The sequence below is a fragment of the Actinomadura violacea genome (assembly GCF_017573465.1).
Classification (GTDB): Bacteria; Actinomycetota; Actinomycetes; order Streptosporangiales; family Streptosporangiaceae; genus Spirillospora; species Spirillospora violacea.
Genome location: NZ_JAGEPF010000031.1, coordinates 57226 through 114896, shown reverse-complemented (window position 1 = coordinate 114896; position 57671 = coordinate 57226). Strand labels below are relative to the sequence as shown.

Sequence of the window (57671 nt, the reverse complement as noted above, 5' to 3'; positions counted from 1 at the left end):
CAGGTGAACGACTCGAACGAGCGGTGCGCGTCGCGACGCGCCGGGTCGGCCATGCCGCGCCAGCGCGCCACCGGGATCAGCGCCTCGAAGCCCGCCGCCTCGGCGGCCCGCGCGATCCCGACGCTCTCCTGCCAGGTCGCGCGAGGCGCTTCGGGCGCGTGGGTGAGGTTCGCGCCGCCCGCCATGTTCGCCGAGAACACCGCCAGCTTGAGCCGGTTCGGGCTGCCGAGCAGCGGCCCCGCCGACCGGTCGGCGCTCCCGGCGGTCACGGCCGCCTCGCGGGCGGGCTGGTGTCGGCGCCGGAGGCGACCTCGGGGATGTGCCCGACGGGGGTCGGCAGGTCCCGGCCGTCGGCGAGGCGGACGACGGGGGCGAGCTTAGGCGCGCCGTGCAGCGCCGCCATCTCGGCGTTCGTCTCCGGCGCCGGACGAGAGGCGCGCAGGTGGTCGGGGCGCCCGTCCGGTTCGCGGAAGTGCGGGACCACCTCCTCGGCCATGATCTGGAGGTTCTTCATCACCATCCAGTGCGGCATCGACCCGAGCGGGCCGCCCGCACTGATCGCCATCCCGAGGCCGTACTCCTCGATCATCCGCTCGTACTTCTCGATGACGGTCTGCGGGGAGCCGACGACGATGTACCCCTGGTCGATCAGCTCGTCATAGGACATCTCCCAGAAGTCCTTGACCCCGGCGGCCTGCCGTCCCTTCACCGTCCGCAGGATCGACTCGGCGGTGTTGTAGCCGGGCGGCATGAGGTGGTGCATGGGGATCTTCAGGCCGGTCCGGAAGAACCACATCGCGTGCGGCATGAACTCGCGGCGCGCCTGCTCGTCGGTCTCGGCGACGTAGGTGGGGATGACGCGTCCGAGCTGCGCCGGGTCCGGCTCGTAGCCGTACTTGTCGCGGCAGATCTCCCGGAACAGCGCGAACGACTTCTTGGTGACCCAGTTCGACGTGGTCGTCTGCATGTAGGAGAACCGCCGCTTGGCGACCTCGTCGATGGTGTCGGTGGAGCCCGTACCGGGCATCCACACCGGCGGGTGCGGGTCCTGCAGCGGGCGCGGCCACGGGTTGACGTGCTCGATGTCGTAGTGCTCGCCCTGCCAGGTGAACGGCCCCGGCTCCGTCCACGCCTTGACGATGAGGTCGTGCGCCTCCCAGAACCGCGCCTTGGACGTCGTCGGGTTCATGCCCGACGAGTGGTACTCCGCGCCCATCCCGCGCACGTGCCCGGAGATGATCCGGCCGCCGGACACGATGTCGAGCATCGCGATCTCCTCGGCGACTCGCAGCGGGTTCTGGTGCAGCGGCAGCGCGTTGCCGATCACGCCGATCCGGATCCGGCTGGTGCGGGCGGCGAGGTAGGCGGCCCACACGTTCGGCGCGTTGATGGTGCCGAACGCGTTCTGGTGGTGCTCGTTGACGATGATGCCGTCGAACCCGAGCCGTTCGCAGGCGATGAGCTGCTCGAGGTTGTCGGTGTAGAGGCGGTGCGCGACCTGCGGCTCGAAGTAGGTGTTCGGCAGCGTCACCCACGTCGATTCCAGGTCCTCGCCCGGCGGGATGAACGGGTAGGGCATCAGGTGGAAGACATGGAACTGCAGGCGGTTAGCCATGGGAGACCCCCGAGACGAACGTGGTGATGAGCGCGGCCGTCTCGTCCGGCCGCTGGATCGGGAAGGCGTGGCCGCCGGGGACGTCCTTCACGCCGGTGCCGAGGAGCTCGGCCCAGCGGGCCGGGTGCCCGGCGGGGACGATCCGGTCGTCCTCGCCGGCGACGACGAGGGCGGGCAGGCCGAGCCGGGGCAGCCGGTGCTCCAGCTTCAGGTCGTAGCGGAAGTCCCAGATCAGCCGGGCCGCCGCGCCCATGTCGCCGTACCGGGCCGCGAACCCCTCCGGGCCGCCCTGCGCGGGCGTACCCGGCCCCGGCACGACCCCCTCGACCGGGTCGCCGTTGAAGTACATGTCGTCGTAGTCGGCCGGGTTCATGATGAACACGTCGGCGATCGGACGGCCCGGCACGCGCAGCCCGAACGGCGCGAGCAGCGACAGGCTGCGCACGCGATGCGGGTTGAACACGGCGAAGTCGGCCGCGAGCCACCCGCCGAGCCCGTACCCGACGACGTGCACGCGGTCGAGTCCGAACGCGTCCAGCAGGCTCCGGTACAGCAGGACGACGTCGTCGCGGCCCGTCACCCAGGGCGGGCAGGGCGTGTCGCCGAAGCCGGGCGCCTCGGGCGCGATCAGGTCGGCGCGCTCGGCGATCGCGGCGTGCAGCGGGCTCCAGCAGCGGGTCAGCCAGTGGCCGTGCAGGAACAGTACGGGTTCGCCCGTCCCGTCGCGGCGGTAGGCGACCTCGGCGCCGTCGACGTCGATGCGCTCGGGCTGGGTGTGCCAGTGCACCCCGGCTTCCAGAACGTCGCTCACAGTGTCTCCTTGTCCAGAAAGGCCAGGACCGCCGTGTTCCAGGCGTCGGCCGCCTCCAGCTGCGGGCAGTGGCCGCAGCCGGGGAAGATCTCCAGCCGCGCGTCCGGAATGGCGCGCGCCACCTCTTCGGCGAACCCGGCCGGCTTGAGCCGGTCGCGGTCCCCCGCCGTCACGAGCGTCGGGACCTTGACGCGCGCGTAGTCGAACGGGTCGCCGAGCGGCGGCGGGACGGCGCCGGGCGCGCGCAGGCCGAGCGAGGCGAACGCCTCGTAGGCACCGGGGGCGAGGGCCGCCTCCATGCGGGCCGCGACCATGTCCTCGTCCTGCGCCCACACCCGGTCGTCGAAGGCCAGCCGGATCTGGTCCCGCATCGACTCGGCCGTCCCGTCGAAGTCCATGAGCGCCTCGCGTGCCGCGCCCGACACCGGAGGGCCGCCCGCGCTGACGAGCACCATCCGGCGCACGTTCAGCAGCGGCGACTCCGAGGTCTGGTCGCGCAGCAGGTGCGAGCCGCCCATCGACAGCCCGACGACGTCGGCCTCGTCCACGCCGAGGACCTCCAGCAGCCGGGCCAGGTGGGCGAGCATCCGGCCGGCGCGGTCCGCGAAGTCGACGATCTTCGCCGTCCCGCCGAAGCCGAGCCAGTCCGGAGCGATGACCCGGTGCCCCGCCGAGGCGAGCGCCGGCACGGCCGTCCACCAGGCGGTGCGGGCGCACTCGCCCCAGGCGCCGCCGTGCAGCAGCACCACCGGCCGGCCCTCGCCCGCCTCCAGCAGGTGCGTGCGCACGCCGCCCACGTCGAGCGTCCGGGAAGAGGGCTCGTCCACTCGCACTCCTTCGTTTGTGTGACGGTCGTAAGGAAGATAACGAATCTGAGCGTCGCAAGGAACCCCCGGTCCGGTGAGCGATACCAGGCGGTTCACTACCGGGAGACTGTCCGGTTTTATGACGATCGTGACTGAACAACTGGATGCGGCGCTGTTCCGCAGGACCCTCGGCCACTACCCGACCGGGGTCGTCGTGGTGGCCGCGATGGTGGACGGGCGGCCGGAGGGGCTGGCGGTGAACTCCTTCACCTCGGTCTCCCTCGACCCACCGCTGGTCGCGTTCTGCGCGGCGGCGACGTCCTCGACCTGGCCGCGGCTGCGCCGCGCGGACGGCTTCGCGATCACGATGCTCGGCGCCGCGCAGCAGGACGCCTGCCGCACCTTCGCCGGCAAGGGCGCGGACCGGTTCGGGACCGTCCCCTGGTCGCTCTCGCCCGGCGGGCACCCGGTCCTGGACGGGGCGCTCGCCTGGCTCGACGCCGTCCCGCACTCGATGCAGGAGGCCGGCGACCACGAACTCGTCCTGGCCCGCGTCACCGCGCTCGGCGCGGAACCGGACGGCCACCCGCTCGTCTTCTTCCGCGGCGCCTTCAGCGCCCTGGCCCGGCCGGAGGCCGCCGCGCGCGCGACAGGCTCGGGCGCGGCGGGCTCGCCGCGCGGCCTGGACGCCGAGTCCCCGTTCTTCAGCGTGCTCGAGGCCAAGCTGAACCCCACGGCGCCATGAGAACCGGCAAAGTACTGAAGGCCGCGCAGGGGGGAACCGCGCGGCCTTCAGGCTTGTCCGGCCCGCCTCAGCGGGCGGGCTGCGCGGGAAGCGCCCGGGCGATGCCGAGGTACAGCATCTCCCTGGTGAAGTCGCAGGAGTAGCCGGTCCAGGCGTCGCGGAGCAGCTTCTCCGGTCCCGCGCCGGTGGTGACGCCGGTTGCGCCGTGCAGGCGGACGGCGCGCTGCGCGCAGTCGATCGCCGCGTCCACGGCGCGGGCCTTCGCCGCCGGGACGAGCACCGCAAGATCGGCGGCGCCGGCGCCGTCGTCCAGCGCGGCCGCGGCCGACCGGACGAGCAGCCGGGCCGTCCGCACGGTGACGGTCATCTCGGCCAGGTCGAGCGCGACGGCCTGGTGGTCGCGGAGCGGCCGGCCCCAGCTCCGGCGTTCGGCGGTGTGGGAACGGGCGAGATCCTCGGCCGCGCGGGCCACCCCGACGAAGATCGCCGCGAGGCCGACCGCCATGCCGGGTGTCGTGGTCATCAGCAGTCGCATCGCCTGCCCCTCGGGGCCGATGCGCGATGCGGCAGGGACGCGGACGTCGTCGAAAAAGACCTCCGCATGGAAGCCGGTGCGCAGGCCCAGCAGCCGCGAGCGCGGCCCGCATGTCAGGCCCGGCGTGTCCGCGGGCACCCAGAAGGCGCTCGTGGACGCGATGCCGGGGCGGTCCGCCGCCGTCCGGGCGAAGACGACGTAGGCGTCGGCGACGCCCGCGTTGGTCACCCACTGGGCCTTCGCGCCATTGATGACGTAGTCGTCGCCGTCCCGCACGGCGCGCGTCCGGTAGCCGGAGTCCGGGCCCGGGCCGGGGTCGAAGAGTTCCGAACCGGCGACGGACGGCTCGTTCATCGCCCCGGCGAGCACGGTCTGCCCGGCCGCGATCCCCGGCAGCCAGCGTTCCCGCTGCTCGGGCGTGCCGGCGGCCAGGATCAGGCCGGGGACGGTCATGGTGAGGTTGAGCCCGGCGGCGAAGCCCGCGTCCACGGCGCCGAGCTCCTCGGCGATCGTGACGTTGTCGAGCTGCGTCCCGCCCCCGCCGCCGTACTCCTCGGGGATGAGCAGGCCGGGCAGGCCGAGCTCCGCGGCGGCCTTCAGCAGGTCGCGGCCGGCCGCCGGCGGCAGCTCCTCGTCATCGGGCGGGAGCGCGGGCGCGACACGGTCGCGGGCGAACCCGGCCACCGCCTCCCGGAGCGCCTCCCGTTCGGGAGTCGTCCACCTCATGGCATCGCCTTTCCGCTGCGCAGCCGGTCGATGCCGATCGCGACGACGAGGACGACGCCGCTCACGACGTTGCTCCAGAAGGGGCTCACCCCGGCGAGGGTGACGCCGTTCTGCAGCACGCCCAGGAACAGCACGCCGAGCAGCGTGCCGAGCAGCGAGCCCCTGCCGCCCATGAAGGACGTCCCGCCGAGCAGCACCGCGGCGCCCGCCGTCAGCTCCATGCCGATGCCCGCGTCCGGCGAGGTGGAGGTGAGCCGCGCCGCGCCGACGACGCCGGCGAGCCCGGCGAGCGCGGCGCACAGCGTGTAGACGGCGACGCGGACGCCCGCGACGCTGATCCCCGCCAGCCGCGCGGCCTCGGGGTTGCCGCCGACCGCGTACACCATCCGCCCGAACCCGGTGTAGCGCAGCACGAGGACCGCCAGCGCGAAGACCGCGACCGCGATCATCACGGTGATCGGGACCCCGCCGGCGCGCTGCGCGCCGAGCTTCACCAGGAACGCGTGCTTGAAGATCGTCTGCGACTGGCCGCCGGACCAGATCTGCGCGAGGCCGTGCAGGAACGTCCCGGTGCCGATCGTGACGACCAGGAACGACATCCCCGCCCGGCCGATCAGCAGGCCGTTGGTGAGCAGCCCGGCGGCCAGGGACGCGGCGACGGCGGCGAGCAGCGCCGCGGGGGCCGGCAGCACGTCCAGCAGCTTCCAGCACACGATCGCCGAGAAGCCCATCATGCCGCCGACCGACAGGTCGATCCCGCCGGTCAGCAGCACGAACGTCATTCCGGTGGCGACCAGCAGCAGCACCACGTTCGTCTCTGCGATGTTCATGAAGTTGTCGACCGTGAGGAACTGCGGCTGCGTCACCGACAGCACCACGATCGCCAGCACCAGCACGGCGAGCACGCCCAGGTACTGCGACGTCGCCTGCACCGCGTCGCGCGCCCGGCCGGCCGCCGCGCCGCGCGGGGCGGCCGCCGTGAGCCTCTCGTCAGGCAGCGTCATCGGTTCTCCCTCCGCCGAGCGCCAGCAGCGCGATGGCCTCCTCGCTCGCCTCGTCCCGGCTCAGCTCGCCGGCCTGGCGGCCCTCGGCGAGCACGATGATCCGGTCGGCGAGGCCGAGGAGTTCGAGCAGGTCGGACGAGGCGAGGACGACGGCCGCGCCGCCCTCGGCCAGCCCGCCGATCAGCTCGTAGATGTCCGCGCGGGCGCCGATGTCCACGCCGCGGGTGGGCTCGTCCAGCAGCAGCACCTTCGGCGCATGGCCGATGGCGCGCGCCAGCACCAGCTTCTGCGCGTTCCCGCCCGACAGCGTCCCCACCGGGACGTGCACGCCGTGGCAGCGCACCCGGTAGCCGGCGACGGCACGGACCGCCCGGTCGTGGTCGCGGGCCCGGTCCGTCCGCCGGAGCGCGCGCAGCCAGGGCACCGCGAGGTTGTCGCGGATCGAGTGGTCTCCCGCGAGGGCCTGCCCGAAGCGGTCCTCGGGGACGAGCGCGACGCCGGCGCGGCGGGCGGTGCGCGGCGTGGCGCCGTTCAGCCGCTCGCCGTCGACTGCGAAGCCGCCGCCGCGCGCGCGCCGCGCACCGGCGACCGTCTCCAGCAGCTCGCTGCGGCCCGCGCCGACCAGGCCAGCCACGCCGACGATCTCCCCGGCCCGCACGTCGAACGAGAGCGGATGGGGCGACCGGTCGGTGACCAGCCGGTCGACCCGCAGCCGCACCTCCCCCGCGGCCACCGGCCGCTTGTGGAAGTACTCGCCGAGGTCGCGGCCGACCATCGCCGACGACAGCCGCTCGTCGGTCAGCTCGTCGCGGCCGAGCTCGGCGACGGTGCTCCCGTCGCGCAGCACCGTCGCGCGGTCGCAGGACCGCCGGATCTCGCGCAGCCGGTGGGTGATCACGATGACGCCGCAGCCCTGCGCGGCGAGCCCGTCGACCACGGCGAACAACCGCTCCGGGTCGGGCAGCCGGGTGGTCACCTCGTCCAGGATCAGCAGCCGGGGCTCGGCGGCCAGGGCCTTGGCGACCTCGACCAGCTCCCGCTCCCCCGGCGGCAGCGCCCCCGCCGTCCGCAGCGGGTCGACGCGCAGGCCCGCGCGTTCCAGGAAGGGGGCGGCCTGCGCGGCCAGCGCCGTGCGCCGGACGGTCCGGGCGGCCCGGTTGAGCCGGGGCAGCAGCACGTTCTCCGCGACCGACAGCCCGGGCACCAGGGTCGGTTCCTGGGAGACCAGGCAGACCCCCGCGGCGAGCGCGTCCTTCGGGCCGCCGAACGCCGCGGGGCGGCCGTCCAGCTCGACGGCGCCCTCGTCCGGCGGCATCGCGCCCGCCACGATCCGCGCCAGCGTCGACTTGCCCGACCCGTTCTCGCCGGCCAGGCACACGACCTCGCCGCGGTGCACGACCAGGTCGGCCCGCCGAAGCGCGGCGACGGGACCGAACCGCTTGGCCACCCCGGACGCCTTCAGCAGCGGCGCCGTGTTCGCCTCCGCCACGTCAGCTCGGCTTGACGTAGGTCTTGCCGTCGCGCTGCTCGAAGGCTAGCGAGAACGGGTTGTCCACCCGCTGCGCGATCGGCTGCCACTTGTCGATGCTCTTCCTGTCGAGCTTCACCGTCGGAATCCAGATCTCCTTCGGGACCGTCGCGCCGCACACCGCGCGCAGCGCCGCGTACGCCAGCGCCTGGCCGGTCTTGTCGTAGGGGACGCCGTAGGTCGCGGTGATCTTGCCCGCCTCGACCAGCGGCACCGCGTCCGGCTGCCCGTTGATGGACACGATCGCCGGGTCGAACCCGCCGCCCAGCGCGGACGCCGCGCCGATCGCCGAGACGTCGTTGAACGTCCAGATGCCCTTGAGGTCCTTGCCGTACTTCTGCCGCCACGACTCGGCGATCGCCTTGGCGTCCTCGGGCGTGATCTTCTGGTTGACCTGGCGGTCCACCACGGTCAGCCCGGCCTGCTTCGCGCCGGCCTCGAACCCGGCCTTCTCCCAGTTCAGCAGCTCGGCGTAGGCCGGGCCGAACATCGCGGCGACCTTGCCGCCGCCGACGAGCGACTTCAGCGTCCTCGCGCCGTCCACGCCGGCGAAGTCCACGTCGTCGTGGACGGAGGTGAAGTACGGGCCGCCGACCTTGGTGTCCAGCACGATGACGGGGATCTTCTTGGCCCGCGCCTGCGCGAACGCGCCCTGCGTGGCGTTCGGGTCGACGGGGTTGGCGATCAGCGCGTCCACCTGCTGCTGCATCAGCGTGTTCAGGTCGGAGATCTGCTTGCCCGGGTTCAGGTTCGCGTTGACGGCCTTGAGCTTGGCCCCGTACTTGGCCAGGGCCTTGGCCAGGATCTCCTCGATCGCCTTGAAGTTCGGGTCGGGCAACGGCTCGCTGAACCCGATGGTCTTGCCCTTGGCCGCGTTGCAGCCCGTCCCGTCATCGCCTCCCGACGCGGCGGCCTTGCTCTTGCCACCACCGCCGCCGCAGGCCGCCGAGCCGAGCAGAAGCCCGGCCGCCACCAATCCGGCCGCGGTGCGGCGCGCACGCACGGTCATATGCCACCTCCGGCAGTCCTCCGCATGACGGTCGTCACAGCGGTGACGACTTGAACCACGGTTGTACGCCCTGCCGGGCCTGACCTCAGAGGACGCCGGTCCGCTGGACGGACCGTCCCCGCCGCGCCCCGCGACGTGCACACTTGGGGGCATGCGAGGACCCGAGAACGACCTCATCGACGGCGGCTGGGCGGGCGCGACGCCGTCCATGGCGAGGAGCCCGCGCAGCGCCGACGCCGGCGATCCCGGGACGGGCCGCCCCAAGATGCTCATCATGGACGTCTGCGGCGCGTACATGCGTCCGCTCGGCGGATGGTTCGCCATCGCGAAGATCGTCCAGTTGATGAACGAGCTGGGGGTGGACGAGACGGCGACCCGGTCGGCGCTGCTGCGGATGCGCCGCAAGGGCCTGCTCGAGGCGGAGAACCGGCCGGGCGCGCGCGGGCTCCGGCTGACCGAGCAGGCGCTCGCCGCGCTGGAGGAGACCGACCAGCGGATCTTCGCACCCCGCCACCCCGCCTACCTCGGCGACGGCTGGGTGCTGGTCTCCCTGTCGGTCCCCGAGGACGAGCGCTCCAAGCGGCACGTCCTGCGCTCCCAGCTGTCCTGGCTCGGGTTCGGCAACCTCGGCAACGGCCTCTGGATGGCGCCGCGCCGGATGCGGGGCGAACTGGAGAAGACCGTCGAGCGCCTCGGGTTCGAGCGCTTCGTGCTGATGTTCGACGCGCAGTACGCCGGGTTCGCCGAACTGTCGTCGCTGGTCGGCAAGGCCTGGGACCTGGCCGAGCTGACCGGGCTGTACGCCGAGTTCGTCGACTGGTGCGGGCCCGTCACGCGGCGCTGGCAGGACGTCCGGCATCCGTCCGGGGCGCAGGCGTTCAACGACTACACCCTGGTCCTGTACCACTGGCGCAAGTTCCCCTACCTCGACCCAGGACTCCCCAGGGACCTGCTCCCCGCCGACTGGGCCGGGCACCGTGCCGCCGAACTGTTCACCGACCTGCGCGACCGGCTCGAGCCGGGGGCGGTCGAGTACGTCCGCAAGGTCTGCGCGGGCGGCTGAGTCCGTCCAGCGGACCGTGCGGCTGCCGGCCCGCGCGCCCGCCGACCTACGGTGCCTGCGTGATCAAGGGATTCAAGGGCCGGCTCATCGCCCCCGGTGACGCGGACTACGCCGGCCACCGACGCATCTGGAACGAGGCCGTCCGGGCCCGTCCCGCCCTGCTCGCCCGCTGCGCCGACGCCGACGATGTCGCGCTCGCCATCGGCCACGCCCACGGCCGCGGGCTTCCCCTGACCGTCCGCGCGGGCGGCCACAACTTCGCGGGCCGCTCACTGGCCGACGGCGGTGTCGTCATCGATGTCCGCGACCTGAACGGCATCGCGGTCGACCCGGAGCGTCGCATCGCCCGGCTGGGGGCCGGGCTCCGCTGGGGCCGGGTCGACCCCGCCCTGCAGAAGCACGGTCTGGCCACCACGGGCGGATCGGTGTCGAAGGTCGGCGTCGCCGGCTTCACCCTCGGCACCGGCCTCGGCTGGCTCGGCCGCCTCCACGGACTCGCCGGCGACAACCTCACCGGCGCCACCGTCGTCACCGCCGACGGCGCCGTCCGCGACGTCGGTCCGCACGCCGACCCCGATCTCTACTGGGCGCTCCGCGGCGCCGGAACCGGCCTCGGCGTCGTCACCGAGTTCCGGATGCGGCTGTTCCCCCTCGTCCGCCCGGCCACCGGCATGCTCGTCCACCGCCTGGAGGACGCCCACGAGGTCCTGTGGCGGGTCGTGGAGGCGACCGCGGAGGCTCCCGCGCACCTCAACTGGGCGGCCGTGCTCACCGGCGCGCCCCCCGTCCCGGCGCTCCCCGACGACGTGCAAGGCCGTCCCGTCTTCCTCGTCCCCGTCTTCTCCACCGGCCCCGACGGCGTCGACGACCCCTACGTGCGGGCCTTGCGCCGCATCGGCCGTCCCCTCCTGGACACCATCGCCCCCACCGACTTCTGCGCCTTCCAGACCTCCACCGACGACGCCGCCCCGGACGGAACGCACTGGGACGTCCGCTCCGAATGGCTCACCCGCCTGGACGGCCCCGCCATCGACCACGCCGCCGCGATGATCGAGGAGGCGTCCTCACCGCTCAGCGAGTTCCTCTTCCGCCCCCTCGGCGGCGCCATCGCCGCCCCGGACGCCCCCGACACCCCCTTCTCCTACCGCCACGCAGCCTTCATGACCGAGGTCATCGCCAACTGGACCACCGGCGACGGCGCGGCGGAGCGGGCCTGGACCGACAAGGGCCTCTCCGGGCTGATGCACCTGTCCGCGGGCGGCCCCGACGTCAACCACCTCGGCCTCGACGAAGAAGCCTCCCGCGCACAGGCCGCCTACTCCCCCGCGACCCGCGCCCGACTGGCCCGGATCAAAAGCAGCTACGACCCCGCTGGCACGTTTACGTCGCCCCCCTGGTTCGCCTGTTAGGTCCGACTCAACCGAACGCCTAAGCGCGCCCCCATCGATCGCATTGGCCTTCTCCATCAGAGAAGGCGGGATGAGATCCCAGCCTCACCTGACCGCCGGGCCCGCTTCGGAACGCGACTCTCGGGTCGGCGTCCGCGAAGGACGACGGTCGAGTGTGGGGTTGCGCAGGAGAAGGTCGATGGCGAGCCGGGACAGTTCCTCGGTGGCGGGCGAGAGCTGGGTATGGCGGCGGCGGACGAGGGCGAAGGTGTTGTACAGGGGCGGATCGAAGGTCGTGGTGTGGATCGGCAGGTTCTCTGCGCGGGAGACGCGGTCGGCCACGGCCCGGGAGATGAAGGTGTCACCGACGCCGCGAGCGACAAGGTGCAGGGCCGCCTGGGCCTGTTCGACCTCGATGAACGGCTCCAGGCGCACCCCGGCGAGCTGGGCCCGCTCGGACAGCTGGAGCCGGTCGGGGTCCGCCCAGCCGACGTGCGCGTCGTAGAAAACCAGCCGCCGCTCCGCCATGGTGCCGATGTCGACCGGGCGGGCGACCCGCTCGGGCTCGGCTGAGGCGTAAAGGACCTCGTCACGCGCCAGCGGAGTGATCTCCAGTCCGTCCGCGGTCACCGGCAGGACCACGATCCCGGCTTCGAGATCGCCGGCCGCGACCGCCTCGGCGACCAGCGAGGCATTGAGCCCCACCAGGCGGATCCGCACGTCCGGGTGGGCGGCGGTGAACCGCGCGCCGAGTTCGGCGAGCAGGTAGAAGTCGGCGTTGCGGAACAACCCGAACGAGGCCACACCGCCGGTCAGGCCGCGGACGGACGTGACCGTGTCCTCGGCGGCGCGGGCGGCCGTCACGGTCTGCTGCGCGTGCGGCAGCAGTTGCGCACCCGCGGCGGTGAGGGTGAGGCGCCGTCCGCCGCGGTGGAACAACTGCAGGCCGCACTCCTCTTCGAGACGGCGCACCAGTTCGGACATCGCCGCCTGGCTGTATCCGAGCGCGCGGCCCGCGGCCGTGAACGATCCGAGCTCAGCGGTCGCGACCAGTGCCCTCAGTTGCGTCAGCGTCACAAGGAAACCCTATAGGTCACCTAAGGAAAGACAAGGTGGTCTGGCAGCAGGGGCGTTGTTACGTTCCAAGCCATGTACTTCAGCCAAGCCATCCAACGTCGTTTCGCCGGCCGGTTCACCGCGATCAAGCAGCCCGCGGCCAGCGGCGCTCCGGCGCAGCGCGACCCGGCGGTCATCGAGACGGTGACGGGCATGCTCCAGCGGATCCGGGCCGAAGGGCTCACCGCGGTGACCAGGTACGCCGCCGAGCTCGACGGCTACGACGGCCGCCCCCTGGAGATCTCCCGCGAGGAGATGCGGGACAGCGGAGCGGCGCTGTCGCCGGAGCTGCGTTCGGCGATCGAACTCGGCGCCGCCCGTACCGCCGCGTTCGCCGAGGAGTCCTGCAAGTCGCTCAAGGATCTCGAGGTCGAGCTCGAGCCCGGGCTCGTCGCCGGCTACCGGTACGTCCCGGTCCAGCGGGTCGGCGCGTACCTGCCCGCGGGGCGCTTCCCGCTGACCGCGGGCGCCTTCATGACGGTCAACGTCGCGAAGGCCGCCGGGGTGCCGACCGTTGTGGCGTGCACGCCGCCCCAGCCGGACGGCGGCCCCAACCCCGCCGTCCTGTACGCGGCCCATGTCTCCGGTGTCGACCGGGTCTTCCTGCTCGGCGGGGTGCAGGCGCTGGCCGCGATGGCCTACGGCCTGATCGCCGAGACCCCGGTCGACATGCTCGTGGGGGCCGGCAACGCGTTCGTGGCCGAGGCCAAGCGGCAGTTGTTCGGCGGCGTGGCCATCGACCTGCTCGCCGGGCCGTCGGAGGTCGCGGTGATCGCCGACGGGTCGGCCGACCCGGAGATCGTCGCGGCGGACCTGCTCGGGCAGGCCGAGCACGGGCCGGACTCGCCGGCGGCGCTGATCACCACCGACGCCGATCTCGCCGCCCGTGTGGGCGCCGAGGTCGACCGGCAGCTGGCGACGCTGGCCACCGCGCACATCGCCGGTCCGGCATGGTGCGACCACGGCTCGATCACCGTGGCGGCCGACCGGGAGACCGCGGCCGCGCTGATGGACGATCTCGCGCCCGAGCACCTGGAGGTCCAGACCACCGACGACGACTGGTACCACTCCCGGCTCACCGCCTACGGATCTCTCTTCCTCGGCCCTTGGAGCACCGTCGCATACTCTGACAAGGGCATGGCCGGGACCAACCACGTCCTGCCGACCGCGGGCGGTGCCCGCCACGGCGCCGGACTCTCGGTCTCACGGTTCCTCCGGCCGCTGACCTATCAGCGGATCAGCCGTGCCGCCACGCCTCTGCTCGCCGACGCCGTCGAGGTCATCTCGTCCTCCGAGGGCATGGCGGCGCACCGCGCCACCGCTGTCCTGCGCACCCGGCGGCTGGCGGAGGGCGTGGGCGAACCCTCGTCCGGTGGTCCGGTGGCCCGTGCGTAGCGGCAGTACCCCGACGGCGCCGAAGGCGCCCCGATCCTGGAGGAGGCCGGCCCGGTGACGAGCACACTGAGTCCCGACGCGTCCGCCTCCGGGCTGAAGCGGGAACTGCGGGTCATGGACGCCGCGGCCTTCTCCATCGGCCTGATCGGGCCCGTCGGCGCCATGGCGGTCAACGGAGTGGGAGCCGCGGGCATCCTCGGCAGCGGAGCCGCGTGGGCGTTCATCTTCGCCCTGCTCGGGGTCGCACTGGTGGCCTACGGGTTCATCCACCTGTCCAGGCACATCGCCCACGGCGGCTCCGTCTACGGACTCGTCGGGGTGACGATCGGCCCGCGGACCGGCTTCGTCGCAGGGGGCGCCCTGGCCTTCGCCTATCTGACCATCGGCGCCGGTTCGACGATCGCCATCGGCATGTACCTCGGCCAGGCCCTCCGGGAGATGGGCCTAGGGGAACCCGACTGGCTGCTCGTCGGGCTCGTCTCGGTCGCGATCGTGGGAGCGCTCAGCTTCACCGAGATGCGCGTCGTCACCAAGGCGCTCCTGGTCGTCGAGTTCCTCGGCGCGGCCTTGGTCATCATCCTGGCCCTGGTCATCTTCGTCCGCCTGGGCACCGGCGGAGGTCCGCAGGGACAGCACTTCACCTGGGACGTCCTCAAGCTCCCGGCCGGCGTTGACACCAGCGCCATCGGCGCCGCCGCGGTGTTCGGCTTCCTCGCCTTCGCAGGATTCGAGGGAGCGGCCAGCCTCGGCGAGGAGACCATCAATCCCAAGCGCGAGGTGCCCCGCGCCATCATCATCGCCGTGGCTGTCGTGGCCGCCTTCTACCTGCTGACCGTGATCGCCCAGACGCCGAGACGAATCGGCGCCAGGGTTCTGCGAACTGACCCCGGCGTCCGCGGGCATCATCGCGGACCCAATGGTGGCCGCCGTCGGTCCTGTGGAGCCACAGGACCGGCGGCGGCCATCGCTTCAGTGCGGTGCCGGCGTGTTCGGCTATTCGAGTGAGCAGGTCAGGCGGGGAGTTCGTACTTGGACACGATGGCCTCGTCCAGGTCGATGCCGAGGCCGGGACGGCCGGGAAGGTGGACCTGGCCGTCCGCGTACTCCAGACGCGTCTCCGGGGTGACCAGCAACTCGAAGTTGTAGAGGCCTTTCTCCAAGGCGAAGTACTCCACGACCAGGGTGTTCGCGACCGAGGCGGTGAGATGGACGTGCAGATTGTGATGCCAGTGCGGAGCCATCTGCAGGCCGAAGGAATCGGCCGTGTGGGCGATGCGCATCCATTCCGTGACGCCGCCCGCGACGCCCGCGTCGGTCTGCAGGATGGACGCGGCGCCGGCCTGGATGAGGGAGCGGAACTCCCAGCGCGTCTGGTGGATCTCTCCGGTCGCGATGGGGGTGGTGGTCCGGCGGGCCAGTTCGGCGTGGCCGTCGATGGCCTCGGGCGACAGAGGCTCCTCGAACCACCACAGGGGCGTGTCGCCGGCGGCGCGCTCGAACGCCTCGATGGCGGCGCGGGCCTGGTGCACCGAGGGGTAGGCGTTGTTGGCGTCCAGCGCGAGCCGTCCCCGGCCGCCGATCGCCTCGACGGCGGCGGCGACGCGGCGGGCGTCCTCGGCGACGCTGAGACCGCCGACCTTGATCTTGTGGTCGGCGAAGCCCTGCGCCTGGTTGAAGGCGATCTCGGCGGCGACCGCGTCGGTCCACTCCCCTTCGCCGGGCCGGTAGTAGCCACCGGAGGCGTAGGCGGGCTGCGGGGCGGTCGACCCGCCGAGCAGGACGCCGAGAGGCTGGCCGGCCCGTTTCGCCTTCAGGTCCCAGAGGGCGATGTCGATCGCCGACAGGGCGCGGATCACCGCGCCGCGGCGTCCGGCGAGCAGGACCTCCTGGTAGGCGCGGCTCCACAGGGCGGTCACGTCGTCGGCATCGGCGCCGAGATAGACGGGGGCGAGCAGGTCGTCGACGGCGGCCTTGGTCAGCGGGCCGCCGGCGGTGCCCGCGTAGGTGTAGCCGAGGCCGGTGCGCCCGTGGTCGTCGGTGACCTCGACGAGCACGTAGTGCCGGTCGGCCAGGACCCGGTTGGACATGCGGGTCGGCCGGTCGACCGGGATCGCCACGGCGCGGCTCCGGATATGGCTGATCGTCATGGACGCTCCTTCATGAGCAGGGGGAAGTCGGAGTGGGAACGGCCGGGCCGGACGTGCCCGGCACGTCGTCATGGGGTGATGCGGACCGACCGGAGATTGGCCAGTTCGAGTGCGCCGTGGTCGCCGAGTTCGCGGCCGTGGCCGCTGCCCTTGACGCCGCCGACGGGCAGCCGCGGATCGGATTCGGAGATGCGGTTGATGAACGCCGAACCGGTCTCGATGCGGTCGGCGACGGCCTGTGCCCGCTCGGCGTCGGCGCTCCAGACCGAGCAGCTCAACCCGTAGCGCGAGGCGTTCGCGACCTCGACCGCGGCGTCCGCCGACTCGACGGTGCACAGCGCGCCCAGCGGACCGAAGGTCTCCTGCTGGAACGCGGTCGCGGCGGGGTCGTCCACCTCCACCAGGGCGGGCGGGAACCACGCGCCCGGCCGCTCGTCGCGGGCACCGCCGGCCAGCAGCCGTCCGCCCTCCCCGAGCGTCGCCTCCAACTGGCGGCGCAGCTCGTCGCGCAGGTCGTGGCGGGCCATGGGGCCGATGTCGGTGCCCGGGACGGCCGGGTCCCCGACGGTCAGGGCGTCCATCTCGGTGGTGAAGACGTCGACGAACTCGTCGCGGACGGAGCGTTCGACGATGAGGCGCTTGGCCGCGATGCAGCTCTGGCCGTTGTTGAGGAACCGCGACCGGACCGCGGCGCGCGCCGCGGCGGCGACGTCGGCGTCCGCCAGCACGACGAACGGGTCGGAACCGCCGAGTTCCAGCAGGGTCTTCTTCACCGCGGCACCGGCACGCGCGGCGACGATGGCGCCGACCCGGTTGCTGCCGGTGAAGGCGACGGCCGCGATGCGCGGATCGTCGATGAGCGGCCCGATCCGTCCGGGCGGCAGCACCACCGCCGACAGCACGCCGGGCCCGAGGAGCTCGTCGAACAGCGGCTGGATCGCCAGGGCGCTCGCGGTGACATTGTCCGCGTGCTTGAGCACCACGGTGTTCCCGATCGCGATGGCGGGCACCATCGAGCGGAACACCTGCCAGAACGGGTAGTTCCACGGCATGACGGCCAGGACCGTTCCCAGCGGGACGGCCCGCACGTGGCCGCCGTCCCCGCCCAGCGCCACCGGACGCGGCGCCAGCAGGTCCGGCAGCCGGCCCGCGTAGTGGTCGCACGCGGTGGCGCACTTGAGGATCTCAGCCCGCGCCTGGTCGATCGGCTTGCCCATCTCCGCGGTGATCAATGCGGCGTGGACGTCGGCGTCGCGGCGCAGACGGGTCGCGATCGCATGCAGCCCATCGGCCCGGTCGCCGGCGCTCTCCGCACGCATCCGGCGTCCGGCGGCGACGGCACCGGCCAGCACGGCTTCGAGCCGGTCCGGCGTGGTGTGGGGGTGGTGGGCGAGCGGTTCGCCGCTGGTGGGGTCGATGGTGGTGACGCCCGTGGTGGTCTGCGTCATGGCGCGGTCACCGCCGCCTCCTCCGTCCGGTCGTGCAGCCAGTCCTGGAAACGGCGGGCGATGACGACCGGGTCCTCCAGCAGCTTGGGGACGTCCGGCGCGTTTCCCGGCTCGATCCGCACGTGCAGGAAGACGGGCCCGGTCAGCGTCAGCGCTCGTCCGAACGACTCGCGCAGTTCCTCGGGTCCGGTGGCGCGGAGCACGCTCCAGCCCGACGCCTCCGCCAGCCTTCCCAGGTCGATGCGCGTGGCGTAGGTGGGGATCCCGGCCGTCGAGCCGTACACCTGGTTGTCCAGCAGCACCATCAGCAGATTCCCGGGCGTCAGGAACCCGCCGGTCGGCAGCACGTTCGGGTTCATCAGCAGCGACCCGTCGCCCTCGATCGCCACCACCTTGCCCACAGGGCCGTTCCCGGCGCCGGGGCGCTCCAGCCCGAGCGCGATGCCGGTGGCCACCGAGCCCGCGAGGCCCATGGCGTCCAGCAGGTACAAGTGGTTGGGCCGGTCGGCCACGGCGGCGAGTTCGCGGCTGGTGGCCGCGCACGTCACCACCACGGGCAGGTCGGCGGTGGCGGCGGCGAGGATCTGCAGTGCCTGGATGCGCTTCACGGCTAGGCGCCCTTTCCGTCGGTGGACCAGAAGTGGGTCAGGACGACGACCGGGCGGAACGTCATGCGGGCGTGCGCGCCGGCCTCGGCGATCACGTCGCGCCAGTCGCCTGGACCGCTGCGCCGGTCCAGCTCGAACACCCGGATTCCGAGCCGGTCGAGCAGCCCGGGGACGTGCTGGCACAGCGTGTGGATCATGGAGTTGTACTCGCCGAGCCCGCCGCGCGTGTTCGCCACCACCAGCAGCGGCAGGTGGTAGGCGGCGTTGAACGTGGTCAGCGCCGTCAGCGCGTTGCCGAACCCGTTGTCCTGCATCACCACCGCGCCGAACCGGCCGGCCAGCGGCAGCGCGCCGAGGACGCCCATGGCCTCCTCCTCGCGGGACAGCGGGAACACCCGCTCCGACGAGCCGCCGGTGCCGCCGTCGGCGGCGACCAGCGCGGTGATGACCGGGGCGACGCTCGCCGACGGCACGTACCCGATCAGGTCGGCGCCCGAGTCCCGCAGGCCGGCGGCGACGGCCGCCGCGTACGGCGGCGGCCCGGTCCGTCCGGCGGACGGGGCGGTGGACGCGGTGGCGGTCCCGGCAGCGCCGGGCCGGGGAGGGACGGGAGGGGAGGTCAAAGGGGACTCCTTCGCTCGCTGTCGCGGTCGCCTCGGGGAACCATCGAGGGATGCTTAACATACAAACAGCCTTGAGTAGCATGCAACTCTATCCAAGCATGGAGAGCGTGTCACATGTCGTCCCATCAGGCCGAGCAGCGCAGAACCGCTCGCCGGGTCTTGCCAGTCGACGGAACATGTTGCATGCTACTCGGCACCAATCAACACCTCACTGACGATGAGTGGCTCATCAGTCGTGAGTCGTGACGGATCCGCATACCCTCACCGGGAGGACGCGATGGCCGGGAAACAACGAGGCGGCCCTGGAGACGAACCCGTGAGCCGGACGCTCGAGGCCCGGACGATGCGGAAGGTGACCCTCAGGATCCTTCCGCTGCTGATGATCGGCTACGTCGTCAGCTACATCGACCGCATCAACATCGGCTTCGCCAAGCTCGGGATGGAGCACTCCTTCGGCATGAGCGGCGCCGCCTACGGGTTCGCCGCCGGCATCTTCTTCCTCGGCTACGTGCTCGCCGAGGTGCCCAGCAACATCGCCATGGCGCGCTTCGGCGCCCGGCTCTGGCTCACCCGGATCATGGTGACCTGGGGCGTCATCGCCGGCTCGCTGGCCTTCGCCGGCAGCGTCGAGGTCGTCTACGGCCTGCGGTTCCTGCTCGGCATCGCCGAGGCCGGCTTCTTCCCCGGCATCCTGCTGTACCTGACCCGGTGGTATCCCAACGCGCACCGCCCGAAGGCCGTCGCCACCGTGATGGTCGCGATCCCGCTGGCCTCCGTCGTCGGCGGCCCGCTGAACGGGTGGATCCTGTCCACCTTCGACGGCGCCCTCGGCCTGGACGGCTGGCGGTGGATCTTCCTGCTGGGCGGCGTCCCCGCCGTGCTGGTCGGCATCGTGTTCTTCGTGGCCGTGGCCAACCGGCCCGCCGACGCGCGCTGGCTGACCCCCGAGCAGCGCGAATGGCTGACCCGGACGCTGGAGGCCGAGGAGCGCGACCGGGCCGCGGCGGCGACGCCCGCCAGTTACCGGGCGGTGTTCCGCGACCGCAAGGTGATGGGGCTGTGCGCCGCCTACTTCCTGCTGCTGGGCGGCGCCTACCCGCTCGCCTACTGGATGCCGTCGGTGATCAAGGACGTCGGCAAGGGCCTCAGCAGCGTGCAGATCGGCTGGCTGTCGGCGCTGCCGTTCCTGCTCGCCGCGATCTGCATGTACGTCACCGGCCGCCTGGTGCGCAACGAACGCTCCTCGGCACCGGTCCAGATCGCCCTCGGCGTCTCCGTCGTCGCCTTCACCGTCACCGCGGTGAGCCTGGGCACGCCGCTGCTGGCGCTCGCCGCGATCTGCGTCGCGACCATGGCCGCCCAGACGGCGAAACCGCTGTTCTGGTCCCTGCCGACGGCGTTCCTCGCCGGCGCCGGGGCCACCGGCGGCCTGGCGCTGATCAACTCGCTCGGCAACCTCGCCGGCTTCGTCAGCCCCTTCGCGGTCGGCTGGATCCAGGACGCCTCAGGGGGCGACGACGGCCTGTCGATGGCGGTGATGATCACGGCGAACGTGCTGGCCATGGTCGTGATCGCCGGCCTGCGGGCCGGCGCCCGACGGCACCGGCCGCGTCCCGAGCCCGAACCCGGTGTACCCGGCACCGCCCATCCCTGATCTCCCAATCGGCCGGAGTGGCATCCCACAGCTATGCTGATGCCGTCAACGGGGCCGCCCGGACTCCTCCCGGCGGCCCCCGCCCGGTCCCCAAGGAGCTCCTTGTCCCCGCCAGCCGAATCCACCAGCAGGTCCGAGCAGATCGCGGCCGACATCCGCGACGCCATCCGGGACGGGCACCTCCAGCGCGGCGTGCTGTACTCCTCCCGCGAACTCGGCGAGCGGTTCGGGGCGTCCCGCACGCCCGTCCGCGAGGCGCTGCTGAAGCTCGCCGACCTCGGCCTCGTCAAGATCGAGCGAAACCGCGGCGCCCGCATCCTCGGGCAGGACGGCCGCGGCATCGTCGAACTGTGCAGCCTGCGCGTCCTGCTGGAGCCCCCGGCCGCGCGCAGCGCCGCCGCCGTGATGACCGCCCGCGACGACGCCGCGCTGGCCACCGAGTTCGAGACGATGAAGGAACTGGCGGACGGAAGCCCGGAGTACTTCGCCGCCGACGAGCGCGTCCACGAACTGATCATGCAGGCCAGCGGCAACCTGCGCCTCGTCAAGATCGTCTCCGAGCTCCGCGAGACGCTCTCCCTGGACGGCCGCTACAGCGTCCCCGAGCACCAGCCCGTCGACGTCGCCCTGCAGGACCACCTGGACATCATCGAGGCCCTGCGCCGCCGCGACGGCGCCGCGGCCGAGCGGGCCATGCGCAAGCACATCGTCCGCTCGGGCGACCTGCTCGTCGCCCATTCCAGCCAGGACAATCGCAGTCTGCTCGCCGAATGGCGGCGCTGGGTCGAAATCGCCGTCCCGCCCGGAGAGCACATCCACTTCTAGTGTCTTTAGAGCTCGTAACAGTAGCGGCTGCGGAGATCACCGTCAGGATTGGGCGCGATCGCGGTCGGCGGCTGATCGCCGGCTACCGATATGGCAGTACAGGAGGGCAAGAGCATGAGCCTTGTCGTCATGACGGGTGCGACTGCCGGACTTGGCGCACACGCCGTGCGCCGGCTCGTACAGCCGGGTCACGAGGTGGTCATTGGCGCGCGCGGAACGAACGTGACTCCGCCGGATGGCAGCCGGGCACTGCCGTTGGATCTGGCCTCGCTCGACAGCGTGCGGCGCTTCGCCGATGACGTGCGCTCCCGGGCGGGCACCGCCGGGATCGACCGGTTGGTGCTCAACGCCGGGGTGCAATTCACGGACAACGGCCAGCGCAGTGTCGATGGTTTCGAGAAGGCCTTCGCCGTCAACCATCTCGCCCACTACCTGCTGGCGCGGCTGCTCCTGCCCGAGGTCGCCGAGGGCGGAGGAGTCGTCCTCACCACGAGTGACACGCACGACCCGAAAATCGTCCCGGTCGGCCCCAGGACCCTTGATGTGCAGGAACTCGCACATCCGAGCAAGCGGGTCAGCGGGTTTCGAACCTACGCCGCCTCGAAGCTCTGCAACCTGCTGACCGCGCGCTCTCTCAGCGTGCTCAAAGAGGTGCAGGACCGTGGTATCACTACGATCGCCTACAACCCGGGGCTTACGGGTGGCACGGCACTGTTCCGCAACCAATCACGGCTGAGGCGTACTGTCGGTCCTGCGATGATGCCTCTGCTATCCGCGCTCCTCGGCAGATCCCACCCACAGTTTCACCTCGGGACGCCGGAGCGCGCCGGCGAGGCCTTGGCCGACCTGGCCTTGGGGGCGGCAGCCCCTCCGCCCGGTCACGTCTACGCCTCACTGGTCGCGGGTGACCTCACCTTCCCTGAGCCGTCCGAACTGGCCCGCGACGACGATGCACGCGATCGGCTGTGGCGGGACAGCGCGGCCATGGTCGGTCTTCCGGCTTGATCGCCCAGTCCTGACACGACTCCGAGCACGGCGCCCACTCGTCTCGCGGACCGCGTCGTCAGTCCTGCGGAGCCGATCGATCCCTGCGGTGCGTCTCGGCCACCACGGCGAACAGCAGGCCGCCGAGCATGGTCGCGTTCTTGTGGAACTGGATGCGCTGGAGTTTGCGGGTCGCGGAGTCCTCGATCTCCCAGAAGGCGTGCCCGGCCAGGGTGGTGGGGACGAGGGAGGCCGCGATCGCGACCGCCGATATCCGGGGCAGCACGCCGATCGCGAGCATTCCACCGGCGACCGTCTGCACGGCGGCGTTGCCCCGTACGACGAGTTCGTCGTCGGGCAGCGGCACGACCTTGCGGATCTTGGCGAGGAGAGGTGCCGCCTGCTGCACGCGGCCACCGGGCTCGCGAACGGCGTCGGCTCCGAGCACTGCGTAGGTCGAGCCGGTCAGTACGCGCGCGCCGGCGCGCATGAGTGCCGTGACCATGACGTTGGGTCCCTTCTGGTCGGACGACGAATCGGTTGTTGGGGAGCCGGCCGGGTACCGGTCATCGTCTCACCATCGCCGGATCACAAGCGCAGCAGGCGTTCGGCGTTCTGGTGGGCGATCTTTGCGCGGTCGGTTTCGCTGACGGGTGCGGTGCGCAGGAACTCGGTGGCGGTGGGCATGTCCTCGAAGGGGTAGTCGGTGCCGAAGAGGATGTGCTCGGGTCCGAGTGCGAGCAGGGCGCACAGCAGCGGCGGTGCGGAGCAGACCCCGCTGGTGGTGATGTAGAGGTTGTGCCGCAGGTACTCCGAGGGGTTCCCGCGCGCGAGCTCGACACCGTGGTGGTTGTGGAACGCCCAGCGTGAGTCGAGCCGCCACAGCACGTACGGCAGCCCCTCCCCCATGTGCCCGAGCAGGAGCTTGGCCTCGGGGAAGTCGTCGAAGACACCTCCGAAGATCAGCCGCAGCACGTGCGAGGCGGTGTCGGTGCCCCAGCTCCACATCGGTCCGATGAGCTCCGGGTGGCCGTCGATCACGTGCGGGACGTCGACGCCGTTGGCGGGGTGGAGGTAGAGCGGGACGTCGAGGCCCTCTGCGTGTTCCCACACCACACGCAGGGACGGGTCGTCGAGGTAGCGGCCCTGGGTGTGCGCGTTGACCAGCGCCCCGCGCATGCCGAGTTGCGTCACCGCGCGTTCCAGCTCTTTCGCCGCGGCCTTGGGGTCCTGCAGCGGCAGCGCGGCGAAGCCGGCGAACCGGGTGGGATTCTCCGCGATCACCGAGGCGAGCAGGTCGTTCACGGCGGCGGCCCGGTCGACGGCGGTCGCCGGGTCCGGTTCGGCCTGGATGCCGGGCGAGTTGAGCGAGAGGACCTGCACGTCCAGGCCCGCGGCGTCCATCGCCGCGAGGCGGCCCTCGGCGAGGTCCAGCAGGCGCTCGGAGGCCGCCCGCCATCGCTCCGGCTGGGCGATGGACGCCGATCCGGCGCCATAGGCCGCCAGGTCCGCGGTGACGAAGTGCTCCTCGAGGCCGATCGTCCGCATTCCGGCTCCTGATTCACTATTGTGCATTGACTTTATCGATGGTGAAGCATACGGTCCGGCGGTGTCAAACCTTCGGGGAGATGAGGAGGGCCGGATGGCGGAGCCGGACACCGTGAGCGGTGGCTCGGGCACGCGGCAGACGACGGCGGACGTCGCCGTGGTCGGCTACGGACCCGTCGGCATGGCCGTGACGGCGTTGCTGGGGCAGGCCGGACACCGGGTGGTGGCCGTCGAGCGGTACGCCGGGCTGTACAACCTGCCGCGAGCCGCGACGTTCGACGACGAGACGATGCGTACGCTCGCCCGGCTCGGAGTGGCCGAACGCCTGCTGCCGAACCTTCGCGTGCAGCGCACGTACGAATGGCGCAACGGCGGAGGCGACCTGCTCATCGAGCAGCGGTTCACCGAGGCCGGCCGCAGCGGCTGGGCCGAGTGGTACATGATGTACCAGCCCGATCTGGAGGCGTCCTTGGACGGCGTCTGCCGGTCGCTGCCGACGGTGCGGGTCCGGCACTCCAGCCCGGTCGTGGACGTGGAGCAGGACCACGAAGGCGTCGTCCTGACCGTTGATAGCCCGCAGGGCACGGAACGGATCTCGGCCCGCTATGTCGTGGCCTGCGACGGCGGCAACAGCTTCGTCCGGCAACGCCTGGACATAGCTCAGGACGACTACGGTTTCTCCGAGCCGTGGATGGTGTGCGACTTCCGCTTCCGCCGCCCGGTGGACGTGCCGCCCGCATTGCAACTCGGAGATCCGCACGGCCCGACGTCGATCATCTCGATCGGACTCGCGCACCACCGCTTCAGCTTCATGCTCGATTCGGAAGCCGACTTCGAGGTCGAGCGCGAGCCGGAGCGCGTGTGGAGGCGGGTCGCCCGCTACCTGCAGCCGGACGACGCCGACCTCATCCGGGTCGCCACCTACACCTTCCGCTCACTGATCTCGGACGACTGGCGGCGCGGCCGCATCCTCCTGGCGGGGGACGCCGCGCACCAGATGCCTCCGTTCCTCGGCCAGGGAATGTGCTCGGGCATCCGGGACGCCCAGAACCTGGCGTTCAAACTGGACCTGATCCTGCGCGGCACGGCGCAGGACGACCTGCTCGACACCTATCAGCGCGAGCGCGAGCCGCACGTGCGGGCGGTGACCGAGAAGGGCATCGAACTGGGGCACATGCAGACCATCCGCGACCCCGAGCGCGCCACCGCCCGCGATCGGGAGCTGCTGGCCCGGCGAACCGCCGCCCGTGAACCCGAGACCTTCCGCTTCCCCGGCCTGGACGACGGACTCCTCGCACGGACTTCGGGCCCTGGCCGGGGGCTCCTCTCCGTGCAGGGCATGGTGGACGACGGGGACCGTTGCGACCGGCTCGATCAGCTCCTCGGCCCGGGTTTCCACCTGATAGTCGACCAGGCCATGCTCGCGAGCCTCGGCCGGACCGAGACACTGGCCGCGCTGCGGCAGGCCGGCGTGCGCGTCGCCGCCCCGGGCGAGCGAGCCGCCGAACATCCGATCGCGACCGTGGTGCGCGACGTCCACGGCACCTATCGGCGCTGGTTCGCCGGCCTGGGCTGCTCGGTGGTCGCCGTCCGGCCGGACTTCTACGTGTTCGGCACCGCCAGGAACGCCGACGAGACGGCGGCGCTCACGCAAGAGCTGCTGTCGGTGGTGGGTGAAGTCGCAACGCGATCAGAAATCACGGAGGGTCGATCTGCGGACGATCGGTCTTGAGGAACACTTCCTTACGCACGAGTTGGCCGCGTCGACGTCCCGCACGTGATGTCCGGGCACCCAGAGCTCATTGGACCGATATCGCGCCAGACGTGGAACTTGTAGGCCGAGTCAGCCCCGGCCCCGCGGGCGGGCCGGTGCGTATGCTGCCCTTGCCGGAACAGGCTTTCATCCTTACTTGGGGCGTGGGGGTCGGCGTGTTGGATCAGGCTTTGATTGCCCTGGCTTCGGCCGGTGGGGTGGCGGTGGTCCAGGCGGCCGGCACAGACGTCTGGCAAGGGTTCCGGGAGCGGGTGGCGCGCACCTTCGGTCGTGGCGCCGCACAGGAAGCGATTCTGGCCAGGCTGGACCGGACGGCGGCCGAGTTGGAGAACGCCGCCCCTGACGAGGCCGAGCAGGTACGCGATGCCGCGGTAGCCGCCTGGCGCATTCGTTTCCGGGACTTGATGGAGGACCTGGACGAGGGCGACAGGGAGCAGGCGGCCGCCCGGCTTCGTGAGTTGGTGGACCTGGCCGAGCAGGCCGGTGGCGGTGTCTCGGCTGCGGACGAGGGCATCGCCATCGGCGGCGACGTGCACATCCAGGCTCAGAACCAGGCAGCGGCCGCTGTGAAGATGGGCGAGGTGACCATCGGAAACCCTCCCTCGCCGGGCGCGGACCAGAGCTGACGCCGCCCGGGGCCCGCCGCGCTCCGCACATCACCGCGCACACGTCGATCTTTGCGCAGACGGGTTCGGTCGCAGCCCATCACATCGACCGGGTCGACTATCACGCCGCGCCGCGGCCTCCGGTCGCCTGGCCGGTGCGGGTGGGTGCGGTCCCGCCCTTGAGTTCCGCTTTCCAACCGCGCCCAGACCTGCGCGAGCGGATCGACGAGGCCGGGGCGGAACACACCGCGTTGGTCCTCTCCGGTGGCGGCGGTGTGGGAAAGTCCCAGCTGGCCGCCGCATGCGCCCATCAGGCCCTGACAGCCGGGACCGACGTGGTGGTCTGGGTGGACGCCGCAGAGACCGGGCGGATCATCACCGGCTATGCCACCGCCGCGCTCCGGGTCCACGCGCCCGATGCATCGGGGCAGGACGCCGAGTCCGACGCGGAGGCGTTTCTGGACTGGCTGGCCGCCACCTCCCGGTCATGGCTGGTCGTGCTCGACGGCGTCGCCGATGTGGAGAGCGCCGATCCGTGGTGGCCGCCGCCGTCGCGCGCCAGCGTCGGCCGCGTGCTGGCCACCACCCGGCGCCGGGACGCTCGGCTGTCCGGCGGCGGGCGGGCGCTCATCGAAGTCGACACCTTCGCCCCCGCCGAATCCGACGCCTACCTGCGGGCCCGGCTCACTGACGTGAACATGGTCCACCTGCTGGACGCGCAGGCCGCGAATCTGCCGGGTGAACTGGGGCACCTGCCGCTGGCTCTGGCACACGCCGCCGCATACATGATCAACGAAGAGGCGGCCTGTGCGGACTACCTCCGGCTCTTCACCGGCCGGCGGTCTCGTCTGGAGGCGCTGCTGCCTCCGGAGGCCGACACCGAAGGCTACGGCCGACCGGTCGCCGCGGCCCTGCTGGTGACGCTGGACGTGGTCCAGCGCCGTGTTCCGGAGGGCTTGGCAGCGCCGGCCCTGTGGCTGGTTTCCCACCTGGACCCGGCCGGGCACCCGCTGAGCCTGTGGGCCGACGAGGCCGTCACCGAATACCTGACCGCTCATCGCACGTCCACTCCCGAGCCGGTCGAGGTCACCGCGCAAGAGGCCAGGGCCGCTCTCCGCCTCCTGCACCAGTACAGCCTGATCAGCTGCGATTCGCGGGAGGGCGCCCGCGCGGTGCGCAGCCACGCGCTGACCGCCCGCGCCGCCCGCGAGAGCGCCCCCTCGACCGCGTCCACCGCAGCAGCAAAGGCCGCCGCCGACGCCCTGGTGAGCATCTGGCCCGAACAAGCACACGCCGACTTCGACCTCGCCGCTGTAGTGCGTGCCAACGCCGATACCGTGACCGCGTTGGCCGGCGACCTGTTGTGGCACGACGACGGCCATCCGCTGCCGTACCTGGCCGGGTCCAGTCTGGTGGGTGCAGGCCTTTACGGCCCCGCGATCGCCCACTGGCAGCGGGTCGTCACCGATGCCGAGCGGCTGCTGGGCGCGGAGCATCCCGCCACCCTGTACGCCCGGACCCCTCTGGTCGAGGCGTATCGGCTGGCAGGGCGCGTACAGGAGGCGATCCTCGCCGGGGAGCGTCTCGCCGCCGACCTCGAGCGGCTCTGGGGCGAGGACGACTCCGAAACCGTGTCCGTCCGCGCCACCTTGGCCACCTGCTACTGGCTGGCGGGGCGCATCCCGGAGGCGATCTCCGCCTTGGAGCGGGCTGCCACCGAAATGGCGCGGCTCCTGGGCGAAGACCACCCAGAGGCCATCGCGGCCCGCCACAATCTGGCCGCCTGCTACGCGCATTCGGGACGCGCGCAGGAGGCGATCGCCTTGGAAGAGGCGGTCTTGGCCGACCATGAGCGGCTGCGGGGCCGGGATGATCCCGGCAGCCTGGCCGCTCGCAGCGTCCTGGCCGGAGCCTACGTGGAAGCGGGGCGTGCGGAGGAAGGCATCGCTCTTCAGGAGCTGGTCGTGGCGGATCGCGAGCGGATCTTGGGCGAGGACCATCCCACCACTGTGGAGACCCGCAGCAACCTGGCCGGCCACTACCTGCAGGCGGGGCGCCTGACGGAAGCGATCACGCTGGCCCGGAGGGTCGTCGCCGACTTCGAACGGCTGCAGGGCGAGGGCCACCCGGACGTGGTCACGGCCCGCAGTAATCTGGCCGCCCTCTACTCGCAGGCGGGACACCTGGAGGAAGCGGTCCCTTTGCAGGAACGCGCCGCCGCCGATTGCGAGCGCGTCCTTGGGGCCGCTCACCCCGACACCCTCTTGGCCATGAGAAATCTGGGCCACACCTACTCGAAGGTCGGCCGCCACAAGGAAGCGGCCCCGCTGATGGAGCGGGTCGTCGCCGACTCCGAACGGGTCCTCGGAGAGGAGCATCCCGACTCCGCGGACGCACGCGAGATTCTGGGCCTGTGCTACGCCGAGACGGGACGCATAGAGGAAGCGATCCCTCTGCTGGAGCGGGCCGCAGCCGACAATGAGCGGCTCCTATCCGCGCACCATCACCTCACCATCACGTCCTGGATCAACGTGGCCGCCGCCTACTCGAAGGTGGGCCGTACCCAGGAGGCCATCGCGCTGCTGGAGAGGCTCGTCGCCGACACGGTACGGACGCTCGGGCCCCACCACCCCGACACGCTCGAGTCCCAAGCAGCCCTGGCCTTCTGCTATCGCAAGGAGCGACGCCTCGGAGCCGCCCTCACGGTCCTAACGCAGATGGCCGGCGCCTCCATCCGAGCCCGGTGGAACAGGCAGCCGAAGTAGGCCACCGACATGGGCGGGGGGGAGGCGCCGGGCAGGCAGTGCCGCCGTGCATGCCGGCGACCCGGCTCATGCGCCGCCAACCGCAGCTCTCGCGGCAGATTCGACCTACATCACCGGTCGGGGACTACGCCCAGGCGGGATCACGGCCGGTCAGGCCGAGGACGCGGTCCAAGGTGGGTGCGTCGGCCGGCACCGCGACCTCCGGTCCGTACATGCCCATCTCCCGCCCCTGCTCCACCCCGGCGAGCACCGTGTCGTGCAGATGCTCCAGCAGGTCGGCGGGCAGTTCCAGCCGCTGCCCGGTCGCGACCGCCAGGTCCCAGCCGTGCAGGGCCAGCTCGCCGGTGATCATGTCGCCCAGGACGGGCGCCGGCAGCGTCTGCGGCGTGCCCATGCTCGTCTCGCCCTCCCAGGCGCTCGGCGGCGCCCACGACGAGGTGATGTCGTCCAGCAGGGCGAGCAGACGGCCGCGCCAGTCGCCGGCCGCCAGGTCCACATCGGACTCGGCGGCCGCCAGCTGCGGAACGGATTCCTTGCGGCCGCCGCCGGCGAGTGACGGGCCCCAGAACAGGAGGTGGTTGACCAGTGCCCGCACGTCGTACTCCGTGCACGGAGTCTTGTTGGCGAGCTGGTCGTCGGTGATGGTGCGGGCGACTGCGGCCATGGCCTCGGCAGCGTTGGACAGATGTGACATGGCGGCGAGGCTAGGCGGCCTGGACAGGAGGGGTATTGGATAAAGGCGACGTACACTCTGCCGGGTGGAGCGGGACGTTCGTGAGCTGCGGGGTGCGTGGAGCAGGTATCAGCGCCACACGTTCCACGACCCGTCGCCGGCGCTCACGCCGTGGGTGGAGCGGTACTGGGAGGCTTGCTGGGACTACGCCGAGCCCTACCGGCAGAAGATCGTGCCGTACCCGAACGTGCACCTTTCGTTCGGCGGCGGCCGCGCGGACGTCAACGGCGTGTGCAGCGGCTACCAGATCAAGGTCCTCGAAGGCCGCGACCAGGTCTTCGGCGTCGCGTTCCGGCCGGGCTGCTTCCGCCCGTTCCTCGGTGCCGCCGTCTCGACGATCACCGACCGCGTCGTCCCGGCGGCCGAGGTTTTCGGCCCGGACCTGCCCACGACGCTCGACGTGGCGACCGTGGACGCGTTCCTGCTGAAACACCTGCCGGACGACGACACCCGAGTGCGCCAGGCGGTGGGCGCGGTCGAGCTGATCGCCGAGGACAAGGCCGTGACCAGGGTCGAACGCCTCGCCGGCGAGCTGGGGTTGAGCGTGCGGGGGCTGCAACGGCTGTTCGCGGAGTACGTCGGCATCGGACCCAAGTGGGTGATCCGCCGCTACCGCCTGCACGAGGTGACCGCACGCATGGCCGCCGGCGGGGCGATCGACTGGGCTGCGCTGGCGGCGGACCTCGGCTACGTCGACCAGGGCCACTTCATCCGCGACTTCAAGGCCATGTTCGGCGAACAGCCGACCTGGTACGCGCAGCGGTATTAGTCCGCCTCCCCGGATTCGAGTCTGGTCGCGTCCCGGCGCAGAGCCCTCCCGACAGGGGTTCGGCACGGCGTCACAGGCGAAGTAGGCGCTCCGCGTTCTCGTGGGCGATCTTGCGCTTGGACTCCTCCGGAAGGTCGGCCTGTTCGAAGAAGGGGAGGGCGCCCTCGTTGCCGATGAAGGGATAGTCGACCGCGAACACGATGCGCTCCAAACCGACCGTCTCCAGGCAGAACCGCAACTGCGCCTGGCTGAACATGCCGCTCGGAGCGATGTGGACGTTCTGCCGGAAGTACTCGTCGAAGGAGCGCTCCAGCTTGGTCGCGCGCTGCGGCAGGGCCTCGTTGACGCGGTCCAGGTAGAAGGGGATCATCTCGCCCCAGTGGCCCAGGATGATCTGAAGGCCGGGGTACCGGTCGAAGGTTCCGGAGTGGACCAGATGAAGGAAGTGGACCGCGGTCTCCTGGTGCCAGCCCCAAGCGCTGGTCTGCAGGCGGGTGGCGACCACGGGCGACAGGCCTCCTGAGTAGTCGGTCTCGGTGATCGTGCGCGGAGGCACGCCGGGATGCAGGAAGATCGGAACGTCGAGGGCGGCCGCCTTGGCGAGGATCGGGTCGAAACGCGGGGCGTCGAGGAACTCCCCATCCGTGCGCCCCAGGATCATGGTGCCCACGAAACCCAGTTCGCCGACGCAGCGGTCCAACTCCGCGGCTGCGGCCTCGGGGACGGTGGTCGGCAGGGCGGCGAAGGCGGCGAACCGGTCGGGGTAGGCGCGCACAGCGGCGGCGGACCTGTCGTTGGCGGCGCGGACGACTTCGGGCGCGACGTCCGGAGGCACCTGCTGGGGACCGAGGCAGGACAGCACCTGCATGGTGATGCCGCCGGCGTCCATGTCGGCGATCCGTCGCTCGGCCAGGTCCGTGAGCACCTCGGCGCGGGGCGAGTAGGGCAGGCCTGACGCCGGATCGTATGCGGTCCCGAAATCGGGGCTCAACGCGGTGGCGGCCGGCGCGCCCGCCCTGCTGACGCCCGGATCGACGAAGTGCTCCTCAAGAGCGATGATCTTCACTGGACGGTTCCTTTCGACATCGCGGGCGGGCCGGCCAATGGCCGAGTGCCTCCGTGCAGGCGCTGCCGGGCTTGCGGAGCCGATCCCCCTTGCGAGGGCTTTCCCCGGCAATGGCGAAACAGCCGGCGGGGTGCGGCGATACCGGCTTTGGTGCTCTACATCGCCGTCGCCTGCAAGCTCTCACCATTTCACCATTGTGCATTGACTTCATGGATAGTGAAGCATGCGGTCCGGCAGTGTCAAACCTCGGCGAGGTGAGGAGCAGACCGGACGCCGCCACCCCGACTGCCGTCGATCATGGTGGCCGGCGGCTGGATCCTCTCCTCCGGCCTGCTCGGCGCGGCGCCGGCCGCGTTGGTCCCCGCCACGGGGACGCGCGGCGACAAGGCCCCGGCCAGCTCGCCGGCCAGGATCCCGACCTCGGCGGGCGCGCCAACGCCGTAGCCCGCCCGCCAGTAGGATCCTTGCCGTGCCAGACCAGCAGCACGTCCCCGAGGCGCCCGACGAATCCGCGGCGGCTCCGGCGCGCCAGGGCATCCAGTCGGTCGAACTCGCAATGACGGTCCTGCAGGCGCTCGAGGAGGGTCTCGGCCCGATGAGCCTGACCCAGATCGCGAGCGCGAGCGCGATGGGGCCGAGCAAGGCCCACCGGTATCTGGTGAGCCTGGCGCGGGTCGGGCTCGTCGCCCAGTCGCCGAGCACGGGGCTCTACGACCTGGGCCCGGCGATGCGCCGGCTGGGAATCGAGTCATTGCGCCGGATGGACGAGGTCGGCCTGGTGACCCAGCACCTCCCCGGTCTGCGGGATCGGACGGCCCACGCGGTCAACCTCGCCGTGTGGGGGGAGAACGGCCCGGTGATCGTGCGGTGGGAGTACGGCGCCTACGCCCTTCCCATCACCGTCCGCGTCGGGGCCACGATGCCGCTGCTGACCTCGGCGGTGGGCCGGGCCTTCTTCGCCTACCTGCCCGACACGCTCACCGGACCGGTGCTGCGCGCTCAACTGGAGACCGACGAGCGAGGCACCCCCGCGCAAGAGGAGATGGCGCGGATCAGATCCGATGTGCTCCGTGACGGTGTCGCCGTCACCTCGGGCGGGGTGATCCCCGGGATCGTCTCGCTCGCCGCCCCGGTGTTCACGGCGGGCGATTCACTTCCTCTCGTCGTCGCCCTGGCCATGCCGGCCCGCGTGGTCTCCGAGAAGGACCTGGCCGGTCTGGCGGAGGAATTGCGGCGGTCGGCGCAGGCCATGTCCGAAGAGCTCGGCGCCTCCTGGCCGCCGGAAAAGCCCTGATCCGGCCCCGCACCTGAGCGTCGCACGCCGGCGGCGGGCGATCTCGCATCCGCTGCCGCGATGCTTGCTGTTATCACATATAGCGTTTATCCTCGCAGCATCCGGGTTCCGGCCGTCGGGGGCGTTGCGCGGCGGCCCGGCCAGGCCTTTCCCAAGGCGTTGCATCCCCTCGCCCGCGGCCGCGCGGGGCGAGCAGAACCGTCACACCACCCCCTGGCAGGAGGCCGATGATGGCCCAGCAGCGCGAGACCCTGACCTTCGAGGTCGACGGGCACAAGATCACGGCGCTCGCCGCCGGCACCGCCGCCGACAGCGGCAGGCCACTGATCGTCGCTTTGCACGGCGGCACCTACACCGCGCGCTACTTCGACGTGGCAGGAGCGGACCAGGGCTCGTTCCTGGACGTGGCCGGCCGCGCCGGCTACCGGGTCGTCGCCTTCGATCGCCCCGGCTACGGCGGCAGCACACCGCTCGACCCGGACGCCAACACCTTCGCCCGCCACGTGGAACTGCTCGACTCCGCCATCGGGCAGGCGGTCGAGCGCTCCGGCGCCGGCGGCGTGTTCCTGGTCGGCCATTCGATCGGCGGCATGATCGCGCTGATGATCGCCGCGGGCGACCCGGGCTTCCCGCTGATCGGCGTGTCCGCCACCGGGATGGGGGCGGTCATCCCGCCGGGCGGCGCAGCCGAGGCGCTCGGTTCCCTGCCCCCCGACCAGACGGTGGACCTGCCCTACGACCAGCGCGACCAGGTGATGTTCGGGCCGGAGTCCACCTACGGCCGAGGAGGGCTGGAGCAGGCGCACGGCTCCTACGCCCCGGTACCCGTCCGGGAGCTCGTCCAGGCGCCGAGGTGGCCGAAGGAGCACCTGCCCGACGTCGCACCGCGCGTCCGCGTCCCCGTGCACAACACCCTCGCCGAGTTCGACGCGCTCTGGGACAGCACCCCGGAGAACGTCGACCGGTTCGCCGCGATGTTCACCGCGGCGCCCTTCGTGGACGCGAGCGTCGCCCGCGGCACCGGGCACTGCATCGACCACCACACCCTCGGGTTCGCGCTGCACCTGCGACAGCTGGCGTTCGCCGAGGAGTGCGCCGCCTGGGCCAGGCAGAACGCCGAGAGCGCGCGCTGATGTCCCCGGGCGAGAGCGGCCCCCTCCCACGCAGAGTCCAGGTCCTCATCGCAGGAGGCGGCCCGGTCGGGCTCGCGGCGGCCGTCGAACTCGGCGGGCGGGGCATCGGCTGCCTGGTCGTCGAACCGCGTGCCGCCGTCTCCACCGCCCGGCCGCGCTGCAAGACCATCAACGTCCGCACCATGGAGCACCTGCGCCGCTGGGACTTGGCTGACCGGTTGCGCGAGCGCGCTCCGCTGCCCGCCTCCTGGTCGCAGGAGGTCGTGTTCTGCACCTCGCTGACCGGCCACGAACTCTCGCGCTTCACCGGGGTCCTCGGCCTCAGCCCAGAAGGAGACCGGTTCCCCGAGATCGGTCAGCAGGTCCCCCAGTACGTCCTGGAGGAACTCCTCCGCGAGGCCGTCGACGGCCTCGACGCGTGCGAACTCGTGCTCGGCAGCCGGGTCACCGCGGTACGGCAGGGCGACGACCTGGTGACCGTCACCGTCGAGGACGCCTCAGGGGGCGAAAGCACGGTGACCGCCGACTACGTGATCGGCTGCGACGGCCCGCGCAGCATCGTCCGCGAGCAGATCGGCGCCTCCTACAGCGGCGGCGAGGCGCTCCGGCCCAACTTCGGAATGGTCTTCAGGTCCCCCGGCCTCTGGAGCCATGTGAAGCACGGGCCGGCGGTCCAATACTGGGTGGTCAACCCGTCCGCGCCGGCGCTGGTCGGTCCGATCGACCGGGACGGGACGTGGTGGGCGATCGCCTTCGGCGTCGACCGGGAGGCCGGTGAGCGCCGCGCGCGGGACATCATCGACGGCCTGGCCGGCCGGCCGGTGCGGGCCGACGTGCTGTCCACCGATCCCTGGACGGCGCGGATGCAGATCGCCGACCGCATGCGCGACCGCCGCGTGTTCCTCGCCGGTGACGCCGCGCACCTCAACCCTCCGTTCGGCGGCCACGGCCTCAACACCGGCATCGGGGACGCGGTCGACCTCGGCTGGAAACTCGCGGCCGTCCTGAACGGATGGGGCGGCCCGGACCTGCTCGACGGCTACGAGACCGAACGGCGCCCCATCCAGGAGCGCATCATCGGCGAGGCGACGTCGAACATGCGGGTGCTGTCCACCGAACTGCTCGCCGACAACCTCGATGCCGGCGACGAAGCGGGCGCCCGTGCCCGCGAAGCGGCGGGCGCCCGCATCCAGGAGACGAAGAAGGCGGAGTTCCACTCCCTCGACCTCATCCTCGACATTCACATCACCACGTCGCCCGTCATCGCCTTCGAAGAGTCAACGGCCGTCGACGGAGACGCCGGCTCGCCGGGAACGCGTTTGCCTCACCGCTTCCTTGCAGACGGCGGATCGCTCTACGACCTGCTGGGCCCCGACCTGACGCTGCTCGTGCTGGACGGCGCGACCGGAAAGGAGACGATCGAGGACGCGGCCGCAGCGCTCGGTGTTCCGCTGAAGACCGTCGAACTTCCCTGGGAGACCGGTGCCGGCCGTGGCGGGGCAAGGCTCCTTCTCGTCCGTCCGGACCAGATCGTGGCCTGGGCCGGCGAGAAGGCCCCGGCGGACGCCGCCGCTCTGATCGACAAGGTCAGAGGTGTGAGGACCGGGAGCCTTCCGCCGCTCTGAGCGATCCCGGCACGGCGGCTGCGGCGGCTCGTGCCGGCCGGATCCTTCGCAGGTCCGGCCGGCGCGAGCCGGGTCACGGGGTCAGGCGGCCGGGGAGTACTCGATGCCGCCGGCCCAGATGCGCTGGATGTTCCGGGTCGCACGGATGTCGGCGGTGGGGTCGCCGTCGACGAGGACCAGGTCCGCGCGGTAGCCGGTGCTGATGACCCCGCGATCGGGCAGCCCGAAGGACTGGGCCGGAAGGATCGTCGCGGCCCGCAGCGCCTCGACGGTGCCGAGACCGGCCTGGACGAGAAGCTCCAGTTCATGGTGCAGGCTGGTGCCGAAGGCGGGCTGCACCGGGATGCCCTGCTTGTGGTTGGAGTCGGTCCCGGCGAGAATCCGGACACCCGCCTGGTGCAGGATGCCGACGCTGTCGCGCGCCGCGGCGTAGCTCAGGCCGGGAATGCCGAGTGCGGCGAAGCCTTCCATCATGGTCAGGGTCGGGACCGAGACCCGCTTGCCGGAGAGGTACCGCGCCGCCGTGGCGGTGGTCAGAGCGGTGTCGAGCGGGACGTGGTGGATCATGTCCGCGCCGGCCAGCAGGGCCTCGTCGACCGCGGCGGACGATGTGGCGTGCGCCATGACGAGCTTGCCGTAGGCGTGCGCCGCGGCGGCCAACGCGTCGAGCGTGGCCTGGTCGAGTCCCGGGATGTCCACGATGAGCTTGATGTAGTCCGATCCTTCGGCGACCCGGGCGGTCACGAACCGTTGCGCCTGGTCGGGGCCGGTCACCAACTCCGATTGCGGGAACCCGGGGAGCCGGCTCTCGACGCTTCCGGGTGCGGCGGCGGGAATGCCGGCGCTGCGGATGTCGGTCAGCCCGGTGCGGTGGCGCAGCGAGTTCACCAGCGAAGGGGGCCAGCAGGCCATGTCCAGGGCCGTGGTCACGCCGTAGCCGGTCAGCTGCTCGAGGGTGCCGACGTCCTCCAAGTGGACGTGGGCGTCGATCAGCCCGGGGAGCAGCGTCGCGCCCTTCGCGTCGATCGTCTTCGCGCCCAGCGGGCTGAAGCCGATCCGCCCGTTGTCGATCACCACGGTGCGGGGGTCCGTGAGACCCCGGCCGTCGAAGACGCGCACGTTGGTGAGGGCGATCTTCTCGAACGTTCCGGCGCCTTGCGTGTCCGCGGCGGCGCGGGACGCCTGCAGCAGCGCGGGCCCGGCGGCCGCCGCGATGCCCGCGGCCGCCGCGTTCTTGAAGAACGTGCGCCTCGTCCATTCGGTGGTGCTCATCGCCATCGTGTCCTTTCGGGGGTCGGCGACATCCGGCGTGACGATCCGGCGGGGTCGACGGCCTCGCCTGACGAACCCCGGCCGCCTGTTTCGACCTGCCGGCGCGGGTGTAGCGGAGAAGGGCGGGTTCGTCCGATCGCGATGCCGCACGCGGCGGTGGCGCCGGCGATCGGTGCGGCGGCCCCGGTGTCCGCCTACCGGAGGGCGGGACCGGGAGCCTCTGTGCGCCGCCCTGAAGGTAGCCGTGATATTTGATAACAACAAGACCCGACTTCGCCTCCGATCCCCCGGAACCGGGTCGCCGCACGCTCCGGCACCTGCCGCACACCGGCCGCCGGCGGCCCCCAGGGAAGCGAAGCCTGCTGGTCGGGGCCGAGCGACCGGCGGCTCAGTGCACCGACCAGAACGAGGGACCGACACCCGAAGGCGGGCCGAAATACCTGGCCTGGATCCGTATTTCGGACGCCCTTATCTTTCTCTTCACTCACCACCCGGCAGGCTCGACGGCAGCGCGAGTCGCTGTTGCCGAGAGGTGCGACGGTCATCAAATTAACCATGCACATTAGTCTGGCAAGCCCTCTTGACTCGGATCTAGCCTGCATTCATCATCTCCATAATCATCATGCTGATTACGGGAGACGGCAGACGGGTGTCCTGATACTCGGCTGCCTCATCTTCCTCGTGGACGGCTACGACCTGTACGCGCTCGGAACCGTCGGCCCGAGCCTGCTGCACTACGCGCCTTGGGGCGCCGGTTCCGGAACGCTCGGGATGCTCGGAAGCGTGACCGCCCTGAGCATGCCGTTCGGGTCGGTGCTGGCCGGCTGGGCGGCGGACCGCATGGGCCGGCGCACGCCGCTGGCCCTTGCCATGGCCTGGATCTCGCTGTCCATGCTCGGCACCGCCATCGCGCCCGGCCTCGCCCTCTTCGCCTCGGGACGCTTCTGCACCGGCCTCGGCATCGGCGCGCTCGCACCGCTGGTCAGCGCCTATGCCACGGACGGGGCACCGCCGCGGCGCCGGACGCTGCACCTGGCCATCGTCCTCGGTTTCGTCCCCGTCGGCGGGTCCCTCTCCGGGCTGTTCGGCAGGCTGCTGCTTCCCGGCCTGCACTTCCAGTGGCTGTTCCTGTTCGGCGCGGTGCCCGGCCTGCTCGTCCCGGTGATCTGGCGGATGGTGCCCGCCGGGCGGGCGGCCGACGCGGACACCGCGCACGCCGCGCACGCCGGCGGGGCCGGACACGGACGGGCCGGTCTCGCCGAACTGTTCGCCCCCGGGAGCCGGCGCGGAACCGTCCTGTTCGCGATCACCTCGTTCATGAGCATGGTGCTGGTCTTCAGCACCACGTCGTGGCTGCCGACGGTGATGATGAAGTCCGGCTACGACCTCAGCTCGTCGCTGGAGTTCTCGATCGCGTTCACCGTCGGGGCGTCGGCCGGTGGTCTCGGCGTCTCGCTGCCGGCCGACCGCGGTCACCTCAAGTCCGTCACCCTGGGCAGCTTCCTGCTCGCCGCCGTGGCGCTGTTCGCGCTCAGCACGCCGCAGCCGCGCCCGGTGCTGCTGGTGGTGTCCGCGCTGGCCGGCCTCGGCTCGCTGAACGGCTTGAACCTGCTGATCTCCTGCATGACCGCCTTCTACCGGCCCCGGCTGCGCGGCACGGGTCTGGGCTTCGGACTCGGCGTCGGGCGCATCGGCGCCATCGCCGGTCCGAGCTACGTCGCGGCCGTCACCGCCGTGATCGCCTCGCCCAAGGCCGGGTTCGTGGCCTTCATGGTGCCCGCCGTGCTCGGCGCGGCGACGCTCGCGCTACTGCCGCGCAGGCTTTCCCCTCCCGCCGGGGAGGCGGTCCCCACGCATGAGGCCGCGCCCGTCATCCCGTAGCCGCCTCTACGGGGGCCGGCCAAGGCCCGCCCCCGTTGAGCGGAACAGCCGAGCCGGCGCAGCGGTCAGGAACGGGGCGTGTCCCCGAGGGCGCCGAGAGCGATCTGCTCGTTGCGCGACAGATGCTGTTCGATGCCCGCGGCGGCCGTGTCCGGGTCGCGGGAGCGGAACGCCGCGACGAGGTCCACGTGCGCCTTCCCGCGACGCTCGTGTTCGGCCGGATCCGGATCGAGCTTGCCGAAACCGATCCGGATGTAGCGTTCACCGGCCCGCCAGAGCGTGGTCAGGATCCGGATGTCCCAGGTCGTCGCGGCGGGTGCAAGGAGCGCGAGGTGGAACGCGTGGTGCCCCTCGTAGATGTCGGCCATGCCGTGCTCCCGGACGCCGAACCCGGCGGCCTGCGCGTCCAGCGCGTCCAGCTCCTCGTCGGTCAGCAGGACGCAGGAGCGCCTGGCGATCTCCGGCTCGAGGGTCCGCCGAAGCCGGTAGATCCCGTGCAGGTCGTCCAGGTCGAGCGGGGCGATGACCGTGCTGCGGCCGGGCCGCGAGATGACCAGGCCCTCGCTCTCCAGGATCCGGAGCGCCTCCCGGATCGGGATGAAGCTGATGTCCAGCATGCCGGCCAGCTCGCGCAGCGAGTACTCCTCGCCGGGAGCGAGCGTGCCGGCCAGGATCGCGCGGCGCAGTTCGTCGGTGGCCTGATCGACCACCGATCGGGCCGTGATGGGCCGGACGGCCCCCCGCGGTGTCGCCACGTCGGATCCCTCGTTCGCGGTCAGTAGGTCGATATCAACTATAGCGATCAGACCCTGCGACCTGGCATGCTATATGTGATAACACCGGAGGTGATCATGACGAACGCGACGATGACGTCCCTGCCGCGCTTCGAAGCGGAACGCATCGAAGCTCTGCGCCAGGTAGAGGATCGGGTGCTGTGGCTCTCCACCGCCATCATCGATCACGCCAACCGGCAGCGCCCCAACCCCTCAGGCCTGAAGGTCGGCGGGCACCAGGCCTCCAGCGCCTCGATGGCGACGATCATGACCGCGCTGTGGTTCGAATGCCTGACGTCGGCGGATCGCGTGTCGGTCAAGCCGCACGCATCGCCGGTCCTGCACGCGATCAACTACCTGCTGGGCGGTCTCGAAGAGGAGTACCTCACCACGCTGCGCGCCTTCGGAGGGCTGCAGAGCTACCCGAGCCGTTCCAAGGATCCGGACGTCGTCGACTACTCCACCGGCTCGGTCGGCATCGGCGCGACGGCCCCGATCTGGGGGGCGCTGGCTCGCCGCTACGTCGACTCCAAGGGCGGCGGCGCCGGGACGGGGCGGCAGTTCTCCCTGGTCGGTGATGCCGAACTGGACGAGGGGGCCTGCTGGGAGGCGATCCTGGACCCCATGGTCGGCGAGCTCGGCGAAGTGTGCTGGATCGTCGACCTGAACCGGCAGTCGCTGGACCGCGTCGTGCCCGAGATCGGCGCGACCCGCCTGCAGGGCATGTTCGACGCGGCCGGCTGGCAGGTCATCACCGTCAAGTACGGGCGCCTTCTGGAGGACCTGTTCGCGAGGCCCGGCGGGGAGGCGCTCAGGCGGCGCCTGGACACGATGCCGAACCCGGAGTACCAGCGGCTGCTCAGGTGCCCCGCCGAACAGCTGCGCGAGCGGCTGCCCGGATCCGGGCCGGACGCGGCCGCGGTGCGGGCCCTGCTGGACGCCCTTCCGGACGAGGCCGTCCGTGCGGCGGTCCGCGACCTGGGCGGCCATGACCTGGACGCGCTCCGCGGCGCGCTCGGCGCCATCGACGACGACCGGCCGACCGTGATCTTCGCTTACACGGTGAAGGGGTACGGGCTGGCCAGCGAAGGGCATCCCCAGAACCACTCGTCACTGCTGTCGGCCGAGCAGCTCGCCGCGCTCGCAGAGCGGGTCGGCATGTCGCCGGACGAGCCCTGGGCCCGCTTCGCCCCGGACTCGGCGGCCGGGCGGCTGTGCGCCGAGACCGCACTGCGCCTGGACCGGGCGCCGGTCCCCGCGGGAGCGGTCGCGCCGCTCCCCGCCGACATCGGCCGGACGCCGAACGGACGGACGACCACCCAGGCCGCGCTCGGCCGCACCCTGCTCGACCTCACCCGCGCCGCTCCCGACGCCGCGCGGCAGGTCGTCACGCTGTGCCCGGACGTGAGCTCCTCCACCAACCTCGGCGGCTGGGTCAACAAGGTCGGCGTCTGGTCGGCGCGCGAGCGGCGGGACTGGTTCGACGACGACCCCGAGACGATCCTGCACTGGCGCGAGCGCCCGTCCGGCCAGCATCTGGAGCTGGGCATCGCGGAGACGAACCTGGTCGGGCTGCTCGGCGAGCTCGGTGCGACCTGGAGCCGCTGGGGACGGCCGCTGCTGCCGATCGGCGTCCTCTACGACCCGTTCGTCGAGCGGGCGCTGGAACCCTGGTCGTTCGGCATCTACGCGGGCGGCCAGTCCATCCTCGTCGGCACCCCGTCCGGAGTCTCGCTCGCACCCGAGGGCGGTGCGCACCAGTCGATCACCACGCCGTCGGTCGGCCTGGAGCAGCCGGGCTGCATCACCTACGAGCCCGCCTTCGCCATCGACGTCGAATGGACGCTGCTGGCCTCGCTGGCGCGGCTCGGCCGCCCGGACGGCACATCGGCCTACCTGCGGCTGTCGACCCGTCCCGTCGACCAGTCCCTCGCCGCCGTCCCAGAGGACCCGGCCGCCAGGGAGCACCGACGCCGCCAGGTCGTCGCAGGGGCGTACCCGATACACCGCGCCGCCGAAGCGCCCGCGGTGACCATCGCGGCCATGGGCGCCCTGCTGCCCGAAGCACTGGCCGCGGCCGACCGGCTGTCGGCATCGGGCATGCCCGCCGACGTCGTGTGCGTGACCAGCCCCGGGCTGCTCTTCGAGGCGCTGCAGAACCGCTCCGGCCAGGCAGAGGGTCCGAGCTGGATCCTGGACGCCGCCTTCCCCGCCCACCGCAGCACCCCACTGGTCACCGTGCTGGACGGGCATCCTCACACGCTGGCGTTCCTGGCCGCGGTGAACAACGTCCGCGCGCGCCACCTGGGGGTGACCCGGTTCGGCCAGTCCGGCAACCTCGACGAGGTGTACCGCCACCACCGCATCGACACCGACAGCATCGTGGCAGCGGCCCTCGACCTGCGCTGAACCTCCCGAAAGGGGAAATGTGAAGGACACCGGTACACAGAACCCGTGCCTGATGTGCGAAATGGAGCACGCCCACGAGAGCGCACGCGTCTTCAGCGACCCCCTGTGGGCCGCGGAGATCGTCCCGGGGTACGAGGTGCCCGGCTGGTTCATCCTGCGGGCCAGGCGCCACGCCGACCTCATCACCGGTCTCGACGACGCCGAGCTGGTCACCTTCGGCCGGCGCGCGAGGAACCTGGTCGCGGCCGTCACCGAAGCCACCGGCGCCCCGGCCACGTACCTGCTGGTCTTCGGCGAGAACCACCGGCACTTCCACACGCTGGTCGCCGCCCGCGGCGAGGACGTCCCGGCCGACCGGCGCAACGGTGACATCCTCAAACTCCGCACCGAGCGGGCCGATCCCACGGCCGCCGCCCGGCTGCTGCCGGCCGTCCGGCAGGCCTATTGGCGACTGGCCCGCGAGGAGGGCGCCGAGGTCGCCTGACAAGGCGACGCCCTCCCGCGGCCGGGCGAATGCGGTAACTACACCCAATCTGGAAAATGCGCAGCTCACGGTTGCTGTTATCAAATATAGAGACTAGCGTGTGCCTTGCATCACAGCACAAGGCCGACCGGTGACCGACCCGTCGGCGAAGAGGAGGACCCTGCGATGCCGACCCCGAAATTCGCGCACGTCGTGTTGCAGACCGGCCAGCCCGCCGCGATGCGGGACTGGTACTGCACCGTTCTGGACGGGCACGTGGTCTACGAGGACGAGGTATTGAGCTTCATCACCTTCGATGAGGAGCACCACCGGATCGCACTGCTCAGTCCCCCCATGCCCCTGGAGCGCAAGACGCCCACGACCGCCTGCATGCACCATGTCGCCTACACCTTCGACGACCTCGACGGTCTCCTCGACCGCTACGTCCTGCTGCGCGACCGGGGGATCACGCCCGCCGTGTCCATCGCGCACGGCGTCACGACCTCGATGTACTACCGCGACCCGGACGGCAATTTCGTCGAGATGCAGATCGACAACTTCGCCGAGCCCGATGACGCCACGCACTACATGCACGGCCCCGAATACGCCGCCGACTCGGTGGGGCCGGCGTTCGACCCCGAGGAACTGCTCAAGGCCCGCAAGGCCGGCGCCTCCGTCGAGGAGCTGACGAACCGCTCCTGGTCCCAGAAGGCGGACCTGCCGGACCCGATGGGCGTACTTCTGGGAGCGCACTGAGCTCGCCGGCCACGAAAAGCACTTCCGGGCCTATCTGAACCGAAGAGAGGGTCGGCGCCGCGGATTCGCCCGCGACGCCGCCCCGAACGCATTTCTTTGAGGAGTCGCTGAGAGCCATGCCGGTCTCCGTCACCATGCTCCAGCTCGCCCCAACGCGGCCTGATGGTCCCGGTCGTGCACAACGCCGGCCAGCTCAACCTCGGCGGCCTCGCCCAGCGCATCGCCGACCTCGCCGACCGCACCCGCACCCGCACCCGCACCAACAAGGTCAACCCGGACGAGCTGTCCGGCGGCACCTTCACCCTCACCGCCCTCGAAAGCGACCAGATTGTCGATGTTGCGGTCCACCGTCGCCTCGGGTGCGGCGGGCCAGTCGGTGCCGAACAGCACGTGATCGGCATCGGTGACCTGGAGGGTCGGGGGCAGAGAGTGGGCGGCGCCGGCCAACGCCGTCTCGTAGTACAGGCCACGAAGGACGTCGGCGACGTGCCGGGGGTCGATCGAGGCGTCGCCGGGGCCAATGCCCATGGTCGTGTGTTCGGCGATGCGCCAGCCCAGGGCCGGCAGGACGCCGCCACAGTGGGCGAGGATCAGTGCCAGGTCGGGATAGCGCTGAAAAGCGCCGGTGTAGATGGCGTTGACGATGTTGCGAGCGGTGTCGAAGGGGTACTCGCACACCGAACTGGGACGGCCGAACCCGAGCACGTCGACGTACGGGCAGTCGGTCGGGTGCAGGAAGACCGGGATCTTCCGCCGGTCGAGGTCGGCCAGGACGGGCTCGTAGAAGGGCTGGCCGAAGTAGTGGCCGAGGCTGTTGGAGTTGAGCAGCACCCCATCCAGGCCGAGCTCGTCCAGCGCGTATGCGATCTCGGCCAGCATCGTGTCGGGGTCGTCGAGCGGTACGGCGGCGAACGCCCCGAACCGGCCGGGATGCAATGCTCTTGCTGTTATCAAATATAGCTCGTACGGTTGAGCCGCTGGCTTTCGCTGCTCGAAGTCGTCGTGGGAGCGGTCCGGCGGACCTTGGGGCCCGGGGCCGGGAAGCGGAGTTCGTTGTGTCCGGTGACGAGACGTGCGAGACGGCGCCGGCGCCCCGGGAGCCGCGGGTCGGCGCGCTGAACGCGGTGGCATCCCTGCGCTCCACGGCGCCGGCCATCTCCGCCAGGATGGCGCGCGGTCGGCCGACTCGCCCAATAATGAGCATAATCATCATGTTGAATTTTCAGCCGTCCCATCGTTAGGAACACCTGCCTCATGCGCATCGCCAACCTGTCCGGCCGCCTGGTGATCGTCACCGGTGAACCGGGTGCCGAGATCGCCTACGACGTGGAGAAGAACAGCGGCGGCCGGTTCGGCTCCCGGCCGCAGGCCGTCTATGAGGAGTGGGACGAGTTCGTCTCCTGGGCGGCCTCCGCCGATCTGGCCGGCGGGACGGCCGTCGACCCGGGCGAACTCGGCTCCCCGGCACCCGAGCCTCGGCAGGTGCTGGCCATCGGCCTGAACTACCGGGACCACGCCGCCGAATCCGGCTTCGACGCTCCCACCGGAGAACCCCCGGTGTTCACCAAGTTCCCCAGCTGCATCACCGGGCCCCGCGCGACCATCGCGCTGCCTCCCGACGGGCACAACGACTGGGAGGTCGAGCTCGTCGCCGTCATCGGCCGCCGCGCCTACCGGGTCGCCGCGGACGACGCGCTGTCGTACGTCGCGGGCTACGCCGTCGGCCAGGACATCTCCGAGCGGCTGTTGCAGGTGGCGGCGCAGCCTCCGCAGTTCAGCATCGGCAAGTCCCTGCCCGGCTTCGGGCCGGTCGGGCCATGGCTGGTCACCTTGGACGACCTTGACGACCCCAACGACCTGGAGCTCGGCTGCGCCATCAACGGCGAGCAGATGCAGCACAGCCGCACCGGCAACCTGATCTTCTCGGTCCCCGCACTGGTGGCTCGGCTGTCGGCGACGCTCCCGCTGCTTCCCGGCGACGTCATCTTCACAGGCACGCCCGCCGGCGTCGGGTTGAGCCGCGAGCCGCAACGGTGGCTGACGCCCGGTGACGTCCTCACCAGCAGCATCGAGGGAATCGGCGAGATGCGGCACACCTTCGTCGCAGCTGGAGACGGCACGCCATGAAGGGCAGGCGAGCACTGACCGGTGTCCGGGTCTTCGACGGATCGCGGTTGTCACGGCCGTGCACCGTGGTCGTCGACGGGACCACGATCGGCGCCGACGAGACCGGGGCCGAGGTCATCGACACCGCGGGCGGCGTCCTGCTGCCCGGGCTGATCGACGCGCACATCCATCTCCACGACCGGAACACGCTCGAGCGGTTGTGCTCCCACGGCGTCACCACCGGCCTGGACATGGCGACCTGGCCGCACGACCGGCTCGCAGCACTGCGCGGCGTACCGGGACTGACCGACATCCGCAGTGCGGGCACGCCAGCCATCGGCCCGGGCGGCCCCCACTCCAAGATTCCCGGCAGGCCCGCGGACGCCGTCATCGACGACCCGCGCAAGGCCGCCCGGTTCGTCGCCGACCAGGTGGCGCAAGGCTCGGACTACATCAAGATCGTCCTGGAGGCGCCCGGCGAGGGCGGCCCCGGCCGGGCGGCCGCCGAGGCCCTGGTCACCGCGGCGCACGCCGCGGCGAAGAAGGCCGTCGCGCACGCGTCCTCCCCCGGCGCGTTCCGCATGGCCCTGGACGCCGGCGCGGACGTGATCACCCATGTGCCGCTGGGGTTGCCCCTCGACGGCGCCGACGTGGCCCGCATGGCATCGCAGGGGCGCATCGCCGTCCCGACACTGACCATGATGGAAGGCATCGCCGCGGCCATCGGCAAGCCGGAGGCCTTCGACGCCTCCGTCCGCAGCGTCGCCCTTCTTCACCAGGCCGGCGTGCCCATCCTGGCCGGGACCGACGCCAACACCCAGACCGGCGTCCCCTTCCAGCCCGCCCATGGCAGCGGCATCCACCGTGAATTGGAACTGCTCGTGCAGGCGGGCCTCAGCACCGCCGAGGCGCTGCGAGCGGCCACCTCGCTTCCCGCCCGCCATTTCGGCCTCACCGACCGCGGAACGATCAAGCCGGGACTCCGCGCCGACCTGCTCCTGATCGACGGCGATCCGCTGGCGGACATCTCCGCCACCCGGAACGTCCGGCGGGTGTGGTGCAACGGCACGGAGCACGCCCCCCGCCAAGCCGGCCGGTGAACCGGCGGCCGACGCCCCTCCTCCTTCCCAAGGGACGAACCTCATGAATGAGCAGATCAACGCCAAGCACTGGATCGACGGCGCGTGGACCGGGTTGGCGCGGGTGTCCGAAAGCCTGAACCCGGCCACCGGCGAGGTGATCGGCACCTACGCCGACGCCGGTGTCGAGGAAGGACTCGCCGCCATCGAGGCCGCCGCACGCGGGTTCACCGCCGGCCCCTGGCGGCTCGACCCGATGATGCGTGCCGCGGCCCTGAGCCACCTCGCCGACGCCTACGCCGAACGCATGGACGACGTCGTCGACACCCTCTGCCGGGAGAACGGAAAACTTCGTCCCGAAGCCGGCTTCGAAGCGCACTTCATCGTCCGCGCGCTGCGCTTCGCGGCGGGACTCGCCGTGCACCCCTTCGGCCGCGTGACCGACACCCACCCCGGCCGCCAGGCCATGTCGATCCGCCAGCCCGTCGGCGTCGCCGGCCTCATCGTGCCCTGGAACTCCCCCGCCTACCTGTGCATCCGCGCCCTGGCGCCCGCGCTCGCCGCCGGCTGCACCGCCGTGGTGAAGATGCCCGGCCAGGCCGCCCAGACGGCCGCCCTCATGTGCGAGATCCTGGCCACCGTCCCCGAACTGCCGGCGGGGACGGTGAACGTCGTCATCGAGTCGGGGTCCGACGTCGCGCGCCTGCTGGTGGAGTCGCCCCAGGTGCCGGTGATCAGCTTCACCGGCAGCACCAGGACGGGACGGCTCGTCGCCCAGCAGGCGGCGGCCCACTTCAAGCGGGTCGGCCTCGAACTCGGCGGAAAGACCCCGCACCTGGTCTTCGACGACGCCGACCTCGACATCGCGGTCGCCATCACCGCCCAGTCGTCGACCGTGTTCGCCGGTCAGTTCTGCATGACCGGCAGCCGGGTGCTGGTGCAGCGCCGCGTCGCCGACGAGGTGATCGCGGCGCTGGCGGACCGGCTGGAGAACGTGCGGCCCGGGCCCGCCGCCGATCCGGCCAGCCAGATCGGCCCCATGATCGACACCGCGTCCGTCGCCCGCGTCGACGCCGCCGTCGAGGACGCCCTCGCCGCCGGCGCCAAGGCGATCGTCCGCGGTGGCCCGAGCACGATCCCCGACCTGGCCGGCGGCGCCTTCTACCACCCCACCCTGCTGTCGGTGAGCGACTCCACGCTGCCCATCGTCCAGGAGGAGACGTTCGGCCCCGTCCAGACGGTCCAGATCTTCGACACCGAAGAGGAGGCCGTGACCCTGGCCAACGACACCGACTACGGCCTCAGCGCCTGCATCTGGACCCGCGACGTGGACCGGCCCGTGCGGGTCGCCCGGCAGCTGGACGCCGGCCTCATCTCCGTCAACAGCTGGGCCAACCTGACCATCGAGTTCGAGGAAGGCGGCTTCAAGTCCAGCGGCGTCGGCCGCCTCGGGGGTCTCGCCAGCATCGAGGACTTCCTGGAGTACAAGCAGATCACCCAGGACTACGTGCCCCTCCCCCACTGAACGTCCGTACGGCGGGGGCCGCGGGCCCCCGCCGTGCACGAAACGGATACCGAGCCCCACCCGGATCCGATCAGGCCCTCACCCACCCGGGTGCCGAGCGGCATCCCCATCCACCTTCGATGCGTCATGCGCCAGGTCAGGAGCGATCGATGCCCACGACTTCGTCCCACAGCGGCCGTGTCGCCGTCGTCACCGGTGCGGCCGGCGGCTTCGGCACCGCCATCTCCCTCGAACTCGCCCGCCGGGGTGCCGACATCATCGCGGTCGATCTCAAGGCCGCGGAAGACACCATCTCCGCCGTCCGGGAGATCGGGCGGAAGGGCATCACGTTGCAGGCCGACCTCGCCGACCCGGAGCAGGTCGAGGCCATCACCGCCGACATGCGCGCCTTCGCCGGCCGCATCGACATCCTCGTCAACAACGCCGGGATCTTCCCGTTCAGGAACGTCTGGGAGCTCGACTTCGCCGAGTGGAAGCGCATTCAGAGCATCAACCTCGATTCCCAGTTCCTCATGGCGAAGGCCGTGATGGGGTCGATGCGCGAGAATTCGTGGGGGCGCATCGTCAACCTCGCATCGAACTCCCTCGGCCTGACCGTGCCGGACATGGTCCCGTACATGGCCGCTAAGGGCGGAGTCGTCGGTTTCACCCGAGCCCTGGCCACCGATCTGGCACCGTATGGAATCACCGTCAACGCGGTCTGCCCCACCGCGTCCAGCACTCCCGGCGGGCAGACCTTCATCGGCGACGAGGTGTTGCAGGCGGTCGCTGAAATGCAGGCCATCAAACGCGTCGGATCCGCGACCGACATCGTCGGCGCCGTCTGCTTCCTGTCGAGCGACGACTGTGCCTTCATGACCGGGCAGACACTCGTCGCCGACGGCGGTCTCATGCGCGTCTGAGCACGGGCGCGCCGGACACCCCTCGGTGGGTCATCCCAGCGATGAGACGAATCCCAAGGTCGTCACCGCCAGGGCGGCGATGCCGAACCAGGCCATCGATTTGCGGCTGGGGCGGGGGCCGTCGCGGAGGGTCGCGAGTCCGAGCGGGACGAGCGCGACGCACAGTCCCGCCGTGCCGCCGATCGACAGGGGCGTGGTGCCCTTCAGGATCCCGAGGGGCAGGAGCGCCATGAGCGCCAGTGCGAGGCAGCGCACGAGGCCGAGCACGCCGGAGCGCCAGGCTCCGACCGCCAGCACGAGCCATCCGAGCATGATCGCGAATGAGGCGTACTGGAAGATGTGGAACGCCTGGTAGGAGTCGGCGACGGCAGTGGTGGCCGACCGGCGTCCTTGTGTGTCGACGAGTTGGAAGGCCAGATGGTCGGCTCCGGCGTGGAAGGTGCGGGCGAACAGCCCCAGCAGGGTGAGGCCGCCGCCGAAGGCCGCCAGGGTCGGGCGGGTGGCACCGATGCGGGTGACCAGGGCGCTGACGGCCGGGCACAGCGCCACGGTTCCGGCCGCGAAGCAACTGTAGGACGCCGTCATCAGCGTCGGGTGCCGGTCGTAGGCGGCCAGCTGGTCGGGGAAGAAGAAGTGGAACCTGCCCCGCAGGAGCACCCCGGCCAGCAGCAGGACGGGCCCGAGCACCAGCGAGGTCCCGGCGAGCCACCGGCCCGGGAACGCGGGAGCGAGGTGTGTCGAGGGTTGCGTTGAGGACATGGCCGACAGGCTGCCCGCGCGGCACGCCTCGGCGGATCGGCCCGGGGCCGACATTCCTGGTTCAGCCTGACGTGGACGGCATCGGCCGGCAGGACGGCGCGGTCATCCCCGGGGATGATCCATTGTGGGCTGATGTGGCGAGTGATCTGCGCCGATAAAGTGCGTCCGGTGGATGAAGCCGACTTCTCGGCCCGCCAGGCGCGGCTGCTGCGCCGGGGCCGGCTGCGTGCCCTGGACGTGCCGCTGGCGGTCGTCGTGGTCGCGGTGGACGTGGTGGTCGCCGGGAACATGCTCAAGGACCGGCCGGACTTCACCTTGCCCTTCCTGGCGTCCTGCCTGGTGGCGGTCGCGCTGGGCTCGATCGTCGCGGTGCGGCGGTGGTGGCCCCGGCGGGCGCTGACCGCGGCGGCGGCCCTGTCGTGCGTCGCGGCCGTGGCCGGCGTGCTGTGGGATCCGTTCGCGGCGACCGCGCTCGTGCTGTGCACCGTCGCGTCCATCGAGCCTCCGCGGCGGTCGGCCCGCGCGCTGGGCGCGAGCGTGGCCGCCGTGGCCGCCGCCGCGGCGATCGCCCAGCTCGTCCATCCCCGGTACGGCGTGGTGGCGGCCGCCTGCTGGACGGCCGCGGCCTGGCTGCTGCCCGCCGGCGGCTGGCTGACCGGTCACCTGCTGCGGCGCCGCAGGTGGCACGCGGCCCGCCTGGCCGAGCAGCGGGCGCGCCGGATCCTGGCCGACGAGCGGCTGCGGATCGCCCGCGAGTTGCACGATGTGGTCACGCACGGCATGGGGCTGATCGCCGTCAAGGCCGGGGTCGCCAACCACACCGCCGAGACGCGGCCCGAGGAGGCCCGCCAGGCGCTGCAAGTGATCGAGACGACCAGCCGCGACGCCCTGGCCGAGATGCGGCGTCTTCTCGGCATGCTGCGCCGGGACACCGCGCCGGGCATCGACCTCACCCAGCCGGGCCTCGGCGGGCTGCAGGACCTGGCCGAGCACGTCCGGGCCGCCGGAGTCGAGATCGAACTCACCGTCTCCGGCGAATACGATCTTCCCGAAGCGCTCCAGCTCGCCGTCTACCGGATCGTCCAGGAGGCCCTCACCAACGTGGTCAAGCACGCCGCGCCCACCCGCTGCCGGGCCACGGTGGACATCACGGCCCAGCAGGTCGGCATCCAGGTCCTCGACGACGGCACGGCCCGCCCGGTCCTGCGACCCGGCTCCGGCGGACACGGACTGGTCGGCATGCGCGAACGCGTCGCGATGTACGGAGGAACCTTCACCGCCGGGCCCCGCCCCGAGGGCGGCTTCGCGGTCACCGCCACCTTCCCGCACCCCCACGGCGGCGGCCGGTGACCGACCTGGTCCGCGTCCTGGTCGCCGACGACCAGGCCCTGCTGCGCGGCAGCTTCCACGCCCTCATCGACACCACCCCCGACCTCACCGTGGTCGGCGAGGCCGCCAACGGCGCCGAAGCCGTCGAACTCGCCCGCACCCTGCGGCCCGACGTCGTCCTGATGGACGTGCGCATGCCCCGCCTGGACGGCATCGAAGCCACCCGCCAGATCCACCAGGACACCCGCACCCCGCAGGCCCGGGTGCTCATGCTCACCATGTTCGACCTGGACGCCCACGTCTTCGCCGCCCTGCGCGCCGGCGCCGCCGGGTTCCTGCTCAAAGACACCCCACCGGCCGACCTTCTCAACGCCATCCGCGTCGTCGCCGCCGGCGAAGCCCTCCTGGCCCCCACCGTGACCCGCCGCCTCATCGCCGAGTTCGCCCGCCGGCCCGGGCCCGAACGTCCGCTCCCGCGCGCCCTGGACGGCGTCACCGACCGCGAGCGCCAGGTCCTCACCCTGGTCGCCCGCGGCCTGTCCAACACCGAGATCGCCGACCACCTGCACCTGAGCCTGGCCACCGTGAAGACCTACATCGGCCGCCTGCTCACCAAACTCCATGCCCGCGACCGCGCCCAACTAGTGATCACCGCGTACGAGTCCGGCCTCGTCACCGCCGCCCCTTAGAAGCGGAAAGCGGGCGGTGAAGCGGGCACCGTGCCCAGGGCGGGAGTCCACGGTGAGGGTGCCGTGGTGAGCTCGGGCGATGTCGCGGGAGATCGGCAGGCCCAGCCCCGTGCCGTTGGGGTCGCGCTCGCGCGAGCCGTCCAGGCGGATGAACCGCTCGAAGATCTCCTCCTGCCGGTCGGCCGGGACGCCATCACCGTCGTCCGCGACGGCCAGGACCGCGGTCGCCGGCCCGCCCGGCGGTGTCTCCACGGACAGCGTCACCTCGATGTGGCCGTCGGCATGCCGCTGGGCGTTGTCGAGCAGGTTGGCGAGCAGCCGGTCGACGAGCAGCCGGTCGCAGTCCAGCTCGACCCGCTGGGCCAGTTTCCCGACGATGCGGATCCGGTCGGTGGGCTCGCGGCGGCGGAGCTCGGCGGCCACCAGGGCGCCGAGGTCGGTGCGCTGCGGGTGCAGGGGCTGGCCGGTGTCCAGCCGGGTGAGGGTGAGCAGGTCGGTCACGATCGCTTCCTGGCGCTCCACGCTCGCGAGGATGTCGGCCGCCACGCGCGGCCAGTCGGCCTCGGGCTCGTCGAGCGCGTTCTCCAGCCGCAGGTGGATCGACGTCAGCGGGCCGCGCAGGTCGTGGGACGCCTCCGAGGTGAGCTTGCGGAGATCGCTGACGGCCGTCTCCAGGCGCGCGAGGGTCGTGTTCATGGTCTCGGCCATGGCCTTGAGCTCCTCGGGCTCCGGCACGGGGACCCGGCGCGCCAGGTCGGTGGCGGTGATCTCGGCGAACTCGTCGCGGATCCCGGCCATGGGGGCCAGGACGCGGACGGTCGAGCGGTACACGATCGCGAACACCGTCGCGGACGCGGCCATTGACGCGACCGCCGTGGCCGCCGCCAGCCGCCGCGACCCGAACCAGGGGATCCGGGGAAAGGCGAGATAGATCATCAGCGGGGCCTTGCCGTGCTGATGGTGGGTGACCTCGGCGGGGATCCGGGTCGCGAGCAGCATCCTGTCCCCGGTCCCGCGGCCGCGCCGGGTGCGGCGACGGCCGGGCAGCCGGCGCTCGATCTGCGTCCGCGAACGAGGCGGGACGATCCGGCTGAGGGGCGGGCCGTGCTGGAGGCCCTCCGTCGCGGCAAGGATCCGGCCATCGGCGTCGATGACCTGCATCGCGTTCCCGAACCGGCTCGGCAGCGCGGGGTCGAGCGGCCCGCGCAGCATCTGGTGGAACACCTGGTCGACCGTCAGCTCGCCCCGTTCACGTGCAAGGACGGCCCGCTCCCTGCCCGCCTTGCGGAGGAACAGCATGGCCGTGCCCGCCGCCTCCAGGGCGGTCAGCCCGGCAGCGGCCAGCGCGGAACTCGTCCGAAGCGGCAGCCGCTCCACCACGCGGAGCGGCCAACCCAGCACGTCCACCGACACGACCCTTCCCGAGCGAACGAACCGCTCACGTTGGCTGTATCCGCAGGATCCGGAGGGGAACGAGCCGCCGGGCAAAGTTGTCCCCAACCGTGTCCCCCGTCCCGGGGACCAAACCACCGGGCGGGAATCAGCACGCGCACCCGCGTTACCCGAGCGGGAGGCGTGCGGTCTTCGACGATGTCGTCGATGTCGCCGTTCTGGACCTCCATGCTCGCCAACTGTTGGACCTCGATGCGGACGATGTCCGCGTCCGCGGTCATCGCCACCTCCAGGCTCTCGGCGGCGGTGCGGTCAGGCCGTTCGACCGCCTGGGCGTCGCGGTCGAGCCGGCAGATCCATCCCGGTTCCTTTGGGGTCCGTCGCGTTGAGCACCCACACCCGGAACCGGTCGCCCCCGATGTACTGCCCTGAGTAGCGCGGGTTCTTGCTGCCGCCTTCCTCGCTGGCGGCGGAGGCGGTGCCATGTAGTAGACGCAGCTGGTCGGGCAGGCTCGGCGTCAGGCGAACAGGGGGCCTGCGTCGTCGGCCGATGGGATGAGCCCGAGGAGCCGGCAGGCGGCCCAGACCGTGACGCCGGTCGCCGTCAAGACAGGGACCCCGGCGGCCGCGGCCAGGCGCGACGTGAGCGGACTGGTGTGCAACGCCGTCTCGGGGAGCAGGACGGCCTGGGCGTCGGGGTGAGCGGCGGCGCGCACCAGTCCGGTGATCTGATCGGGCGTCCAGGCCGCCAGGTCATGGTCGGATGGCGCGTCGGCATCGACCCGGTGGACGACCTGGGTGCCGCTTTCACGGACGCGGTCGACGAAGTGGTCGGAACCGCTCGGATGGTAGACGGACGCCAGGGCGACCCGACGCAACCGCAAATGCCGCAGGGCCTCCAGGAAGGCTGCCGTGGTGCTGGTCGCCGGCACTCCTGTCACTTCCGACAGGGTGTGCACCTGTGCTGTGACACCGTCGGTGCCGTGCAGGAAACTCGCGGACGACACCCCGAACGCGACCGCGTCGATAGGGTCGTGTGCCGCCAGAGCCTCTGGGACGACGGCACGCAAGTGCGCCTCGCCGCCCAGCCGGCGGACCGCGTCGTAGGTGGCCTCGGTTTCGAGGTCGCGCAAATCGCCGACGCCGTCCGGCCACGGCATGTAGACGATATCGAGGTCGATGCGGGGAGTGACCCGCGCGGCCAGCGCCGCGAAGTCGTCCTCGCCGGTGTCCGGTGTCGGGTAGAGCAGCCCGATCCGCGGTGCGCGCATTCGAGCACTTTGCCCGCACACGTCCCGTTTCACACTGGTCACCGATGCGCGACCCGACCACGGACCCTCATGTCACGAGGTCCGAACTCGGCCGGTGATGTCGGCCCTAGCCTGCGGCCCTGAGTAGGACGGTGAAGGTGTGAGTGTGCTCGTCGAAGCGAGTGGCCACCGCTCAGAACTGTGTGCCTCGGGGGCACCCGCAGGCCGGAGTACTCGTTCGCGCGAATCTGGCTGCACACCGTCTTACCGTCCGGGCGAACGAGTACTCCGGAAAGTCAACGCTGGGAGCCGGCCGTTTGGGCTGAAGCCGAGTAAAACGTCCACCCCGCTCCTTAGCATCGGATTCATGGTCGATCAGGAGGAGACGCCGGAGTACCTGCCGGTCAAGGACGCGCACAAGGCTCTCGGGCTGTGGTCGATTCGTCGCGCCCTCACCCTCGCGTTCAGTTCCGCCGTCCTGTTGCTGGTCGCCTCCTGGTTCGGCCTGTTGTGGCTGCTGGGCTCACCGTCCCACGCCAAACCCAAGCCGCTGGACACCACCGCCCAACTGGAATTGCTCAAGCTCGTGTTCGCCTTGGTCGCAGGGATCGGTGCTCTGGTCGCCCTGGTCACCGCCTACCGCCGCCAGCGCGTCGACGAGGCGGCCGGCGAACGCGCGGAGCGCGTCCAGGCCCACGCGGAGAAGGTCGCTCGGGACGCGGCACACGACGCCACTGAACGACGTGTCACCGACCTCTACGGCCAGGCCGTCGAGCAATTGGGCCACGATAAGGCCGCCGTCCGTCTTGGTGGCCTGTACTCCCTGGAACGCCTCGCTCAAGACCACCCTGACCACCGCCAAACCGTGATCGACGTCGTCTGCGCCTACCTGCGTATGCCCTTCACCATCCCTGCGCCCTCCACCGCTGAGCAACAAGCGGCCGGGCCGGGCGCCGACGTCGCCCGCCAGGAACTTCAAGTCCGGCTCACTGCCCAACGCGTCCTTAAGCGTCACCTCACCCGCCCGTCTGACCAAGACCGCCGCGCAGCCCACTGGCCCGACATCCAGATCGATCTCACCGGCGCCCTACTGATCGACTTCGACTTCATCGAGGGCCACGCCACCCAAGCCACCTTCGCCAACGCCCAGTTCAGCGGGGACGCCTGGTTCGGCGGTGCCCAGTTCAGCGGGGACACCTGGTTCAGCGGCGCCCAGTTCAGCGGATACGCCGGGTTCGGTGACGCCAAGTTCAGCAGGGACGCCGGGTTCGAGGGCGCCCAATTCAGCGGGGACGCCGGGTTCGGCGGCGCCGAGTTCAGCGGATACTCCGGGTTCGACAGTGCCCAGTTCAGTGGAGACGCCTGGTTCGGCGACGCCCAATTCAGCGGGGACGCCCAGTTCGGCGGCACCCACTTCGGCGGCGCCCACTTCGGCGGGGACGCTCGGTTCGGCGGCGCTAAGTTCAGCGGGGACGCTCGGTTCGGCGGCGCTAAGTTCAGCGGGGACGCCATGTTCAGCAATGCCCATTTCGAGCACGAGCCCAGTTTTGTCGACGCTGCAGCCGGCTATCCGAACGACGATCAGCAGTGGCCGGCTCCTTGGTATGCACAGCCGATCAGCGCCGACCGCGCGAAACTGGTCCGACGAGGCTGACGGCAGTAACAGCAGCCCTCACCGGAGGCGTCAAGAATGCTGGTCGGGCTACGGCGCGGCCGGATCCCACCGGCCTGCATTGGCTCACGATGCGTGAGCGGAATGCCTGGCACGGTCCGGACCATGACGCAGAGCTCTGGCCCATGTGCCCAACCTGCCAGGAACAGACCGGTCCGACCAGCTTCAAGGAAGTGCGGGCCAACACCGCGAGCCGCCGGCGCCCTCCCCCGACTTGAGTAATCAGTTCGCGGCGGGCGTTCCAGAACAAAGTTCGCCAGCCTTCACGGGCTCCAGCGGGCAGGGTCAGACAGACTTGGAACCCGACGCGAATTGGACCTGTCCTCCCGAATGGACCGACCATAGCGTCCGCACATGCGCAGGACACAACGTCTCGCCCTGGCGGCCGTCATGGCGTTTCCCCTTGCGGGATCGCTGTCGGCCGTCTCGGCCGCGGACTCCGGCGGCACCGCCACGGGGACCGTCTTCTTTCCCAATCCCGTCCAGCAGCTCGGCGACGAGTCGCTCACCGACGCCAAGGACGCCGACTACGCCGCGCTGGCGCCCGCCTACCGGAACGTCACCCTCACCGATCTCGACGGCTCGGGGACGCTGACCGGACGGTACGTGGCGGTCAAGAGCGAGACCGGCAAGGCGGTCCGGATCACCGGCGGGGCGCTGCCCGCCTACCACCGTGACACCGACCAGTTCGAGCAGGTCATGGGGTACTACTGGGTGACGACCGCGCAGCGGTATCTGCAGCATCTCGGGTTCGGATCCGCGCTGCGCCCGGTCAACCAGCGCCAGATCGAGCTGCGGATCAACCAGTACGGCGGCGACAACTCCTTCTTCAAGGGGAACAAGGCCAACATCACGTTCGGCAAGGGCGGTGTGGACGACGCCGAGGACGCCGAAGTGATCGTCCACGAGTACGGGCACTCCGTGCAGGACGGCCAGGTCCCCGGGTTCGGCACGAACGCCGAGTCGGGCGCGATCGGCGAGGCGTTCGGCGACTACCTGGCGGTGGCGGTCACCAGTTGGAGGACCGGCGTGCCCACCAAGACGCCCGAGGCGTGCGTCGCCGACTGGGACTCGGTGGCCTACACGCCCGGCCCGACGCACTGCCTGCGGAGGTTGGACGGCACGAAGCACTACCCCGCGGACATCGTCGGCGAGGTCCACGCCGACGGCGAGATCTGGTCGCGCGCGCTCTGGGACATCCGTCAGTCGCTCGGCGCCGCAAAGGCCGACACCCTGATCGTCGAGGCGCAGTTCGCGTTCTCGCCGGACACCTCGTTCAAGGCGGCCGCACAGGCCACGGTCGCGGCGGCGCAGCGCCTGTACGGATCGCAGGCGGCGCAGGCCGCGCAGTCGGCGTTCGCCGCTCGCGGCATCCTGTGACCGCACGAGAGCCGGCATGAAAAGGGGCGGTGTACTGCGACGTCGCGCCTGACGTCCGGAACGGACTCGTTTGAGGCTCCGAGGGTAAGAGCGATTACCCCCGGAGCCTCCCGGCCCGCTGACCTGCACGGTGATCCCCATCCTGCGTATTCCGGCCGTGCCTCCTGAAGGCCGGTCAGGCTCCGACCGTCTCAACCGGCTCCTGGTCGTCCTGGCCGTGGGGGCGGAATCGGCGTACGTGCGGAGACATGACCGCACCGGAGGTGGCACCGAGGATCAGCACGGCGGCTCCGGCGGCCGCGCCTTCGACCCCTACGGCCGAGGCGATGGGGCCGGCGACCAGGAGCCCGAGGGGCGCGAGTGCGAGCGCGCCGAGGAGATCCCAGCTGGCGACCCGCGACATCGCCTCGGCGGGGACGTCGTTCTGCACGGTGGTCGACCACAGCACCCCGAACGTCGTCTGGCACGTCCCGGCCACCAGCATCACGACGGCCAGGGCCATCCACGGGGCGCCCAGGCCCATCAGCAGCATGGGCGTGGCGGACGGCGCGGTCATCAGCGCCGCGACCAGGATCGGGCGGGCGGGGCGCAGCCGGGCGGCCAGGCTGCCGGCGAGCAGCGTGCCGAGCGACTGGCAGCCGGCCATGAGGCCCCAGGCACGCGACCCGCCGTTGCCCGCCGCGACGTACAGC

General features: G+C 71.4%; 50 protein-coding genes and 2 pseudogenes (2 of these 52 only partly in view). 28 read left to right on the top strand and 24 right to left on the bottom strand.

Annotated features, from left to right (window positions below; all coding sequences use genetic code 11):
• The 4 genes in view from J4709_RS41030 to J4709_RS41015 are tightly spaced (each overlapping or abutting the next) and all read right to left on the bottom strand, a layout consistent with a single transcriptional unit that may run on beyond the window.
• A protein-coding gene (locus J4709_RS41030) for an LLM class flavin-dependent oxidoreductase (RefSeq protein WP_208250085.1) crosses the window boundary here: on the bottom strand, positions 1–269 show its 5' portion. It extends 856 nt beyond the left edge of the window; only the first 269 of its 1125 coding nucleotides appear in the window; it begins with the start codon at positions 267–269; the stop codon falls past the left edge of the window.
• Complete coding sequence (locus J4709_RS41025) at positions 266–1615, bottom strand: LLM class flavin-dependent oxidoreductase (protein ID WP_208250083.1); 1350 nt, start codon at positions 1613–1615, stop codon at positions 266–268. Before J4709_RS41025 ends, J4709_RS41030 begins: the two co-directional genes overlap by 4 nt.
• The gene (locus tag J4709_RS41020; protein ID WP_208250081.1) at positions 1608–2426 is read right to left on the bottom strand and encodes an alpha/beta fold hydrolase; all 819 of its coding nucleotides are present in this window, start codon (positions 2424–2426) and stop codon (positions 1608–1610) included. The genes J4709_RS41025 and J4709_RS41020 overlap by 8 nt, the downstream gene beginning before the upstream one ends.
• Positions 2423–3253, bottom strand: coding sequence for an alpha/beta fold hydrolase (locus J4709_RS41015; RefSeq protein ID WP_208250079.1), 831 nt, complete (start codon positions 3251–3253; stop codon positions 2423–2425). Before J4709_RS41015 ends, J4709_RS41020 begins: the two co-directional genes overlap by 4 nt.
• 127 nt (positions 3254–3380) lie before the next feature.
• Between J4709_RS41015 and J4709_RS41010 the strand changes: the two genes are divergently transcribed.
• The gene (locus tag J4709_RS41010; RefSeq protein WP_307802004.1) at positions 3381–3977 is read left to right on the top strand and encodes a flavin reductase family protein; all 597 of its coding nucleotides are present in this window, start codon (positions 3381–3383) and stop codon (positions 3975–3977) included.
• Between the two features lie 67 nt (positions 3978–4044).
• On the opposite strand, the gene J4709_RS41005 is transcribed toward J4709_RS41010, so the two are convergent.
• From J4709_RS41005 to J4709_RS40990, 4 genes are read right to left on the bottom strand one after another with little or no spacing between them, the layout of a single operon-like run.
• Positions 4045–5238: an acyl-CoA dehydrogenase family protein gene (locus tag J4709_RS41005; protein ID WP_208250075.1), complete on the bottom strand. Its 1194-nt coding sequence runs from the start codon at positions 5236–5238 to the stop codon at positions 4045–4047.
• Positions 5235–6242, bottom strand: a complete 1008-nt coding sequence (locus J4709_RS41000; RefSeq protein WP_208250073.1) for an ABC transporter permease — start codon at positions 6240–6242, stop codon at positions 5235–5237. Before J4709_RS41000 ends, J4709_RS41005 begins: the two co-directional genes overlap by 4 nt.
• Positions 6229–7731 carry a sugar ABC transporter ATP-binding protein gene (locus J4709_RS40995; RefSeq protein WP_208250071.1) on the bottom strand — a complete coding sequence of 501 codons (1503 nt, stop codon included), beginning with the start codon at positions 7729–7731 and terminating at the stop codon, positions 6229–6231. Before J4709_RS40995 ends, J4709_RS41000 begins: the two co-directional genes overlap by 14 nt.
• Position 7732: 1 nt before the next feature.
• On the bottom strand, positions 7733–8779 hold the full coding sequence (locus J4709_RS40990; protein ID WP_208250068.1) for a sugar ABC transporter substrate-binding protein: 1047 nt from the start codon (positions 8777–8779) through the stop codon (positions 7733–7735).
• 151 nt (positions 8780–8930) lie between these two features.
• Here J4709_RS40990 and J4709_RS40985 point away from each other — a divergent pair, with 151 nt between their 5' ends.
• Complete coding sequence (locus tag J4709_RS40985; RefSeq protein WP_208250067.1) at positions 8931–9842, top strand: PaaX family transcriptional regulator; 912 nt, start codon at positions 8931–8933, stop codon at positions 9840–9842.
• A gap of 59 nt (positions 9843–9901) precedes the next feature.
• Positions 9902–11251 carry an FAD-binding oxidoreductase gene (locus J4709_RS40980; protein WP_208250065.1) on the top strand — a complete coding sequence of 450 codons (1350 nt, stop codon included), beginning with the start codon at positions 9902–9904 and terminating at the stop codon, positions 11249–11251.
• 84 nt (positions 11252–11335) lie between these two features.
• Here the strand turns inward: J4709_RS40980 and J4709_RS40975 are convergent, their stop codons facing one another.
• Entirely contained in the window at positions 11336–12307 is a 972-nt protein-coding gene (locus J4709_RS40975; protein WP_208250063.1) for a LysR family transcriptional regulator, read from the bottom strand.
• A gap of 72 nt (positions 12308–12379) precedes the next feature.
• On the opposite strand from J4709_RS40975, the gene hisD reads away from it, so the two are divergent.
• Positions 12380–13741: a histidinol dehydrogenase gene (gene hisD / locus J4709_RS40970; protein ID WP_208250060.1), complete on the top strand. Its 1362-nt coding sequence runs from the start codon at positions 12380–12382 to the stop codon at positions 13739–13741.
• Between the two features lie 114 nt (positions 13742–13855).
• Positions 13856–14746 (top strand): APC family permease, encoded by an 891-nt coding sequence (locus J4709_RS40965; protein WP_208250058.1) that lies wholly within the window; start codon positions 13856–13858, stop codon positions 14744–14746.
• 5 nt (positions 14747–14751) lie between these two features.
• Here the strand turns inward: J4709_RS40965 and J4709_RS40960 are convergent, their stop codons facing one another.
• The 4 genes from J4709_RS40960 to J4709_RS40945 all read right to left on the bottom strand — a co-directional run bounded on the left by J4709_RS40960 (position 14752) and on the right by J4709_RS40945 (position 18567).
• Positions 14752–15888: a mandelate racemase/muconate lactonizing enzyme family protein gene (locus J4709_RS40960; protein WP_208250056.1), complete on the bottom strand. Its 1137-nt coding sequence runs from the start codon at positions 15886–15888 to the stop codon at positions 14752–14754.
• Positions 15889–15956: 68 nt separating this feature from the next.
• A complete protein-coding gene (locus J4709_RS40955; protein ID WP_208250053.1) occupies positions 15957–17336 on the bottom strand; it encodes an aldehyde dehydrogenase family protein in 1380 nt (459 codons plus the stop codon).
• Positions 17333–17944, bottom strand: a complete 612-nt coding sequence (locus J4709_RS40950) for a thiamine pyrophosphate-dependent enzyme (protein WP_208250051.1) — start codon at positions 17942–17944, stop codon at positions 17333–17335. The genes J4709_RS40955 and J4709_RS40950 overlap by 4 nt, the downstream gene beginning before the upstream one ends.
• 2 nt (positions 17945–17946) lie before the next feature.
• Positions 17947–18567 (bottom strand): hypothetical protein, encoded by a 621-nt coding sequence (locus J4709_RS40945; protein WP_208250049.1) that lies wholly within the window; start codon positions 18565–18567, stop codon positions 17947–17949.
• A gap of 352 nt (positions 18568–18919) precedes the next feature.
• On the opposite strand from J4709_RS40945, the gene J4709_RS40940 reads away from it, so the two are divergent.
• The 3 genes from J4709_RS40940 to J4709_RS40930 all read left to right on the top strand — a co-directional run bounded on the left by J4709_RS40940 (position 18920) and on the right by J4709_RS40930 (position 22051).
• A complete protein-coding gene (locus J4709_RS40940; protein ID WP_208250048.1) occupies positions 18920–20221 on the top strand; it encodes an MFS transporter in 1302 nt (433 codons plus the stop codon).
• Positions 20222–20323: 102 nt separating this feature from the next.
• On the top strand, positions 20324–21046 hold the full coding sequence (locus J4709_RS40935; protein WP_208250046.1) for a GntR family transcriptional regulator: 723 nt from the start codon (positions 20324–20326) through the stop codon (positions 21044–21046).
• A 114-nt stretch (positions 21047–21160) separates the two neighbouring features.
• Positions 21161–22051, top strand: coding sequence for an SDR family NAD(P)-dependent oxidoreductase (locus J4709_RS40930; RefSeq protein WP_208250044.1), 891 nt, complete (start codon positions 21161–21163; stop codon positions 22049–22051).
• A gap of 58 nt (positions 22052–22109) precedes the next feature.
• Here J4709_RS40930 and J4709_RS40925 read toward each other — a convergent pair whose 3' ends face one another.
• Together J4709_RS40925 and J4709_RS40920 are read right to left on the bottom strand one after the other, a co-directional pair.
• Positions 22110–22535 (bottom strand): DoxX family protein, encoded by a 426-nt coding sequence (locus J4709_RS40925; RefSeq protein WP_208250035.1) that lies wholly within the window; start codon positions 22533–22535, stop codon positions 22110–22112.
• 83 nt (positions 22536–22618) lie between these two features.
• The gene (locus J4709_RS40920) at positions 22619–23578 is read right to left on the bottom strand and encodes an amidohydrolase family protein (protein ID WP_208250033.1); all 960 of its coding nucleotides are present in this window, start codon (positions 23576–23578) and stop codon (positions 22619–22621) included.
• 94 nt (positions 23579–23672) lie between these two features.
• Between J4709_RS40920 and J4709_RS40915 the strand changes: the two genes are divergently transcribed.
• The 3 genes from J4709_RS40915 (at position 23673) to J4709_RS40905 (ending at position 28722) form a co-directional block, all read left to right on the top strand.
• Positions 23673–25310: a bifunctional 3-(3-hydroxy-phenyl)propionate/3-hydroxycinnamic acid hydroxylase gene (locus tag J4709_RS40915; RefSeq protein WP_269757582.1), complete on the top strand. Its 1638-nt coding sequence runs from the start codon at positions 23673–23675 to the stop codon at positions 25308–25310.
• A gap of 185 nt (positions 25311–25495) precedes the next feature.
• Positions 25496–25978 carry a hypothetical protein gene (locus J4709_RS40910; protein ID WP_208250030.1) on the top strand — a complete coding sequence of 161 codons (483 nt, stop codon included), beginning with the start codon at positions 25496–25498 and terminating at the stop codon, positions 25976–25978.
• Positions 25979–26136: 158 nt separating this feature from the next.
• Positions 26137–28722 (top strand): tetratricopeptide repeat protein, encoded by a 2586-nt coding sequence (locus J4709_RS40905; RefSeq protein ID WP_208250027.1) that lies wholly within the window; start codon positions 26137–26139, stop codon positions 28720–28722.
• Between the two features lie 124 nt (positions 28723–28846).
• Here the strand turns inward: J4709_RS40905 and J4709_RS40900 are convergent, their stop codons facing one another.
• Positions 28847–29416 (bottom strand): TIGR03086 family metal-binding protein, encoded by a 570-nt coding sequence (locus tag J4709_RS40900; protein WP_208250025.1) that lies wholly within the window; start codon positions 29414–29416, stop codon positions 28847–28849.
• A 64-nt stretch (positions 29417–29480) separates the two neighbouring features.
• Here J4709_RS40900 and J4709_RS55935 point away from each other — a divergent pair, with 64 nt between their 5' ends.
• The gene (locus tag J4709_RS55935) at positions 29481–30224 is read left to right on the top strand and encodes a helix-turn-helix domain-containing protein (RefSeq protein ID WP_208250023.1); all 744 of its coding nucleotides are present in this window, start codon (positions 29481–29483) and stop codon (positions 30222–30224) included.
• Positions 30225–30294: 70 nt separating this feature from the next.
• On the opposite strand, the gene J4709_RS40890 is transcribed toward J4709_RS55935, so the two are convergent.
• Positions 30295–31290 carry an amidohydrolase family protein gene (locus J4709_RS40890; protein ID WP_208250021.1) on the bottom strand — a complete coding sequence of 332 codons (996 nt, stop codon included), beginning with the start codon at positions 31288–31290 and terminating at the stop codon, positions 30295–30297.
• Between the two features lie 469 nt (positions 31291–31759).
• Here J4709_RS40890 and J4709_RS40885 point away from each other — a divergent pair, with 469 nt between their 5' ends.
• From J4709_RS40885 to J4709_RS40875, 3 genes are all read left to right on the top strand, one after another.
• Entirely contained in the window at positions 31760–32584 is an 825-nt protein-coding gene (locus J4709_RS40885) for an IclR family transcriptional regulator (protein ID WP_208250020.1), read from the top strand.
• Between the two features lie 227 nt (positions 32585–32811).
• Positions 32812–33717, top strand: a complete 906-nt coding sequence (locus J4709_RS40880) for an alpha/beta hydrolase (protein WP_208250018.1) — start codon at positions 32812–32814, stop codon at positions 33715–33717.
• A complete protein-coding gene (locus J4709_RS40875; RefSeq protein ID WP_208250016.1) occupies positions 33717–35342 on the top strand; it encodes an FAD-dependent monooxygenase in 1626 nt (541 codons plus the stop codon). Before J4709_RS40880 ends, J4709_RS40875 begins: the two co-directional genes overlap by 1 nt.
• Positions 35343–35423: 81 nt before the next feature.
• Here the strand turns inward: J4709_RS40875 and J4709_RS40870 are convergent, their stop codons facing one another.
• Positions 35424–36614 carry an amidohydrolase family protein gene (locus J4709_RS40870; RefSeq protein ID WP_208250014.1) on the bottom strand — a complete coding sequence of 397 codons (1191 nt, stop codon included), beginning with the start codon at positions 36612–36614 and terminating at the stop codon, positions 35424–35426.
• A 555-nt stretch (positions 36615–37169) separates the two neighbouring features.
• On the opposite strand from J4709_RS40870, the gene J4709_RS40865 reads away from it, so the two are divergent.
• Complete coding sequence (locus J4709_RS40865) at positions 37170–38495, top strand: MFS transporter (RefSeq protein ID WP_232384821.1); 1326 nt, start codon at positions 37170–37172, stop codon at positions 38493–38495.
• Positions 38496–38560: 65 nt separating this feature from the next.
• Here the strand turns inward: J4709_RS40865 and J4709_RS40860 are convergent, their stop codons facing one another.
• Positions 38561–39250 carry a GntR family transcriptional regulator gene (locus J4709_RS40860; protein WP_307802003.1) on the bottom strand — a complete coding sequence of 230 codons (690 nt, stop codon included), beginning with the start codon at positions 39248–39250 and terminating at the stop codon, positions 38561–38563.
• 96 nt (positions 39251–39346) lie between these two features.
• Here J4709_RS40860 and J4709_RS40855 point away from each other — a divergent pair, with 96 nt between their 5' ends.
• The 4 genes and pseudogenes from J4709_RS40855 to J4709_RS40840 form a co-directional block, all read left to right on the top strand.
• The gene (locus J4709_RS40855; protein WP_208250003.1) at positions 39347–41677 is read left to right on the top strand and encodes a thiamine pyrophosphate-binding protein; all 2331 of its coding nucleotides are present in this window, start codon (positions 39347–39349) and stop codon (positions 41675–41677) included.
• Between the two features lie 61 nt (positions 41678–41738).
• The gene (locus J4709_RS40850) at positions 41739–42161 is read left to right on the top strand and encodes a hypothetical protein (protein ID WP_208250002.1); all 423 of its coding nucleotides are present in this window, start codon (positions 41739–41741) and stop codon (positions 42159–42161) included.
• A 165-nt stretch (positions 42162–42326) separates the two neighbouring features.
• The gene (locus tag J4709_RS40845; RefSeq protein ID WP_208250000.1) at positions 42327–42896 is read left to right on the top strand and encodes a VOC family protein; all 570 of its coding nucleotides are present in this window, start codon (positions 42327–42329) and stop codon (positions 42894–42896) included.
• A 147-nt stretch (positions 42897–43043) separates the two neighbouring features.
• Positions 43044–43205, top strand: a pseudogene (locus tag J4709_RS40840) (2-oxo acid dehydrogenase subunit E2); the annotation flags it as partial.
• Positions 43206–43235: 30 nt separating this feature from the next.
• On the opposite strand, the pseudogene J4709_RS54050 reads toward J4709_RS40840, so the two are convergent.
• Positions 43236–44027: pseudogene (locus J4709_RS54050) on the bottom strand (amidohydrolase family protein); the annotation flags it as partial.
• Positions 44028–44150: 123 nt separating this feature from the next.
• Here J4709_RS54050 and J4709_RS40835 point away from each other — a divergent pair.
• From J4709_RS40835 to J4709_RS40820, 4 genes are all read left to right on the top strand, one after another.
• A complete protein-coding gene (locus J4709_RS40835) occupies positions 44151–45023 on the top strand; it encodes a fumarylacetoacetate hydrolase family protein (protein WP_208249995.1) in 873 nt (290 codons plus the stop codon).
• The gene (locus tag J4709_RS40830) at positions 45020–46102 is read left to right on the top strand and encodes an amidohydrolase family protein (RefSeq protein ID WP_208249993.1); all 1083 of its coding nucleotides are present in this window, start codon (positions 45020–45022) and stop codon (positions 46100–46102) included. The genes J4709_RS40835 and J4709_RS40830 overlap by 4 nt, the downstream gene beginning before the upstream one ends.
• 43 nt (positions 46103–46145) lie before the next feature.
• Positions 46146–47606, top strand: a complete 1461-nt coding sequence (locus J4709_RS40825) for an aldehyde dehydrogenase family protein (RefSeq protein ID WP_208249991.1) — start codon at positions 46146–46148, stop codon at positions 47604–47606.
• A 119-nt stretch (positions 47607–47725) separates the two neighbouring features.
• On the top strand, positions 47726–48508 hold the full coding sequence (locus J4709_RS40820) for an SDR family NAD(P)-dependent oxidoreductase (protein WP_208249988.1): 783 nt from the start codon (positions 47726–47728) through the stop codon (positions 48506–48508).
• 30 nt (positions 48509–48538) lie between these two features.
• On the opposite strand, the gene J4709_RS40815 is transcribed toward J4709_RS40820, so the two are convergent.
• A complete protein-coding gene (locus tag J4709_RS40815; protein ID WP_208249986.1) occupies positions 48539–49267 on the bottom strand; it encodes a hypothetical protein in 729 nt (242 codons plus the stop codon).
• A 168-nt stretch (positions 49268–49435) separates the two neighbouring features.
• On the opposite strand from J4709_RS40815, the gene J4709_RS55160 reads away from it, so the two are divergent.
• Both J4709_RS55160 and J4709_RS40805 read left to right on the top strand, forming a co-directional pair.
• Positions 49436–50617, top strand: coding sequence for a sensor histidine kinase (locus J4709_RS55160; RefSeq protein WP_208249984.1), 1182 nt, complete (start codon positions 49436–49438; stop codon positions 50615–50617).
• Between the two features lie 5 nt (positions 50618–50622).
• Positions 50623–51285, top strand: a complete 663-nt coding sequence (locus J4709_RS40805; protein WP_208250145.1) for a response regulator — start codon at positions 50623–50625, stop codon at positions 51283–51285.
• On the opposite strand, the gene J4709_RS40800 is transcribed toward J4709_RS40805, so the two are convergent.
• Together J4709_RS40800 and J4709_RS40795 are read right to left on the bottom strand one after the other, a co-directional pair.
• The gene (locus J4709_RS40800) at positions 51238–52692 is read right to left on the bottom strand and encodes a sensor histidine kinase (RefSeq protein ID WP_208249981.1); all 1455 of its coding nucleotides are present in this window, start codon (positions 52690–52692) and stop codon (positions 51238–51240) included. The two genes, J4709_RS40805 and J4709_RS40800, sit on opposite strands and share 48 nt — an antisense overlap.
• Positions 52693–53195: 503 nt before the next feature.
• Positions 53196–53948, bottom strand: a complete 753-nt coding sequence (locus tag J4709_RS40795; RefSeq protein ID WP_208249979.1) for a maleate cis-trans isomerase family protein — start codon at positions 53946–53948, stop codon at positions 53196–53198.
• A 346-nt stretch (positions 53949–54294) separates the two neighbouring features.
• On the opposite strand from J4709_RS40795, the gene J4709_RS40790 reads away from it, so the two are divergent.
• Both J4709_RS40790 and J4709_RS40785 read left to right on the top strand, forming a co-directional pair.
• A complete protein-coding gene (locus J4709_RS40790) occupies positions 54295–55581 on the top strand; it encodes a pentapeptide repeat-containing protein (protein WP_208249977.1) in 1287 nt (428 codons plus the stop codon).
• A 372-nt stretch (positions 55582–55953) separates the two neighbouring features.
• On the top strand, positions 55954–56979 hold the full coding sequence (locus tag J4709_RS40785) for a M4 family metallopeptidase (protein WP_208249975.1): 1026 nt from the start codon (positions 55954–55956) through the stop codon (positions 56977–56979).
• A 175-nt stretch (positions 56980–57154) separates the two neighbouring features.
• On the opposite strand, the gene J4709_RS40780 is transcribed toward J4709_RS40785, so the two are convergent.
• A protein-coding gene (locus J4709_RS40780) for an MFS transporter (protein ID WP_307802006.1) crosses the window boundary here: on the bottom strand, positions 57155–57671 show its 3' end. The gene runs 578 nt beyond the window's last position; only the last 517 of its 1095 coding nucleotides appear in the window; its start codon lies beyond the right edge, outside the window; the stop codon is at positions 57155–57157.

Coding starts and splice junctions, on each gene's coding strand:
- J4709_RS40825 (WP_208249991.1), top strand. CDS start 46,146: ATGAATGAGCAGATCAACGCCAAGCACTGGATCGACGGCGCGTGGACC.
- J4709_RS40900 (WP_208250025.1), bottom strand. CDS start 29,416: ATGTCACATCTGTCCAACGCTGCCGAGGCCATGGCCGCAGTCGCCCGC.
- J4709_RS40965 (WP_208250058.1), top strand. CDS start 13,856: ATGGACGCCGCGGCCTTCTCCATCGGCCTGATCGGGCCCGTCGGCGCC.
- J4709_RS40865 (WP_232384821.1), top strand. CDS start 37,170: ATGCACATTAGTCTGGCAAGCCCTCTTGACTCGGATCTAGCCTGCATT.
- J4709_RS40875 (WP_208250016.1), top strand. CDS start 33,717: ATGTCCCCGGGCGAGAGCGGCCCCCTCCCACGCAGAGTCCAGGTCCTC.
- J4709_RS41025 (WP_208250083.1), bottom strand. CDS start 1,615: ATGGCTAACCGCCTGCAGTTCCATGTCTTCCACCTGATGCCCTACCCG.
- J4709_RS40870 (WP_208250014.1), bottom strand. CDS start 36,614: ATGAGCACCACCGAATGGACGAGGCGCACGTTCTTCAAGAACGCGGCG.
- J4709_RS40880 (WP_208250018.1), top strand. CDS start 32,812: ATGATGGCCCAGCAGCGCGAGACCCTGACCTTCGAGGTCGACGGGCAC.
- J4709_RS40930 (WP_208250044.1), top strand. CDS start 21,161: ATGAGCCTTGTCGTCATGACGGGTGCGACTGCCGGACTTGGCGCACAC.
- J4709_RS40985 (WP_208250067.1), top strand. CDS start 8,931: ATGCGAGGACCCGAGAACGACCTCATCGACGGCGGCTGGGCGGGCGCG.
- J4709_RS40955 (WP_208250053.1), bottom strand. CDS start 17,336: ATGACGCAGACCACCACGGGCGTCACCACCATCGACCCCACCAGCGGC.
- J4709_RS40925 (WP_208250035.1), bottom strand. CDS start 22,535: ATGGTCACGGCACTCATGCGCGCCGGCGCGCGCGTACTGACCGGCTCG.
- J4709_RS40820 (WP_208249988.1), top strand. CDS start 47,726: ATGCGTCATGCGCCAGGTCAGGAGCGATCGATGCCCACGACTTCGTCC.
- J4709_RS41000 (WP_208250073.1), bottom strand. CDS start 6,242: ATGACGCTGCCTGACGAGAGGCTCACGGCGGCCGCCCCGCGCGGCGCG.
- J4709_RS40990 (WP_208250068.1), bottom strand. CDS start 8,779: ATGACCGTGCGTGCGCGCCGCACCGCGGCCGGATTGGTGGCGGCCGGG.
- J4709_RS40845 (WP_208250000.1), top strand. CDS start 42,327: ATGCCGACCCCGAAATTCGCGCACGTCGTGTTGCAGACCGGCCAGCCC.
- J4709_RS40790 (WP_208249977.1), top strand. CDS start 54,295: ATGGTCGATCAGGAGGAGACGCCGGAGTACCTGCCGGTCAAGGACGCG.
- J4709_RS40855 (WP_208250003.1), top strand. CDS start 39,347: ATGACGAACGCGACGATGACGTCCCTGCCGCGCTTCGAAGCGGAACGC.
- J4709_RS41005 (WP_208250075.1), bottom strand. CDS start 5,238: ATGAGGTGGACGACTCCCGAACGGGAGGCGCTCCGGGAGGCGGTGGCC.
- J4709_RS40850 (WP_208250002.1), top strand. CDS start 41,739: ATGGAGCACGCCCACGAGAGCGCACGCGTCTTCAGCGACCCCCTGTGG.
- J4709_RS40835 (WP_208249995.1), top strand. CDS start 44,151: ATGCGCATCGCCAACCTGTCCGGCCGCCTGGTGATCGTCACCGGTGAA.
- J4709_RS40915 (WP_269757582.1), top strand. CDS start 23,673: ATGGCGGAGCCGGACACCGTGAGCGGTGGCTCGGGCACGCGGCAGACG.
- J4709_RS40815 (WP_208249986.1), bottom strand. CDS start 49,267: ATGTCCTCAACGCAACCCTCGACACACCTCGCTCCCGCGTTCCCGGGC.
- J4709_RS40830 (WP_208249993.1), top strand. CDS start 45,020: ATGAAGGGCAGGCGAGCACTGACCGGTGTCCGGGTCTTCGACGGATCG.
- J4709_RS40785 (WP_208249975.1), top strand. CDS start 55,954: ATGCGCAGGACACAACGTCTCGCCCTGGCGGCCGTCATGGCGTTTCCC.
- J4709_RS40795 (WP_208249979.1), bottom strand. CDS start 53,948: ATGCGCGCACCGCGGATCGGGCTGCTCTACCCGACACCGGACACCGGC.
- hisD (WP_208250060.1), top strand. CDS start 12,380: ATGTACTTCAGCCAAGCCATCCAACGTCGTTTCGCCGGCCGGTTCACC.
- J4709_RS40920 (WP_208250033.1), bottom strand. CDS start 23,578: ATGCGGACGATCGGCCTCGAGGAGCACTTCGTCACCGCGGACCTGGCG.
- J4709_RS40960 (WP_208250056.1), bottom strand. CDS start 15,888: ATGACGATCAGCCATATCCGGAGCCGCGCCGTGGCGATCCCGGTCGAC.